This window comes from Streptomyces sp. W16 (genome assembly GCF_033194735.1).
Taxonomy (GTDB): domain Bacteria; phylum Actinomycetota; class Actinomycetes; order Streptomycetales; family Streptomycetaceae; genus Streptomyces.
The window spans coordinates 1-41,443 of record NZ_JAWOAI010000017.1; the positions used below are offsets into that span (position 1 = coordinate 1).

The 41,443-nt window shown below is 69.4% G+C and carries 30 protein-coding genes; 13 read left to right on the forward strand and 17 right to left on the reverse strand.

From position 1 onward, the window contains the following. Together R6V09_RS03950 and R6V09_RS03955 are read right to left on the reverse strand one after the other, a co-directional pair. Positions 1 to 190 (reverse strand): hypothetical protein (locus R6V09_RS03950; RefSeq protein WP_442809966.1); only part of this gene is annotated, 190 nt, incomplete at its 3' end. Then, complete coding sequence (locus tag R6V09_RS03955; RefSeq protein WP_317879922.1) at positions 187 to 999, reverse strand: hypothetical protein; 813 nt, start codon at positions 997 to 999, stop codon at positions 187 to 189. The genes R6V09_RS03955 and R6V09_RS03950, both read right to left, overlap by 4 nt. 425 nt (positions 1,000 to 1,424) lie before the next feature. Between R6V09_RS03955 and R6V09_RS03960 the strand changes: the two genes are divergently transcribed. Beyond that, the gene (locus tag R6V09_RS03960) at positions 1,425 to 2,357 is read left to right on the forward strand and encodes a nitroreductase/quinone reductase family protein (RefSeq protein WP_317879923.1); all 933 of its coding nucleotides are present in this window, start codon (positions 1,425 to 1,427) and stop codon (positions 2,355 to 2,357) included. Positions 2,358 to 2,400: 43 nt separating this feature from the next. Here R6V09_RS03960 and R6V09_RS03965 read toward each other — a convergent pair whose 3' ends face one another. After that, positions 2,401 to 3,456 carry a tartrate dehydrogenase gene (locus R6V09_RS03965; RefSeq protein WP_317879950.1) on the reverse strand — a complete coding sequence of 352 codons (1,056 nt, stop codon included), beginning with the start codon at positions 3,454 to 3,456 and terminating at the stop codon, positions 2,401 to 2,403. Between the two features lie 79 nt (positions 3,457 to 3,535). Next, the gene (locus tag R6V09_RS03970; RefSeq protein WP_317879924.1) at positions 3,536 to 4,456 is read right to left on the reverse strand and encodes a LysR family transcriptional regulator; all 921 of its coding nucleotides are present in this window, start codon (positions 4,454 to 4,456) and stop codon (positions 3,536 to 3,538) included. 116 nt (positions 4,457 to 4,572) lie between these two features. Between R6V09_RS03970 and R6V09_RS03975 the strand changes: the two genes are divergently transcribed. Beyond that, a complete protein-coding gene (locus R6V09_RS03975; RefSeq protein ID WP_317879925.1) occupies positions 4,573 to 5,475 on the forward strand; it encodes an alpha/beta fold hydrolase in 903 nt (300 codons plus the stop codon). Here the strand turns inward: R6V09_RS03975 and R6V09_RS03980 are convergent. From R6V09_RS03980 to R6V09_RS04005, 6 genes are read right to left on the reverse strand one after another with little or no spacing between them, the layout of a single operon-like run. Beyond that, positions 5,460 to 7,313 (reverse strand): S9 family peptidase, encoded by a 1,854-nt coding sequence (locus tag R6V09_RS03980; RefSeq protein WP_317879926.1) that lies wholly within the window; start codon positions 7,311 to 7,313, stop codon positions 5,460 to 5,462. The two genes, R6V09_RS03975 and R6V09_RS03980, sit on opposite strands and share 16 nt — an antisense overlap. Continuing rightward, positions 7,310 to 8,323, reverse strand: a complete 1,014-nt coding sequence (locus tag R6V09_RS03985) for an ABC transporter ATP-binding protein (protein WP_317879927.1) — start codon at positions 8,321 to 8,323, stop codon at positions 7,310 to 7,312. The genes R6V09_RS03980 and R6V09_RS03985 overlap by 4 nt, the downstream gene beginning before the upstream one ends. Continuing rightward, positions 8,320 to 9,330: an ABC transporter ATP-binding protein gene (locus R6V09_RS03990; RefSeq protein WP_317879928.1), complete on the reverse strand. Its 1,011-nt coding sequence runs from the start codon at positions 9,328 to 9,330 to the stop codon at positions 8,320 to 8,322. The genes R6V09_RS03985 and R6V09_RS03990 overlap by 4 nt, the downstream gene beginning before the upstream one ends. Beyond that, positions 9,330 to 10,226 (reverse strand): ABC transporter permease, encoded by an 897-nt coding sequence (locus tag R6V09_RS03995; RefSeq protein WP_317879929.1) that lies wholly within the window; start codon positions 10,224 to 10,226, stop codon positions 9,330 to 9,332. The genes R6V09_RS03990 and R6V09_RS03995 overlap by 1 nt, the downstream gene beginning before the upstream one ends. Beyond that, positions 10,223 to 11,191: an ABC transporter permease gene (locus R6V09_RS04000; protein ID WP_317879930.1), complete on the reverse strand. Its 969-nt coding sequence runs from the start codon at positions 11,189 to 11,191 to the stop codon at positions 10,223 to 10,225. The genes R6V09_RS03995 and R6V09_RS04000 overlap by 4 nt, the downstream gene beginning before the upstream one ends. 31 nt (positions 11,192 to 11,222) lie before the next feature. Continuing rightward, positions 11,223 to 12,935, reverse strand: a complete 1,713-nt coding sequence (locus R6V09_RS04005) for an ABC transporter substrate-binding protein (RefSeq protein ID WP_317879931.1) — start codon at positions 12,933 to 12,935, stop codon at positions 11,223 to 11,225. 173 nt (positions 12,936 to 13,108) lie between these two features. Here R6V09_RS04005 and R6V09_RS04010 point away from each other — a divergent pair, with 173 nt between their 5' ends. Beyond that, positions 13,109 to 13,840, forward strand: coding sequence for a TetR/AcrR family transcriptional regulator (locus R6V09_RS04010; RefSeq protein WP_317879932.1), 732 nt, complete (start codon positions 13,109 to 13,111; stop codon positions 13,838 to 13,840). Between the two features lie 345 nt (positions 13,841 to 14,185). On the opposite strand, the gene R6V09_RS04015 is transcribed toward R6V09_RS04010, so the two are convergent. The 3 genes from R6V09_RS04015 to R6V09_RS04025 form a co-directional block, all read right to left on the reverse strand. Next, positions 14,186 to 15,319: a M20/M25/M40 family metallo-hydrolase gene (locus tag R6V09_RS04015; protein ID WP_317879933.1), complete on the reverse strand. Its 1,134-nt coding sequence runs from the start codon at positions 15,317 to 15,319 to the stop codon at positions 14,186 to 14,188. Between the two features lie 225 nt (positions 15,320 to 15,544). Then, a complete protein-coding gene (locus R6V09_RS04020) occupies positions 15,545 to 15,787 on the reverse strand; it encodes a hypothetical protein (protein WP_317879934.1) in 243 nt (80 codons plus the stop codon). 331 nt (positions 15,788 to 16,118) lie between these two features. Then, entirely contained in the window at positions 16,119 to 19,370 is a 3,252-nt protein-coding gene (locus tag R6V09_RS04025; RefSeq protein WP_317879935.1) for a non-ribosomal peptide synthetase, read from the reverse strand. Positions 19,371 to 19,904: 534 nt separating this feature from the next. On the opposite strand from R6V09_RS04025, the gene R6V09_RS04030 reads away from it, so the two are divergent. Then, positions 19,905 to 20,849: an isopenicillin N synthase family dioxygenase gene (locus tag R6V09_RS04030; RefSeq protein WP_317879936.1), complete on the forward strand. Its 945-nt coding sequence runs from the start codon at positions 19,905 to 19,907 to the stop codon at positions 20,847 to 20,849. A gap of 36 nt (positions 20,850 to 20,885) precedes the next feature. Then, positions 20,886 to 21,041: a hypothetical protein gene (locus tag R6V09_RS04035; RefSeq protein WP_317879937.1), complete on the forward strand. Its 156-nt coding sequence runs from the start codon at positions 20,886 to 20,888 to the stop codon at positions 21,039 to 21,041. Positions 21,042 to 21,482: 441 nt separating this feature from the next. Here the strand turns inward: R6V09_RS04035 and R6V09_RS04040 are convergent, their stop codons facing one another. From R6V09_RS04040 to R6V09_RS04050, 3 genes are all read right to left on the reverse strand, one after another. After that, entirely contained in the window at positions 21,483 to 22,556 is a 1,074-nt protein-coding gene (locus tag R6V09_RS04040) for a MupA/Atu3671 family FMN-dependent luciferase-like monooxygenase (protein WP_317879938.1), read from the reverse strand. A gap of 88 nt (positions 22,557 to 22,644) precedes the next feature. Further along, entirely contained in the window at positions 22,645 to 24,414 is a 1,770-nt protein-coding gene (locus R6V09_RS04045) for a non-ribosomal peptide synthetase (RefSeq protein ID WP_317879939.1), read from the reverse strand. A gap of 2 nt (positions 24,415 to 24,416) precedes the next feature. After that, positions 24,417 to 25,199 carry a thioesterase II family protein gene (locus R6V09_RS04050; protein WP_317879940.1) on the reverse strand — a complete coding sequence of 261 codons (783 nt, stop codon included), beginning with the start codon at positions 25,197 to 25,199 and terminating at the stop codon, positions 24,417 to 24,419. Positions 25,200 to 25,432: 233 nt separating this feature from the next. Between R6V09_RS04050 and R6V09_RS04055 the strand changes: the two genes are divergently transcribed. Beyond that, positions 25,433 to 25,633, forward strand: a complete 201-nt coding sequence (locus R6V09_RS04055; protein WP_317879941.1) for a transposase — start codon at positions 25,433 to 25,435, stop codon at positions 25,631 to 25,633. Positions 25,634 to 25,666: 33 nt separating this feature from the next. Beyond that, positions 25,667 to 26,272, forward strand: coding sequence for a hypothetical protein (locus tag R6V09_RS04060; protein WP_317879942.1), 606 nt, complete (start codon positions 25,667 to 25,669; stop codon positions 26,270 to 26,272). A 124-nt stretch (positions 26,273 to 26,396) separates the two neighbouring features. On the opposite strand, the gene R6V09_RS04065 is transcribed toward R6V09_RS04060, so the two are convergent. Continuing rightward, positions 26,397 to 27,065, reverse strand: coding sequence for an LmbU family transcriptional regulator (locus tag R6V09_RS04065; protein WP_317879943.1), 669 nt, complete (start codon positions 27,063 to 27,065; stop codon positions 26,397 to 26,399). A gap of 549 nt (positions 27,066 to 27,614) precedes the next feature. On the opposite strand from R6V09_RS04065, the gene R6V09_RS04070 reads away from it, so the two are divergent. From R6V09_RS04070 to R6V09_RS04095, 6 genes are all read left to right on the forward strand, one after another. Then, complete coding sequence (locus tag R6V09_RS04070) at positions 27,615 to 30,293, forward strand: AMP-binding protein (RefSeq protein WP_317879944.1); 2,679 nt, start codon at positions 27,615 to 27,617, stop codon at positions 30,291 to 30,293. Next, positions 30,290 to 31,672 carry a class I adenylate-forming enzyme family protein gene (locus R6V09_RS04075; RefSeq protein WP_317879945.1) on the forward strand — a complete coding sequence of 461 codons (1,383 nt, stop codon included), beginning with the start codon at positions 30,290 to 30,292 and terminating at the stop codon, positions 31,670 to 31,672. The genes R6V09_RS04070 and R6V09_RS04075 overlap by 4 nt, the downstream gene beginning before the upstream one ends. Before the next feature lie 23 nt (positions 31,673 to 31,695). Continuing rightward, positions 31,696 to 32,415, forward strand: coding sequence for an SDR family NAD(P)-dependent oxidoreductase (locus R6V09_RS04080; RefSeq protein ID WP_317879946.1), 720 nt, complete (start codon positions 31,696 to 31,698; stop codon positions 32,413 to 32,415). 50 nt (positions 32,416 to 32,465) lie between these two features. Next, positions 32,466 to 32,741 carry an acyl carrier protein gene (locus tag R6V09_RS04085; RefSeq protein WP_317879947.1) on the forward strand — a complete coding sequence of 92 codons (276 nt, stop codon included), beginning with the start codon at positions 32,466 to 32,468 and terminating at the stop codon, positions 32,739 to 32,741. After that, positions 32,738 to 38,188 carry a type I polyketide synthase gene (locus R6V09_RS04090; protein ID WP_317879948.1) on the forward strand — a complete coding sequence of 1,817 codons (5,451 nt, stop codon included), beginning with the start codon at positions 32,738 to 32,740 and terminating at the stop codon, positions 38,186 to 38,188. Before R6V09_RS04085 ends, R6V09_RS04090 begins: the two co-directional genes overlap by 4 nt. Before the next feature lie 5 nt (positions 38,189 to 38,193). Beyond that, positions 38,194 to 41,443: non-ribosomal peptide synthetase (locus R6V09_RS04095; RefSeq protein WP_317879949.1), on the forward strand; the 3,250-nt coding region annotated here is incomplete at its 3' end.

Consider the following 41,443-nt stretch of genomic DNA (forward strand, 5'->3'; position numbering starts at 1 on the left):
CCTCACGGCGGAACCGGGCGCGGAATTCCGGCTCGTCCGCGTACTCGGCCTGGATCACCTTGACCGCGGCCAGCGTTCCGGCCTCCGTACGGCCGAGGTAGACCACACCCATGCCGCCCGCGCCGAGCCGGGCCAGCAGCCGGTGTCCGCCGATCGAGGCGGGGTCGGTGGGGAGCAGCGGCCCGCTCATTGAGTGGTCTCCAGTTCGCTCTCGGCGCGACTGATCATGGCGCCCGCGCCTTGCACAAGAGCGGCGCTGACCTCGGCCGCGGACCGGCCCTTGGAACCCTTGCCGACGGCGGCGACGGTGACCTGGCCCAGTCGGCTCTGCATCCAGGAGTAGAAGTAGGGGCCGCCGAGTTCGTCGCTGTAGTAGTTGCCGCTCTCGGTCAGCATGTCCTCGGCGATCAGGTTGCCCAGGATGCCGAAGTCCGAGCCCTGGGAGGCCAGTCCGGTGATCCGCTCACCCTCGCGGAGCTGCTGGTCGGGGCAGCGCAGGGCTTCTTCGAGGGTCTCGGACATCTCCCAGTCGGCCTCGTTCACGGTGCGGTGCACGGTGACGACGGCGGCGACACGGATCGGGCCCTTGCCGCCCTCGGCGGGCAGTTCGCTGTAGCGGGTGAGGGTGGCGAGCACCGTCGAGGGCAGCGACCGGCGCTCCCATACGCAGTTCGCGTCGAGCTCGGGCCAGGAGCCGGGGGCGGTCTCGTACGGGGTGCGCCTCACGAAGCCGGGACCCCAGTTGACGGGTGCCGCCGCGACGGCGCGGGCGAGGCGTTCGCCCTCCGTGGAGGTCTTCGGCGCGCGCGCGGGATCGGCGGTGAAATCCAGGCCCGTGGCGCTGGGGGTCGGGCTGGAGGACGTGCCACTTCCGGTGCTCGCGCGCTCGGAACCGGCCGCCTCGGGGCTCCCGCCTCCCGCGGCCCCCGAACAGCCGGCCAGTAACAGCCCGGTGGCCAGGGCACCGCAACATAACCGCACCGGTCTCCGGTACACCATCAACTTCCCCCATCCGTACGCCAGTTGCCCCCGCAGTGAGCGTAGCGACTATGCCACCGGCGCACTACGAACGCGCTGGAGTCCGTCACCCCTGAGCCCACTTCGGCATGCCGAAGGGAAGCCGAGCGCCGGCCCAACTCCGCTCCACCGGCTGCCCGTTGCGTCCGGCCGCGTTCGGAAAAGAGGCGTTGCCCGGACCGCGGCGACGGTGTTACGGTTTTTCGGAGCCCCGTATGGGCCTACGCATGGAGGTAGCGGCTACTCAGCCATTACAGAGATCGGCATGTTCCGTCTCTCGCAGCTTGTCAATCCCATTCCTGGGATTACTGCGCCCATCTTCACTGCGTAGGTATGCGGGGCATTTCTGTGTCGATTTCCGGTGGCGTGGCCCTCCTTCGCGGACAACCGACTCGGAAAGGCAGTGCATGAGCGAGGAACAGGCCGAGACCTGGGCGGGATGTGACGTCAATGATTTCCAGCGTCAGGTCATCGCCGAGTTTCGGGCGAACAACGGAAAGATGAGCGGCATGTTCGAGGGCTGGACATTGACCGTGCTGACCACCGTCGGAGCCAGGAGCGGCCTGCGCCGGGAGAGCATCCTGGGGTATCTGGAGTTCGACGGGAAAGGCATCGTCGTCGCCTCCTCGAACGGCGCCGACAAACACCCGGACTGGTACCACAACATCCGCCAGAACCCGATCGTGACGGTCGAGACGGGAACCGACACCTACCGGGCGATCGCCGCCATCCCGCCGGGCCAGGAGCGTGACAAGCTCTTCGACCGCGTGATCGCCGAGGCGCCCGGGTACGCCGACCACCAGGCCAGGACGACCCGGGAGATCCCGGTCGTCGTACTGAACCGGATCGGTCCCGAGCCCGGCGAGGGGCGGGTCAAGGGCATGGGCGACTGGATCGTCGAGGTGCACGACTGGCTGCGCGGAGAGCTCGAAACGCTCCGTGCCCAGGCGGACCGGGTGATCGAGGGCGGTGCCGACTCGATCGAGCGGACACCGCCGGACCTCGCCCAGCAGCTGCGCACCCACTGCCTCAGCTTCTGCGGGGCACTGAGCAGGCATCACGGCGGCGAGGACACGGCCACGTTCCCGATGCTGGCCGGCCGGTTCCCCGCGCTCGCTCCGGCGCTGGCACAGCTCGCCGAGGAACACAAGGTGGTGGCGCGACTGCAGGAGGACATCCAGCGGCTCATCGACGGCTTCGTGCCCGGTGAGAGCGACCCCGTGCGGTTGCGCGCCGACCTGGAACTGCTGGCGAATCAGCTGGAATCCCATTTCAGGTACGAGGAGGAGACGATAGTGACGGCACTCAACGCCACGGCCCCGGCTCCCGACTTCGGCTGACCACCGGGAGTCGCCGGAGTCGCCGACGTGAGGGCCGGCCCGGTCACAGCAGGTCGATGAGCCCCGCCGTGAACTCGGCCGTCGTCGCCGTGCCGCCGAGGTCCGGGGTGCGCAGCCGGGTCGTGGACAGAAGGGTGGCGATCGCGTCGGTGACGGCGCCGGCCGCCTCGGGGTGACCGAGGTGGTCCAGCATCATCGCGGCGGACCAGATCGCACCGAGCGGGTTGGCCGTGCCGCGCCCGGCGATGTCGGGGGCCGAGCCGTGCACCGGCTCGAACATCGACGGGAAGTCCCGCTCGGGATTGAGGTTGGCCGCGGGCGCGATGCCGATGCTGCCGGCGATCGCCGCCGCCAGGTCGCTGAGGATGTCACCGAACAGGTTGGAGGCGACGACGACATCGAAGCGGCCGGGGTCCAGCACGAACTTCGCGGCCAGCGCGTCGATGTGCTCCTGGTCCCACGTCACCCCCGGGTGCAGGGCGGCGCGTTCGGCGACGAGTTCGTCCCAGAAGGGCATCGTGTGCACGATCCCGTTGGACTTCGTCGCCGAGGTCAGCCGCCCGGACCGGCCCGCGGCCAGCTCGAAGGCGTGGTCCACGATCCGGGTCACGCCCTTGCGCGTGAACACCGCCTCCTGCACGGCCGTCTCCTCCGGCAGACCCCGGTACAGCCGCCCGCCGATCTCGCCGTACTCGCCCTCGACGTTCTCCCGTACGACGACGAAGTCCACCTCGCCGGGCCGGGCCTCGCGCAGCGGGCTGGGCACGCCGTCGAAGACGCGGATCGGGCGCAGGTTCACATACTGCTGGAAGCCGCGCCTGATGGGGATCAGCAGGCCCCACAGCGAGACATGGTCCGGGACCCCGGGGTAACCGACCGCGCCGAGCAGAATCGCGTCGTGCCCGCGGATCAGGTCCAGGCCGTCGGACGGCATCATCGAGCCCTCCGCGAGGAAACGCTCGCAGGACCAGTCGAAGGTGTCGTAGGAGAGAGCGATGCCGTGGCGGGCGCTGACGGCATCCAGCACCCGGCGGGCCGCGGGGACGACCTCGGTGCCGATGCCGTCGCCGGGGATCAGGGCGATGCGGTGCTTCTTCAGGGGAGGCATGGGAGCGATTGCAGCAACGGTTCGTCCGGCGCGTCCAAGACCGGCTGCCCATGTGCCTTATAGGCAGCGCTTATGAAGGCACTGACGAAGGCGGTTCTACGGCGGTGCCGGCGTCCTCCGTCAGTGCCGTGCGCAGGAACGCCTCCGCCGCCGGGGTCGTCGCTCCGTGCCGGCCGACCAGCGTCACCCGCAGGCTCGTGCGCGGCTCCAGGTCCAGCACCCGGACGCCCGCCTGCCGGGCCAGGTCCCGCCAGGCGTCGGTGACGACCGCGAGGCCCGCGCCCGCCAGGACCAGCGGCAGGATCGCCACTCGGTGCTCGGTCTCGACCGCGAGGGTCACCCTCACCCCCTCGGCGATCAGGTCGTCGATGTACCGGCGCATCCCGGTGCCCTGCTGCCCGACGATCAGCCGGTGCCCGGTGAGGTCCTTCCGGTCCACCACGGTCGTGTCCGGGGCGAAGGGGCCGTCCGGGGGCGCCAGCAGCACGAACCGCTGCTCCGGGAGCGGGTGGGTGCGGACCTCCGTGTCCGGGGGCGCGTCGGGGGAGGCCAGCAGTCCCAGCTCGGTCCCGCCCGTGCGCACCATCTCGGTCACGTCCCTGGGGGTGAACGCGGCCCGTACGGTCACCGACACATCCGGATGGGCCCGGTGGAAGCGGCTGATCATCCCGGTGAGCGGGGCGACGGCCTGGGACGGCATGGCCGCGATCTCCACCCGGCCGGTGCGCAGCCCGTGCACCGACTCCACGCCGGCCCGCGCCAGTTCGAGGGCGCGGACCGCGGTCCGGGCCGGCTCGATGAGCGCCGTACCGGCCTCGGTGAGGACGACCCGGCGGCCGATCCGGTGGAACAGGTCGCTGCCCAGGTCCCGCTCCAGGGTCCGGATCGCCTGGGAGAGCGAGGGCTGGGAGAGATAGAGCGCGGTCGCCGCCCGGTTGAAGCCGCCGTGGTCGACCACCGCGAGGAAGTACTCCAGCTGCCGGACGTCCATGGTGCAGTGCCGCCTTCCCTCGCAGGCACGTGGAGACACCGTCGATAGGACGCGCCTATATGCATTGTCGGCCACGTGTCTTGGACGGGCCGCCCGGGCCCTGCTGGGATCGGACCATGAAGAGTCCGCTGCCCGCCTCGTTCGCCCGGCACACCGTCGACGCTGACGGCGTCCGTATCAACGTGCGTACGGCAGGGCAGGGGCCGCCGGTCCTGCTGCTGCACGGTTACCCCCAGACCCACGCCATCTGGCACCACATCGCCCCGCGCCTGGCCGAGACCCACACCGTGGTCCTCACCGACCTGCGCGGCTACGGCGACAGCGACAAGCCGCCGTCTGACGCCGGGCACACCCCGTACGCCAAGCGGGCCATGGCGCGCGACCAGCTGCTCGTCATGCGGGAGCTGGGATTCGAGCGGTTCGCGGTGGTCGGGCACGACCGGGGCGGCCGGGTCGCGCACCGCCTGGCGCTCGACCATCCGCGGGCGGTCTCCGCCCTTGCGGTCCTGGACATCGTGCCGACCCGGCACGCCTACCTGCACGCCGACGCCGACTTCGGGCGCGGCTACTACCACTGGTTCTTCCTGACCGCGGGCAACGGCATCCCCGAGCACCTGATCGGCGGCGACCCGGAGTTCTGGATCCGGGCCCGGATGGGCGCCCGGCACCACGGCGGCACCCCCTTCGACCCGGCCGCCCAGGCCGAGTACGTGCGCTGCTTCTCCGACCCGGCGGCGATCCACGCCTCCTGCGAGGACTACCGCGCGGCCGGCTCGATCGACCTCGTCCACGACGAGGAGGACGCGGCGGCCGGACGCCGGCTCACCCAGCCGCTGCTGGCGCTCTGGGGCGAGCACAGCTTCGTCGGCCGCCACTACGACGTACCGGCCGTCTGGTCCCAGTACGCCGACGACGTCACGGGCGCCGCACTGCCCTGCGACCACTACGTCCCCGAGGAGGCCCCGGAGGAGACCCTCGGCCACCTCCGGTCCTTCCTCACGGCTCACAACACGCCCTGACTCCAAGGCTGTTGGCGCAGGGCGGCCCGGACGAGGCCGAGCATCCTGGACTGCTCGGCCAGTGCCTTGACCCGCCCGGTCGTCTCATGACCGCCGCTGTACCAGTCGACGACGATGTCTCCGCCGGCCGCGCGCAGCGCCTCCTCGTAGCGGCGCACCTGCTTGGGCGGGGTACGAGTGTCGTGCGTGGCCTGGTTGATCCAGACCGGCGCGACGACCTCGGACACATACGTGATGGGTGACGCCCGCACGAAGCGGTCCAGGCCGTCCTCCGGCTTCGCGCCGAAGAACGACGACCAGGCCACGCGCAGTGCCGGGTTCATGTCCTCGTACGCCGTCAGCCAGTCCGCCAGCGGTACGTGCGCCAGCCCGCCGGCGAACAGTCCGGGCAGCCGTCCCATGGACAGCAGCGTCAGGAAGCCGCCGTACGAGGCGCCCGTGACGAAGACCTTGTCGGGGTCGGCGACGCCCTCGGCGACCAGCCAGCGGACCGCCGCCTCGATGTCCTCCAGCTCCCGGTCGCCGATCGCCGGCATGAACCCCTCGCGGAAGCGCCGCCCGAAGGTGACCGAACCCCGGTAGTTCAGCGAGGCGTAGGCCACGCCGTTGTCCAGCCAGGCCTGGGCGGTGGGGTCGTAGCTGTCGACCGACACCATGTTGGGGCCGCCGTGCAGGTTCAGGACCAGCGGGACGGGTCCCTTTGCGTGGTGTGGTCGGGCCCACCACAGCTGGACGTACGTGCCGTCCGTCGAGCGGATCGGGTTCGACGCGCACCGCACGCCGTCCAGGTCGGGCTGCGGGAAGAGCACGGGGACGGGCGCGGAGTCCGGGCCGTTGGCGTGCAGCACGCGCAGGGGGGAGTCGAAGCGCTGGTGCAGGAGGCGGACAGTGCTTCCGGGACCGTAGTGCGAGGCCCACAGGTTGAGGTGCGCGTTCGCCACGTCCGGTTCGAAGTACGCCCCCGGCGGATGGTCGAGCGGCCGGAGCGTGCCCGACTCCAGGTCGGCCTCCATGACCCGGTGGATCCCGGCGTCCACGTGCACGGCCAGGATCCTGGTGGCGTCGTCGGACCAGTCCAGCGGGACCAGGTCGCCCTCCAGGTGCGGGGCGTCGATGTCGACGCGGTTGCCACGCGTGGGATGCCACACGCAGGGACGGGCGAACCCGGTGCGCTCGGTGGCGACCAGGATCCGGTCGTCGCCCGGGACGGGGGAGAACCGCACACCGCGCACGGGTGCCTCGGGACCGTCGGTCAGGCGGTCGAGCACCTCGCCCGTGGCGGTGTCGACGACGGTGACCGCGAATCTGCGGACGCCCGGATTGTGGTCGGTGGTGTCGACGGAGGCGCGGGTGCCGTCGGTCGAGACCAGGCCGTTCCACGCCTCGTGCGGGGACCGGAACAGCAGCTGGGGTTCGGCGGAACCGTCCGTGCTCAGCAGCCACAGGCTGAAGCCGTCCTCCGCCGCGCACGTGATCACGGCCCGGTCCGCCCGCCCCGCCACGTCGATGCCGCGCAGGACGTAGGGCGGCAGGTCCGGGGTGAGATCGCGGCTGTCGTCGGCGTCCAGTCCGGTCGCGTGCACATGGCCGACCTCGGAGCCGTTGTCGTCGTGCAGCGCCAGGATCTGCTCGCCGTCGGAGGCGAGAACGGCCTGTACGAGGTCGCCCGAGGTCACCTCGCTCAGCGGCCGGACCGTGCCGCGCCCGGCTTCCCACAGCGACAGCCGGGGACCGTCCTCGCTCTCCACGACGATCAGGGACCGGTCGCCCGGTCCGCGCCCGCGCCGGACTGCGTGGGGCCGGTCGGCGGTGAAGAACCGCTGCCAGTTGCTGGTCATGATGTGGTGACCTCCTCGGGTCGGTCCGGGGTTGCCGGGGGCGGGTCGTCGGGAAAGTGGCAGGCGGTCAGCAGGCCGTCGCCCTGCTCCACGAGGGCGGGCGTCGCCTCGGCGCACACGTCCTGCGCCTTCCAGCAGCGGGTGCGGAACCGGCAGCCGGACGGCGGGGCCAGCGGGCTGGGCAGATCGCCCTCCAGGACGATCCGCCTCCGCGCCCGCTGGAGGCGCGGATCGGGGATGGGCACGGCGGACAGCAGGGCCTGGGTGTAGGGATGGCGCGGCCGGGTGAACAGCGTGTCCACGGGCCCCTGTTCGACGATCCGGCCGAGGTACATGACCGCGACCTGGTCGCTGATCTGCCGGACCACCGACAGGTCGTGGGCGACGAACAGATAGGTGAGGCCCAGCTCCTGCTGGAGGTCCTCCAGCAGGTTGATCACCCCGGCCTGCACGCTGACGTCCAGCGCGCTGACCGGTTCGTCGAGGACCAGCACCTCCGGTTCGACGGCGAGTGCGCGGGCGATGCCGATCCGCTGCCGCTGGCCGCCGGAGAACTGGTGCGGATGCCGGTGGGCGTGCCCCGGGTCCAGGCCGACCAACTCCAGGAGTTCCCGCACCCGTTCGTTCTCCCGGCCCCGGTGCAGCCCGTGGATCCGCAGCGGCTCGGCGAGCGCCGCGTGCACGGTGAGCTTCGGGTTGAGGGAGGCGTACGGGTCCTGGAACACGAACTGGATCCGACGGCGTACGGCGGCCAGCTCCCGTCGCCCGGCCGCCGTCACGTCCGTGTCGAACAGCATGATCCGCCCGGCGGCCGGGTCGGTCAGCCGGACCAGGCAGCGGCCCAGGGTGCTCTTGCCGCAGCCGGTCTCGCCGACCAGGCCCAGGGTGGTGCCGCCCGGGATGACGAGGTCGACCCCGGAGACGGCCCGGACGGTCCGCGCGTGCCGTCCGCGCCGGCCGGTGGTGTACTCGGCCACCAGCCCCTCGACGGTCAGTGCCGGTGCGGTCATGGCGTCACGCTCGCGATCTCGTGCGCCCGCACGCAGGCGGCCGTGTGGCCCTCGCCGACCGGGACCGGCCGGGGGCTCTCGGCGCACCGTTCGTCGGCGTGCGGGCAGCGGTTCTGGAAGGGACAGCCCGGAGGCCGCTCGTTCGGCGAGGGCAACTGGCCGGCGATCTGGGCCAGTCGCCGGGTGCTGCGGTCGATCCTCGGCAGCGCGGCGAGGAGACCGCGCGTGTAGGGGTGGGCCGGTTCGTAGAAGAGGGGCTCGACCGGGGCCTCCTCCATCTTCCGCCCGCAGTACAGGACCAGGACGCGGTCGGCGAGGCCGGCCACCACGCCCAGGTCGTGGGTGATCAGCAGGATCGCGGACTTCGTACGGTCCTGGACGCGCGCCAGGACGTCGAGGACCTGGGCCTGGACGGTCACGTCGAGGGCGGTGGTCGGCTCGTCGGCGATGAGGACGTCCGGTTCGTTGGCGATGCCGGTGGCGATCATCACGCGCTGGCGCATGCCGCCCGACAGTTCGTGCGGGTACTGGCCGGCCCGGGTCCGGGCATCGGGGATGCCGACCAGGTCGAGCAGTTCGACCGCTCGTTCCCGCAGGGCGGCGCGGGAGACGGACGGGTCGTGCACGCTCACCGCCTCGGCGAGCTGGGCGCCCACCGTCATCATCGGGTTCAGCGCCGCCAGCGCGTCCTGGAAGACCATGGCGATGCGCCGGCCGCGTACGGCACGCAGCTCCCGGTCGGACAGGGTCAGCAGCTCCCGGCCGCGGAACCGTACCGAGCCCGAGGCCGTGGCGTTGCGCGGCAGCAGCCCCATCAACGCCAGGGACGCGGCGCTCTTCCCGGAGCCGGACTCGCCGACGATGGACAGCGTCTCCCCGGCGTGCAGATCGAAGGAGAGCCGGTCGAGGGCGGCCACGGGACCCGCGTCGGTGCGGTAGGTGACGCTCAGGTCGCGGACCGACAGCAGCGGGGCCGCCGCGTCGATCGCTTCGGTGGCGGTCTTCATCACTGCCTGCCTTGGGGGTCGAGCGCGTCGCGCAGCCCGTCGCCGAGGAAGTTCACGGCGAGCACGGTGACGAGGATCGCCAGGCCGGGGACGTACAGGAGATAGGCCTGTGAGGTGCCGATCAGCCCGGTGGCCTGGGTGAGCATGTTGCCCCAGCTCGACTGGGGCGGTTGGACGCCGTAGCCGAGGAAGCTGACGGTGGATTCGAGGATGATCGCCATGGCCACCGACAGGGACACGTTGACCACGATCAGGCCCGTCAGATTGGGCAGCAGGTGCCGTACGACGATCCTGGGGCCGGAGGCGCCGATGACCCGGGCCGCCTCCACGAACTCCTGGTGGCGCAGCTGGATCACCCGGGCCCGGACGACCCGGGCGATCAGGGTCCAGCCCAGGCTGCTCAGCACCACGACGATGGTCAGCGGCGAGGGTCCGAGTCCTTGCAGGGACACCGCCAGGACGGCGACCGGGGGCACGATCAGGAACAGGTCGGCCACCCGCATGATCACCTCGTCGGGCCAGCCGCCGAGATACCCGGCCACCGCGCCGGCCGCCGTCCCCACCAGGGTGGCCAGCAGGGCGACACCCAGGCCGATCGCCAGGGAGAGCTGACCGGCGTAGAGCATCTCGCTGAGGTAGTCGCGGCCGAGGGAGTCGGTGCCCAACCAATGGGCGCCGGACGGTGGTTGGGAGGCCGCCAGGAGGTCCTGCGCGTTGTGCGGGTAGGGCGCGATCCAGGCGGCGCCGAAGCAGCAGACCGCCAGCAGGACGAGCACGACCAGCGAGGCGACCGCGAGGCGGTGGCGCAGGAAGCGGGACAGGACGACGCGGGCGGTGTGCGGGTCGCCGGAGACGACGGGCGGCGGGGGCGCCAGGAGCGTGGTGGGCTGGGTCATCGCAGGGCCACCCGGGGATCGAGGAGGGCGTAGGAGAGGTCGGCCAGCAGGTTGAAGAGGATGACGGCGACCGCGACGACGAGCATCCAGGGCAGCAGGACGAAGACGTCCCCGGTCTCCAGCGAGGCGAGGAACAGCTTGCCCATGCCGGGGATCGAGAAGATCTGCTCGGTCACCACGAGCCCGCCGACCAGGGCGGCGGCGTCCATGGCGACGACGGTGACGAAGGGCGCGAGCGCGTTGCGCAGGGCGTGCCGCAGCAGGATGCGGTGGCGGGGGACGCCCTTGGCGCGGGCCGTGCGGACGTAGTCGCTGGACAGCGCCTCCAGGAGGGTGGCGCGGCCGAACCGGGACCAGGACGCGACGAGTCCGACGGTGAGCGTGATCACGGGCAGCACCAGATGGCGCAGGTAGTCGAGGTCGAGTCCGCTGTGGCCGACGGAGTGCAGTCCCACGAAGTACAGCGGCGGGTCCGGCAGGCCGAACTGCTGCTTGGGCCAGACGGCGAGCACCTGGATGAGGACCAGGCCGAACCAGAACGCCGGCATGGCGACACCGAGGTAGGACAGGCCCGTCAGCACATGGTCGCCCACGGTGTACTGGCGGGCCGCCGAGTACAGGCCGATCGCCAGCGCCAGGACGACGGCGAGGGCGACGCCCCACAGGATCAGCTGGAGCGTGGTGCCGAGGGCGTCGCCGACCATCGGCAGCACGGCCCCGCCGGTGCGGGTGCTGATGCCCCAGTCGCCCTGGAGGAAGCCCTTGACCCACAGCAGGTACTGCTCGGGCAGGCTCCGGTCGAGCCCGAGGCGGACCGTCTCCCGGTGCAGGGCCGTGGGGTCGACCGACTGGCGCAGTTTCGCCAGCGGGTCGAAGGTCGCCCGCACCGCCCAGAACAGGATGAACGAGGCGACGCAGACCACGGGCACCGAGGCCAGCAGGCGGCGCAGGGCGTATCGGGTCATGGCAGGCCCCTGCGGGGCGGGCGGACCGGTGTCATTTCGTCAGGCCCCATTCCGCGAGGTTCCACCAGGGGCCCTCCACCGGGTTGATGGAGAGCGGTCCGCCGACGCGTGCGCCGGTGACCAGGATGTTGGGGACGGCGGCCAGCGGCAGGGAGGGGACGTCGTCGGCGATGAGCTTCTCCGCCTTGCGCGACTCCGCGACCCTGGCGCTCTCGTCCAGTTCGGTGTCCACCCGCTCCAGCACCGGATCCAGGCCCGGGACGCGGATGCGCATGAAGTTGATGCCGGACTGGTCGTTGGCCGCGCTCGGGATGGCCGTGCTGCTGAACGTGGCGGCCAGGGCGGGGTTGGGGAAGGAGTCGGTGAGGTTCCACAGGCCCAGCTGGAAGTCGCCGGCGGGGGCGAGCTTGCCGAAGATGTTCGCGGGTGTGGAGTTCTTGATCGTCACCCGGAACCCGGCCTTGGCGAGCTGGGCCTGGAGGATCTGTTCGGTCAGCTCACGGCTCTGGTTACCGGCGAGGGAGGTGACGGCGAACGCGGCCTCCTTGCCGTTCTTCGCCCAGAACCCGCTGCCGTTCTTCGTCCACCCGTCCGCCTTCATCAGCTGCGCCGCCTTGGCCGCGTCCGGCTGGTAGCCGGAGAAGTCGTCGGCGGCGTAGCGGGAGACCAGCGGCGACAGGAAGCTCTGCGCGGGAGCGGTGACGCCGTACGAGCCGAACAGGCGCTTGACGATGGCCGCGCGGTCGACCGAGTAGGCGAAGGCCTTGCGTACGGCGGCCGAGTCGAAGGGGAACTTCGCGTTGTTGAGCCACAGGGCCTGGAGGTTGCCGGTCTGGGACTGCACCTGCATGTGGGCCGCGCTGCCCAGGGTCTTGATCTGGTCGACCGTGGTGAGCTGCGGGGTGGGGTAGAGGGCGTCGAAGGTCCCGCCGGCGAAGGCCTGGATCGCCGCCGAGGTGTCCGAGGCGAACTGGAAGGTGACCTTGTCCAGGTGTGGTTTGGGGCCCCAGTAGCGGTCGTTGGGGACGAGGGTGACGGAGACGCCCCTCTTCCAGGACGCGATCTTCCAGGGGCCGCCGCTGAAGGTGTAGCCGTCCTTCATGACGGCGTCGCGGTCCTTGCCCGCCAGGAGGTGGGAGGGCAGCACTCCGTAGCCGGCGCCGAAGAGCTGCTTCCAGTTGCCGTACGGGGACTTGAGCGTGACGACGGCGGTGGTCGGGTCGGGGGTGGCGACCGAGGCGATGCGGTCGTAGCCGCTCTTGTCGAAGATCGCCTTGCCGTCGCGGACCTGGAGGGCGGTGTACTTCAGGTCGGCAGAGGTGATCGGCTTTCCGTCGGACCAGACGGCCTTCGGGTTGAGCCGGTAGGTGATCTGCTGCTGGTTCCCGACCAGTTTCGTGGTCGGCTCGGACGCCATCAGGTTCGAGGCGACCGGTGTCCAGTTTCCGCCCTTGAGGCGGATGTCGAAGACCTGCGGGACGGTCTGGGTCTGCATCATGTAGGTGCCCCAGATGGAGGCGCCGCAGGTGCCGATCCAGTCGGCGCAGTCCGGCTCCTGCTCGGCTCCGATGACCAGGCTTCCCCCCTGTCTGACCGGCAGGTTCGTGGCGGTGTCCGCCTGTGGGGAGGGGGCCCCGGAGGTGCATGCGGTGGCGGTCAGTGCCAGTGCGGTGAGGAGTGCGCCGGCCGCCGGGAGTCTGGCCGGGAACCGGCCCTGAACGGTCGCTGTGAGCGGTTGAGGCATGGCTGGAAACCTTCCGTGGCGAAGCCGTGGGCTCATCGTAGGGAGCTGCGCAAGACTTAGCAATGGACATAGGCTAGTCACTATGCGTTCGCATTGCCCAGGCATGTGGATAACGTTTTGGTGCAGGCGATAGGGTCGCGACGGCGGCCCGGAAGCCGAGGGAAGGGACGAGCATGAGTGGTGCGCGCACGGGCGACGGCAAGGACGCCGCGGCGGGCGGGACCGGAGGCCGGCGGCGGCTGGCGCGGGACACGCTCAGCCGGCGGGTGATCCTGGACGCGGCGGAGAAGGTCGCCACCAGGGACGGTCTGGAGGCATTCACCTTCCAGGCCCTCGCCAAGGAGCTGCACGCCCACCCGACCTCGCTCTACCGGCACTTCCGCGACAAGGACGAGCTGATCCTGGAGCTCATCGACGACCTCCGGGCGCGCTCCTACGGCGGACAGCTCAAGGCCACCGACTCCTGGCGCGACGACCTGCGCGCGCAGGCCCGGCACATCCACGAGCACTATCTGCGCTATCCCGTGTTCGCCTGGCAGATGGCGGCCCGTACGACGCGCCGGCCGACCGAGTTCGCCAACGTGGAGTTCGCCCTCGACTGCCTGCGGCGGGCCGGCCTCGACGACGAGGAGGCGGTGATGTTCGTCCGGATCTTCGGGAACGTCATCCGCTCGCTGTCCGCCATGGAGGCCGGGCTCCAGGCCCTCGACGCGGACTCCCGCGACCGGGACACCCTGGCCTGGGAACTGGAGTACCGCCGCCTTCCGGCGGAGACCTACCCGAGGATCGCCGGACTGACGGCCCCACTGGCCGCGATCGGCGACCCCAAGATCTTCGACCACGCGCTCGACATGCTGCTGGACTCGGTGGAGGCGCGGGTACGGGACAGGGCGCCGGGGGTGTGACCGGGGCCCGGGTTCCCGGTTCCGGGTTCCGGGCCCCGAGCCCCGGTTTCCGGTCTGGGTTGCCGGGGCTCGGTCTGAGGCCGTCGGGGGTGTGACCCGCGTTGTTCGGTCTCGGGCCGTCGGGAGCGTGACTGTGGCTCGGTCCCAGGCCGCCGGGGGTGAAGCCGGGGCTCGGTCTCGGGCTGCCGGGGATGTAATCGGTGCTGCTCGGTCTCGGGCTGCCGGGGGGCGTAACCGGTGGTCTGTGCCAGGCCGTCGGGGGTGTGACCGGGTTTGGTTTGAGGCGGTCGGGGGTGTGACCGGGATCGGTCCGAGGCCATCGAGGGTGAAACCGGGGTCCTGGTCTCAGTCGGCCGGATCGGCGCGGAGACCGGTGAGGAGGCCGGCGACGAGGGCGGTGCGGTCCCGGACGGAGTCGAGGTCCACCCACTCGTGGCGGGCGTGTGCGCCACCGCCGTCCGGGCCCAGGCCGTCCAGCGTGGGCACCCCCAGACTCGCGGTGATGTTCCCGTCCGAGCCGCCGCCGACGCTGGTCTCGGTGACCGGGGCGAGCCCCAGCCGTTCGGCGACCGCCTGGGCGGAGCGCAACAGGTCGACCGACATCCCGCGTTCCAGCGGGCCGCGGTTGACACTGCCAAGGAAGGCGAGTTCGGCGCCGGGCTCCCGCGCGCGCAGGGCCCGCAACTCCCGTTCCACCCGGTCCAGTTCCCCACGTTCCCAGGCCCGCACGTCGACCTCCACGAACGCCTGCTCCGGAACGGTGTTGGTGGTGGTGCCGGCGCTGCCCACGGTGGGCGTGACGGTGGTCCCGCGGTCGCGGTCGGCCAGCTCGCTGATCGTCAGCACCTGGTGGGCCAGCTCGATCAGCGCGTTGACACCCTTGTGGGGTTCCAGTCCGGCGTGCGCGGCCCGGCCGCTGACACCCAGGCGGTACTGCGCGACGCCCTTGCGCGCGGTCTTGAGCGCGCCGCCCTCGCTGGGTTCCAGCACCAGGACCGCGCCGCAGGCAGCCGCGGCCTCCTCGACGAGCGCGCGCGAGGTGATCGACCCGCGCTCCTCGTCACCGGACACCACCATGCTGACGTGCGAGACGTCACCGGCCGACGCGAGGGCCTCGAAGGCGAGCACGAGCCCGGCCTTCATGTCGAAGACCCCGGGGCCGGTCGCACGCGCCCCTGACACTTCGAACGGGTTCTCCGCCAGCGTGCCCAGCGGCCACACCGTGTCGGCGTGCCCGAGCAGCAGGACCCGGCGGCTCTTCGGCACGGCGGGGTCCGCGCCGGGCCAGTACAGATGCGGCACCCCGTCGGAGACGATCCGTTCGGGGTGGCCCAGCGCGCCGTCCGCCCAGCTTTCGAGCAGGTCGTAGGCGTCGTTCAGCCCTCGCTCCCAACCCGACGGCGTCTCGATGCCCACCAGTTGCCCGAGGCGCCGGGTGAAGCGCTCGGGGGGAGTGGAGCCGGAAGAGCTGAAGGACAAGGCTGCCTCCTTCCGATCGGTGAAGCCCGGGATCCGGGGAGCCCGGGATCGGAGCATCACCATGCTTCTAGTCTAGGAGATAGTCAACATGTATTGCTAGTGCCCGGAAGGCACGCCAGGGGGCTCCGCGACTTTCCCGGTCGGCCGGTGGCCGGTATTTAGTCCAAACAGGGGCCTGAATGGATACCTGAATCCGGACCGTTTCCTGGACCGGTGGGAAGGCGACTACACCCTGCACAGCCGGGCCGGGCTGGTGAACATGGTCTCGCCCGCGGCCGGAACGCTGCGCGACCATCCGAAGATGGCGGAGTTGCGCGCACTCGACAGCTTCCACGACCTCGCTCTGAGCGTCCGGCCCGGTGAGCGGATCCTGCGCACGGTGGGGATCCGTACGGCCGATTCGGTGTCCAGGACCACGAGGATCATCCAGGTCGATTGCTCGCAGTGGTGGTCGCCGACCACCGCCACGGCTGCCCGTACGCCCGCCCACTCCGGTGAGCCCCTCGCACGGTGCTACCGCTTGTTCCGCGCTCGCCCCAGGGCCGACCGAAGGTCACGGCCCGTGGCGCCGCGGGCAGGGTGAAGGTCGTTGAGCGACGGTGGAGTCACGCGTGGGACTGGCCGGCAGGTGAGCATCGGCTCAACGGCAGGGCGGACGACGGAGAGAGCGACCAACTCGCGTGCGTTGTCCTGGAGGGGGTGTCGAATCTGTCGGACGCTCAAACGTTACCGCTCTGCAGCGGAGCGGCGGAGCGAGGCGCCGTGTTCTGCCGAGTGCTCGGCTCTGCGGAGGAGCGCGTCACGAGTTTCCCCTCCTGCCCAGTGCGGGCCGAGGCCTACCGACGTCGGAACTGAGCTGGGCGGCCATGTCTCCGATCGACTGCGCTTCAAAGATTGCCCGGAGTGCCAGCTCGCAACCCAGGACGGTGCGTACGCGACCGATGACGATCATGGCCAGCAGCGAATCTCCACCGAGGTCGAAGAAGTTGTCCTTGAGGCCCGCCCGCGGAACGCCGACTACCTCGGCCACGATCTCGCACAGTTGCCGTTCACGAGAGTCAGCGGACATCGAGGCACTTCGGTCTGCGTCCGGCACGGTGTCCGACGACTTGATGCCCAGCAGCGCCTTGCGGTCCAGCAAGCCGATGGGCGCGCTCGGAAACGCATCGAGAACTATCACCTGGTCGGGCAACAACGTGGACGGGAGTCTGCCGCGCAGGAATTCCTGAACAGCGGCGGGCGTCAGCCCCTCACGGCGGTCGTCGCCGGGCTCGACGTATGCCACCAGTTGAGCCAGGCGCGTGCCCGCGTCGGTCGCGACGACAGTGGCGCTGGCGATGGCGGGGTGCCCCAGCAGCGCGGCCTCCACCTCGCCCGGCTCCACGCGCACGCCGCGGATCTTGACCTGGTCGTCGATGCGGCCCCAGAACTCCAACTGCCCGTCAGGACGAAGCCGGCCCTTGTCGCCTGTGCGGTACATGCGCTGTCCCGGGACACGGCTGAAGGGGTCGGCAACGAATCTCTCGCTGGTGTGTGCGGGCTGCCCCGCGTATCCCTGGGCCACGCCGAGCCCACCGATGTAGATCTCACCGACGAACATGGGCGGCAGCAACTGGAACTGACCGTCGACGACATAGATCTGGGACGTACCTGCCGCGCGCCCGGCCACCGGTTGTGGATGTTCGCGAATCTCCACCTTGGTCGACTCGACTGTGCCCTCAGTGAGACCGTACGTGTTGAACGCGAGCAACTCGGGCTGGTCGTGGAGGATGTGCCACAGCCGATCAGACGTGGTCTCCCCACCGATCACCAGGAGCTTCGGCGGGTACGGGACTGCCAGCAGCCCGTCGTCGACCAGGATCTCCAGCTGGCTGCTGCTGCACTCGAGTACCTCGATCGCTGTATCGGGATCCGATCCGCGGGCAAGGAGCTGTGCCGGATCCATTCGATCTTCTTCGTCGAGCAACAGCAGTCGGTGCCCGAAGGCGATCATGCCCAGACACTGGTTGATGAACGTGTCGGCGGTCAGGGCGCCAAGCCCACCGATATTCACCTGACGGCCTTCCGGCAGGCGTGCGTACATCGGCGCCAGCTGAGTGCCGGCGAGCGCAACAAGGCCCGCCTGATCGACGACCACGCCCTTCGGCTTTCCGGTGGACCCCGAGGTGAAGACCATGTAGGCCGGAGCAGCGGGCGGGCGACGGGCGCATGCGTCACTACCGGCAGGATCACTCTCCGCGACCTTCGACGCGTCCGCCAGGAGCACGGCCGTCGAGACGGTTACCACCTCGGCGAATGCATCGTCCGCGATGACCAGATCGATGCCCGCCTCCTCGACGAGCAGGCGACGGCGGAACTCGGGCTGCTGTGGATCCAGCAGCAGGAAAGCGCCACCCGCGCACCAGGTGGCAAGCATCGCGACGATCAGATCGCAGCGCCTGTCCAGGCAGATCCCTGCGACGCTGCCGGTCCGCACTCCACGCGCCTGCAGGCCCACGGCCATCGTCCGTGCCCGGTCGGCCAGTTCGGCGAACGTGAGCCGGTCCCCGTCCGCGACGACTGCCTCCCGCTCGGGTGTGATCGAGGCCGTCCGTTCGAAGAGGTCCCAGGCAGACGTGGAGTCTACGAGGGCACGGCCGTCCTGTGGATCGTCGCTCGCGCCAAGCATCAGCGTTTCCACCAGTGCGTTTTGGCCGAGCACGGGAATGCTCCCGATCGCGACATCCGGAGCCCGAGTGAGTGAGTTCAGCAGGCTTCCGTAGGCTTCAGCAAACCGTTGCATGGCCGCATCGGAGAACCGCCGGCGGTTGTACTCGACGGTGAGTGCCACCTCACCTGCCTGCGGCTGAATGTCCAGGGCCAGGTCAAACTGGAGCCCTGACAACTCTGATGGTTCTGGCATGGGAGTCACCTGGAGACCCTCAAGCGCCCATACCTCGCTCGGGTCGAGCGTGCTGTAGCTGATGGCAGCCTGAAACAGGGGGTTGCGGTCGACTTCCCGCTGCGGCGCCAGGTCAGCGACCACGGCCTCGAACGGCACGTTCTGGTGGTCAAGTGCGTCGTGAACTGTTTCGCTCACGAGATCGAGGAACTGATCAAAGGTCATTGTGGACATCGCCTGGCAACGCAGCGCCACCGTGTTGGCGAAGAATCCGATCGTTCCAAAAAGGGCCGGGTGGGGTCGGTTGAGCATCTGTGTACCGACCGTGATGTCGCTCGCTCCGGCCCAACGCTGCAACAGGATAAAATACACTGCGAGCATACCTGTGAACGGAGTCACGGAGCGATCCCTGCAGAATTCTTCGAACTCCGCAGCCCAGCTTGCCGGAAGAGATACTGGGAGACGGGATCCGAGCATCCCGTCCGAGTTTTTCACTCCGTCCTCGGGCATCCTTATCGGCTGAATACCCGCCAACTGTCCGCGCCAGTAGTCCAGGCCGTCACTATCTGCCTCGGAGCCGTTCACCACCTGACAGAAATCAGAGTACTGCGCGGCCGGCGTCGCGAAGACAGGCGCGTTCGGATCGTCATATGCGAGACGAAGCTCTTCGGCGAACACCTGCGCAGAAATGTCGTCCCAGACGAGGTGATGAAACACAAAGGTCACCAAGTGAAGCGTGGACGAAATCCGTATCACGCTCGTTCGCCAGAGCGGTCCCGACGTAATATCAAACGGAACATCGAATAGCTTTCGGGCCTCGATCTCCGCCCATGCCTGGCGGTCGTCCAGTGAATCCCCCGCCGCTTCGAGGACATCGATCCAGGGCTGTGCGATAGCTTCGTCCACGCCATGCACCACCTGGAGAACTTCGCCGCCGCGCTCCAGGAACGCACTACGCAGCGCGTCATGCCTGCTGCTCAGCCGCCCGAGTGCGCGCTCAAATTTATCTATCGCAATCTCTCCGGCGACAGCCAGGACAGTTCCCCAGACCTCAGCCGAATCGTCCGGTCGCAATTTCGAAGCAAAGTACATCCTCCGCTGCGCGGGTGAGGCGGGAACTGCACTTGAATGACGCTTGCCTGCTAGATCGGCATTATCCAGATCCGGCATATCCCGCCCCTTCGCGTGACGTATTCGGGGCATCAAAGCCCTCACCGACCGATCAGCCATTCCTGAAGAACAGCCTACGTTCAGGCCCGACCCACGCAATGCCTCGAAGCGCATGCGCGGTGATTCCGCTCACTGCTCCGTGGCCGTCGATTGTGTCGAAGGAACGCGAACTTACGACAGCCCAGGATCGGCGGATGTCTCTTTGGCCCGGGTGGCGAGGTCGAACGTGTCCGACACGCTATAAGCCGCCGGCCGGGTCGCGAACCTGTCTCGCCGGCGAGACAGTTCGGCAAGCGTCGGCGCGTTCATTTTGGTAAGCGCCACTATTCGGAACACCTACGTGGCGCCCCGTACGTTCTCTCGCACTCGGTGCCGATCCCGACCTGTGGAAGGCAGGCAGATGCCGTTGTCTGCATGCTCATACCTTTGTTCCGTCTCCAGGCCCAGGATATCCTGGCAGTCATAGATGCACGCAGAGTCCGGCGACTTTGTGACCGCACCGAACCGCAGTCGAACCATCGATTGGATTCGTACATGACCTCCGATTACGTTCCCGTCATTGATCTAGGTGCTGGAACTGAAGGAAAGTATGACCCTCAAAGTGCCGTGAGTGCAGCAGTCGCCGAGGCCTGTAGGACCAGTGGATTTTTTGTAATCGTTGGCCACGGTGTTCCGGGCGCTACCGTGACTCAGGCCTACGGTGCATTTCAAGAATTCTTCCGAAGCGACCATGAATTCAAAGCTGCCGTGTCCGCCGATTCGATGGATCCTTTGTTTCGGGGTTACATACCAGGAGAGCGGCACGAGCAGTTCTACGCCAACCGTCTCGGTGAGCTGACGGATGTCGAGGAAGCGCGCACGCTCAATAACCGTCTGTGCGGGACGAATCGTTGGCCGACCGTGCCCGGTCTTCGACAGTCAGCCCTGGCGTACTACGAAGCGATGGAGCAGCTTGCCGGTCGGCTGATCGAAATATTTGCCCGGATACTGGATGTGGCCCCAGAAGTCCTTCACGGTTTCTTTGACCAGCATATGAGTCCGCTCGTGTGCAACTATTACTCGCCCCAGCCGGTACCGCCTCCGCGGGGGTCGCTGCGAAATGAAAAACACCGCGACTGGTGCGCCTTCACGATTCTCTTCCAGGACAATTCCCCCGGCGGGCTGCAGGTACAGTATGAGAAGGACGTGTGGATCGATGTGCCGCATGTGCCAGACTCATTCGTGGTCAACCTGGGCCAAATCATGACTTTGTGGAGCGGCGGCCGGTTGGCCAGCACCGTACATCGCGTCGTGAACCCCAGCCGTATGGATGCGCACTCCGATCGCATCTCCATCCCTTTCTTTGCTCACCCGAACCCGAACCTGCCGCTGCGGCCGCTGGAGGCCGACGTGAGTTTGGCCCATGAGACTGCTGGTGAGTTTCACATTCGGATGGCCGATTTGGCCCAGCAGTGGCACGCCGTCAACGGGTACTACTGATCTTGCAGACGGGGTGCGGGGCAAACGGGAGCAGCGATGGGGGGAAACGCTGGGGCCTCGGCCGAGATCCGTTCCGCGATGCCGGCGGAGGGGTTCGCCCGCCACGGAGTGCGCTTCGAGGTCGTGCGCCGCTCCGACGGGCGGCGCGGATTTGTCGTACTGGCCCGCAGGGGGTGGTGGAGTGCACGCTGAGCCGCTCTCCCGCTCACGCCGCCTCAGCCGCGACCATGAACGCCGCCTCGACCATCATGCCCAGATAGTGCGGTGGGCCGCCGTGATCAGGCTGACGCAGTCACCCGCGCGGCGAACACCTCCCGATACAGGCCGCTGAGCGCCTACTCGCCCCTGCCCGGTCCCCACACCGGCGACCACGCGCCCTGCACCGCGCCCAAGCCGCTCGCTTTCACAGCGGTCACCGCCTCACCACCCGAAGGCACGGAAACCGGCGTATCAACCGTGCTCCCCGCGCCTCACGCCGCTCCAACAGGGACTCGCGCGTCACGGCTCGCTGGGCGTCGGCCAGGTCACCGCGGTACGACGCTCACTGTCGGGTCGTCGCCGACCGCGCGGAACCAAGGACCGAGGCAATCACAGCACGACGGTGGAAGGCTCGCGGTTCGACGCCGCCTTGTGTCATCCCGCTGTGCCGTGACCCTTTGCATCGCTGGTGGCCCACGCGTCGCGCAGTGGCTTGAGAAACGTCAGACCTGAGATGACCTCGTCTGCCGGCAGCCCGAAGTCAATGAGACAGGCAATCTCGTCCACACCAAGCTCCGCGAGGCGCGCAACGACCTCGTTGGCCTTGTCAACCGAGCCGAGAAGGCCAACATTGTCGAAATAGTGCTCGAACGATCGCTCGACAAGGAAATCGATCTCGTCAGGCTCGAGTTTTCCTGAGTCCTCCGGCTCGGAGCCGAGGTCCGACGACAGGATGAGGCCGAGTGAGCTGCGCATGTAGGCCGTCAGCGACGGTCTGACGAATTCCCGAACGACCTCATTGTCCGCGCCGAGGAAAGTGTGCAGCATCACCACGACATGACCCGGCCATTCGCCCTGACTCGCCTCGGTCGCGGCCTTCCGGTACTCAAGGATCTTCTCCGCCAACTGATCGAGGCTCTGCCCGAGCAGATGGGTCAGCAGCCCGGCACGGACACGGCCCGCTCTTCGGAAGGTCTCGACATCGCCAACGCTGGTGATCCAGACCGGAAGCTCGGCCTGCACCGGGGGAGGGAACGACCGCACCTTCGCCGGATTCCCTGTCCCATCGGTAACGTCGATCGGCTCTCCGCGCCACAGCGCGCGCACCTGCTCGACCAGCTCGAACATCACGGTCCTGCGATCTGCGTACGCCGATGGGTTCAGCGCGAAGTCCGTAGCGTGCCACCCGGAGGCAAAGGACACCCCGACGCGGCCACCTGAGATGTTGTCCACCACAGACCATTCCTCGGCGATCCGCAACGGGTGATGCAGCGGTGCCACCACGCTTCCCGCCCGGATCTTGACGCGACTGGTGGTCGCGGCTATCGCCGCACTGGTCACCGAGGGATTCGGATAAGTCCCTCCGAACTGGTGAAAGTGACGTTCAGGAGTCCACACGGCATGCAAACCGTGCTCGTCCGCGAAGCGGGCGCCATCGAGCAGCAGCCGGTACCGGTCGTCCTCCGCGGTTCCGCTGTCATTGGCGAAATAGAAGAGACTGAAATCCATTACGTCCGATCCTCCTGCCAATCGGTGTGCGGTCGGGGCAGCAGCAAATCGACTTCGGCAGGAAGGCAGGCGTCCGTACGGCTGTTGATCACGGTTCCGACCTCGCCTGCTCCACCGCACGCGCCAGGCCCGCCGGGCTGGGGTCCAGGTACAGGGAGCGCGGCGAGATCTCGACGCCGTATCCCCGCCGCAGTTCCGTGAGGATCGTCACGGCAAGCAGCGAGTGGCCGCCGATCTCGAAGAAGTCGTCGTCGGCTCCGATGCCCACGATCCCGATCTGGTCCGTCCACAACTGAGTGATGGCGCGCTCCAGCGGCGACTCGGGTGACCGGTACGGCGCGCTGAGTTCGGGTCTGTCCTGCCCCCCGGCATCGACCAGGGCGACGCGGTCCACCTTGCCGTTCTCCGTCAGCGGGAGTGCGTCGAGGATCCGTACGAGAGCCGGGACGCAGTACTGCGGCAGCACCCTCTCCAGCCGTTCCCGCGTCTCCAGAGCGGAGACTTCGGCGCCGGACGCGGCGACCACGTAACCGATGAGACGGTGCTCTCCGGACGGGGCGCGCTGGGCGACGACCGCCGCGTGGGCCACGTCGGGCAGCGAGGCGAGCGTCGACTCCACTTCGCCGGTCTCGACCCGGAAGCCGCGAATCTTCACCTGGTCGTCGTCACGGCCGAGGAACTCCAGCGTCCCGTCCGGCAGCCGCCGTACGAAGTCGCCGGTGCGGTACATACGGGCACCCGGGACATCGGAATACGGATCGGCCACGAAACGCTCGGCCGTCCGCCCGGGACTGCCCAGGTAGCCGTGCGCCAGGCCGAGCCCGGTCGTGTAGAGCTCGCCGGCCTCTCCGTCCGGGACGGGGTGCAGCCGGCCGTCCAGCACCTGCACCGCGGTGCCCGTGATGGGCTTGCCGATCGGGACGGTGCCCGTGGCGGGCACGTCCCGCACCGTGTGGCAGCAGGTGAAGGTGGTGTTCTCGGTGGGTCCGTACCCGTTGACTATCGTCGTCCCTGGCAACGCCTCAAGCGCACGGGCGACATGCGGCGCGGACAGCACGTCGCCCCCGGCCAAGAGGTAGCGCAGGCCGCGCAGGTTTTCCAGCCCGGAGTCCACGACCTGGTGGAAGAGCCCGGCGGTCAGCCACATCACCGTGACCCCCGCACGGCGTGCGTGCAACGTCAGCTCATCCGGGGTCAGTTGTCCGGGCGGGGCGACGGCCAGCCGGGCACCGGCCAGCAGCGCTCCCCATGTCTCCCAGGTCGAGGCGTCGAAGGCAAGGGGCGCGAACTGCAGGAACACGTCGTCATCGCGGAGGTCGGCGATGTCGGTGCCGACCACCAGGCGCAAGACCGCTCTGTGGGGAACGCACACACCTTTGGGGCGACCCGTGGACCCCGAGGTGTAGGCGACGTAGGCGATGTCCTCAGGCCCGGTCATGACGGCGGGCGGTGTGGCCGGCTCCTCGGCGATCGACGGCCAGTGGCCGTCCAGGCTGATCAGGGTCCGACCGTGGGCCGACAGGCCCGCTGCCAGGTGCTGCTGGGTCAGCACCACCTTGGCCGAGGCGTCGTCGAGCATCGCCTGGCGTCGCTCGTACGGGTGCCGGGTGTCCAGCGCCAGATAGGCGGCACCTGCCTTGAGTACGGCCAGCAGCATGACGACGGACGCGGCGGAACGCTCGGCGTGGATCGCGACCACGTCCCCGGGCCGGACCCCATGCCGGCACAGGTGGTGTGCGGTCCGATTGGCGCGGGCGTCGAGCTCTGTGTAGGTGAGGTCGCCGTCGTGGGCGCTGACCGCGATGGCGTCGGGAACCTCGCGGACCTTCTGGGCGAACACCCCGTCGATGGTCTGCATGGTCAGCCGTGACCTCCAGGGTGGCCGGTCCTCCGCAGGGCCGGCCCGGTCTTCGCCCGCTCGGCGAAGATGGACGCGAAGAGCTCCATCAGCTGCTCGGGAGCGGAGAGAAACGCGTAGTGGCCACCGTCCAGGACCGGGAAACCGACGTCTGCGGCGTACTCCTTCCACCCCAGGAGCTGCTCGGGGGCGATCTCGGTGTCGTCCGCCCAGTGCAGTGCGGTGATGCCGGCGGGCAGGAGCGACGGCCGCTCCCGGTTGTAGACGCGGTTGGCGTCGAGGTCCTGGTGAAGCACCTCAAGCGTCAGCTCGATCAGCAGCGGGTGGGGTTCGCCGCCCCCCTCGACGATCACCCGGGCCAGTTCCTCACCAAGCTGCTCGTCGTCCATGTCGAGGAAACGGTTCTGAGGACAGTGGTGCGGCGCCACCTGGGCCGAGACGACCAGTTCGAGGGGCAGCGGCAGACCGCGCTCGGCCAGCAGAGCCGCTGTCTCGAAGGCGGGCAGCGCACCGGCGCAGTGGCCGAACAGGACGAACGGTCGGTCCAGATAGGGCAGCAGCGGCTCGACCAAATTCTCCGCCAGCGCCTCGTAGGTGCCGAAGTGCGGCTCCCGGACCCGGTTCTCCCTGGCCGGGAGCTGCAGCGGACACACCTCGACGCTGCCTATCCAGCGGGGCCAGCGGTTGAACATCGAGGCTCCGACACCGGAGTAGGGGAAGCAAAAGATGCGGGCGGTCGCGTCGTCGGACGGCCTGCGCAGCAGCCATCGGGAAAACCCTGTCATTTATCATCCTCATACTTGGAATGCCATTCGCCCAACAGCGCCTTCATCGTCATGGACGCCGGCTAAACACGTCCAGACAAATGAGGAATCCTGGGTAATTTCCGCGACCGTCCTGTCGCGATGCAGGACACCAGGTTCGTTCTTCAGGAGATTTTGCGGCGAATCCATTCGGGGGCGCCGAAGGAATTTACCTGGTACCAAAGCCGTGACTCGTGTCTGTTTCCGGTCGGTGGGTGACGCGTTGTCTTTTCCATTCTCTGGCGCGGTCGACCTGGTGCGCGGATCAGCTTCGCGATGCCCTGCGGGCGTTCGTGGTCCAGTTCTCGGCCCGCCCGGACGGGGTGCTGGTGCTGGATTCGACCACGTTCCTCAAGAAGGGCCGGATGTCGGCGGGGGCGGCCGACCGCGAGTCGTATCTGCCCGCTTCCTGGTGAGAGGACGCGGAACGCCGCCGCACCGCGTAGGCCATGGCCGTTCCCGTGGACGAGACGGTGCACACGCACGGAACCGGAAACCTGCGGGTGGACGCGTTCTCCGCCGCCATCCCGCTCGTCCACGAGCGCCGCCCGTGCGGGGCCGGGGCCAGGGGCCTGCGTTCCCGCGACTGGGCGCCGGCCGAGGTGACCTGGCCGGGCGGCACCGAAGGCGGTCCCCGTCGCGGCCACCTCCATCTGCTGCCGGTGCGGCGCTCGATCACCTACTCCGCCGTCCACATCAGGGCCGGCGCCCCGATCGGCGAGATCGTCCGGGTGATGGGCCTGCGCTGGTCCATCGAACCTTGTTCCGAGACCGCGAAGTCCGACTGCGGACTGGACCGGCACGAGGTCCGCACCTGGGAGGTCTGGCACCGTCACATCACCCTGTCCATGGCCGCCCCGGCCTTCCTGACCATCACCGACACCCGCAGCCGCGACCTCCAACACCCCGAAGAACCCGAGCTCGTCCGGGTCATCGCGCCCCCGCCACCAACGATCGTGCTCGCCCAGTCGGACCGGCGCCGCACCCAGCAGACCCGCGCGCAACGCTGCCACCACAACACCCGCGACAGACGAGATCGCGAGTCACGGCTGTAGCACCAGGTCTTGTCAACCGCGAGCGACAACATTCCCCGTGGCCCGCTTTCAGGGCAACACCGGCGGCAATCGCACGTCGGGAGTGCACCAAGGAGGTCTCCCGACGTGCGACAGCACCCTCGCCTCAGGACCCGCCGGCAGCGCGCCGCAGTATCTCCATCGCCCAGGTCTCGACCGGCGCGCCTTCCTTCCTGGCGGCGGTCTGGATCTGCGCCAGGATTTCGGCCGGCAGTTCAATGTGCAGCAGCCCCGCTTCGGGCCAGAGGCCGGCATCGCCGCAGTCCGGAGCCGAGCCGGATCCGGTCGCGGCGCGTTCGACCCGCTCCGAAGCCGAACTTGCCCCGGCGGGACCGGCTTTGTCCGGCTCCGCACGGCTCTCGGTCCCGGTCACCTCGCCCTGTCGCACGCGGAGGCTGCTGCGAACCTCCCCGCGAAGCTTGTTCCTGCTCCAGCCCATCGCTTCCGCTTTCTTCAGCCAGTAGTCCTGTTCCGGCTGATCGAGCGCCACCACTTCAAGGTGATGGCTGAAGCTCAGGGTCTGCCGCCTGCGGGCCAGCGGGAACTTGCGCGCGACCCACGTGTAGTTACGAAGTGTCTGGTAGCTGAGCGACGTCCGCTTGATGGCTTCGTGGTAACGGTCCTGGAACTCGGATTCACCATAAACCAACCAGTCGGCGATCCACCATGTAGAAGAGTCGGCGAAAGAAAGCAGTCCGGTCCCGACTTCCTCCCACGTATTGAGGCTCTGCCTTGATGTGAACGACAGGCCGGACTTGTGGAACTGCACGCCCATACTCAGTAGCTGTCCCGCAGTGTTTGCCGTTGCAGCGTTTGGCTTGGTTGTCTCGTTTATCCTCTTTGCGAGAGTGGCAGTACGCAACGATACCCCCGGCGATCTGTGCTTCCGCATGTATCGGTCAACCGTAACAGTTCGATGTCATCCAGGCCTGCTTCCGTGCGAAATTGCGGGCCGCTACGGCGCGGGGTGGGTCGGCTGTCGCCCGCACTCGCATACCGATACTCGCTCAGGATCGACACGAGCACGAGAGTGTGTACGGGGGTAGGCGGCCGTTCCAGATAAAGGGTTTCCTTCAGGTAAAATCACTCCGGCGTTGGCTCTCTCATTTGCGTCACCCTGTATCCCGGCGGTGTCTCGCCGGCGAGACACGTGAGCTGAGCGAACTGCCTCTGCCGGTGCTGGATATGACCCCGGAGCGGAGTCACGTTTAGGTCGGCGCTCTTCTTGCTGTGGCGGGCTTTCAATGCGGAGCGAGTGAGATCGTCTGACATGCGCTCGAACGATTGCGTTGATCGAGCCTGAAAATAAGCTGTTCCCAAAGGGGTGGCCGATCGGCAGGGGAGGGCTTCCGTGCCCCGAATATGTCACGCACATGGGCTGGATATACCGGATCTTGAGGGTGACAGTCGCGCGGGCAAGCGTCATTCGCGTATGGGTCCCGCCTCTTCGCCGCGTGCGCCTCAGATGTTGCGCAGCAGGCACGAGGCATTTCGAAGCACGCTTATCGACACCGTGGGAGCCGAGGGCGACTCGCAGGGCGAGTGCCGGGCGTGGGCAGACGCCGAGGCCAGGAGAGTCGTCGACCTTCCGTTCGATATTTCGTCGGGCCAGCTCCGGCGAACGTCGGTGATACGGATATCGCCGAGCCTCCACCTGGTGGTCTTCGTGTTCCACCACATCAGCACGGACAATATTTCCGGGAAGGCCGCGCAGTACGCCTACTTCTGCCTGCCGGAGAACTCCTCCAAGGTGGAAGCGAGCGCCCGGGATTACTGGCGTGGCCAGCTGGGGGAAATGCCCGAGGATGGTGAGGAGAGTCCGGGAAGAATGATCGGCTCAAGGTTTCCAATCGCTGTCCCGCGGAATGTGGTGACAGAATTCGAAGAGTTCTTCCGGGCTCGGTCGGTGACCCCGTTCGTCGGCATGCTTTCCGTGTACCTCGTTCTGTTGCGGCGTTGGGCGAGAACGAGTGACCTATCGGCCGGAACGCAGGTGCTCGGCCGACCGTGCTCAGAACTTTTCGGAACGATCGGATTCTTCTTCGATCAGCTTCTCGGTCTCGTGAGCGAAACGCTTCACGACGCACTGGACCACCAGGACGTTCCGTTCGAGTTGGCGGGCGCGCCGGCCCCCGGCCGCAACCACCTGTTCCAGACCGCCATCACCTACGGTCCGACCGACCTGAGCGACGTATCGGCACTCGAACGTCTCCAGATGGCGCTCCTACCGGGCCCCGCGGAATTGTCGGAGCTTCCGTTCGACCTGTCGCTGGACGTACAGCGGGTGGCAGGCGAAGTCTCACTTCACGTCGAATTCAACCGCCAGCGGTTCTCCGGGGCGGCCATGGAACGGTGCGCCAAGGCCTACGGCGATCCGCTGTGCTCGCTCGGCCGGCAACCCGACCTCCCGCTCGGCAGCATGCCGCTGCCCGACCAGACCGCACTGACGGAAACGCCGGCGCTCGGCGCGAGCGGTGAGCCGGAGGGCGGCCGTACTCCTGTGGAACCCACGTCCGCGTGGGACCCTTTCGAACCGACCGCGGCCGACGCGCCCGAGCGGGAAGCAGTCGTTGCGGACGGCGCACGGCTCACCTTCGCCGAGGTGGCCGCCCGGGCACGGACGATGGCCGCGGGCCTTGCGGCTCGCGGTGTACGGACCGACACCGTGGTGGGGATCTGCCGGGACAGGCGCAGCGATCTGATCGTCGCGGACGAGACGTTCGCCGAGGTGGAGACGGTCTCGGCGGCCACTCTCCTGGCGGACGTGGAGAGGACCTCCGGAGACGATCGGGCCGACGGCGGTTTCGCGCGGCGCCCGGCCGCCGCTCCGGCCTACGGGGTGTTCACGCCGGGTGCCACAGGACAGCCGAAGGGTGTGGTCATCGGTCAGACGAGCCTGGTCGCGCATGCCACCACCCGACCAGCCCCGACGTACACACGGTTGCCCGAAGGCCGCCGGATGAATGTCGGTGCGCCGAGCTCCCTGACCTCCGGCGTGTTCGAACGCGCAACCGGCCGGCTGGAGGTGCCGGCCGACGACGGCCTCCTGACGCTCCGGCACCCGCCGAAGATCGTGGTGATCGATGGCGAGGGCCCGTCCGACCGACTGTGGCAGCGCCTGCACGACCAGCCCGGGCCGCTCGCGTGCCACGCGTACGGCCTCAACGAGTGCACCGTCGAGTCGGCAAGGGCGGAGACCCGCGAACAACCGAAGCCGGTGGCCGGGTGCGCGGCCGGCACATCCCGGATCTACGTGGTCGACGACCGGTTGCAGTTGCTGCCGCCCGTGTTCGCCGGTGAGATCTGCGTCGCTGGACCCGGCGTGGCCCAGCGGTATGCGGGACAGCCGGCCCACATCAGCGAGCGATTCGTGTCCGGCCGCCTCAGTGACGTCCCCGTCACGACCCGCGGCCCGCGTATGAAGCCTGCTGAAGTGGAGGGCGCGCTGCTCGTGCACCCTGCCGTCGCCCACGCCGCGGTCGTGGCGCCCCGGGCCCGCACCCGCCTGGCCGAACCGGTGGCGTACGTCGTGCCCGGCGACGAAGGCCAGGAAGCGCTGACTCCCGCCGCCGTCCGGGAGTTCCCGCGCGGCAGGCTCCCCTCCGCACAGTTGCCCGACCGGGGGCGGATGCTCGCCGCCCTTCTCACCGCACCCGACGGGAAGACGGGCCGCAAGACATGTCGGGTGGCGAGTGGTCGAGCACCGTATCGGACACCGTCCGAAGCGTCTCGGCGTCCGCCGACCTCCGTGAACGGCAGCTGTGCCGGGTCGTGGCCGAAGCGATCGGCATTCGGGTGCGCAACGTCATGGGCTGTGAGCTGCGACTGCGGGCGTTCATCGACATGCGGTCGCTCGGGGAGCTCGCCGCTCGGCTCAGTGCCGAGGCCGGTGCGCCCCGGCCCGTGCCGGGCGGGAGAGCGAACTCGTGACGGTGGCGGAGCGATCGTACTCGGGCCTCCACCGGGCGGCCCGGGTGACCTGGGTGAGGAAGTGGGCGCATGACAAACGGGGTTGAAGAAGGCGCGATGGACTGGCTGGCGGCACAGTTCCAGCGGCGGGCCGACGCCGAGGCGATGGTGGGGCACGGCGGCAGGGTCACCCGCGGCGAGCTCGGCGAGCGGATCAGTGACTGGTCGGCCGAACTGGACCGGCAGGGAGTGGCCCCGGGCGAGACCGTGGCGCTGGCCGGAAACGCCTCGCCGGCCGTGGTCGCGCTCTTCACGGCGCTTGCCGTCCGAGGTTGCGTCGTGGTTCCCTTCGCTCCCGCCGATCCGCCGAAGGAACAGCGGGCGCGCAGGATCGCACTGGCACACGCGAGCCATCTCTTCGAGTTCGACGGTCCCGACGAGTGGACCGTCCAGAGGATCACGGCACCGGATGAGCCACGGCCCGCCCTCCTGACGAAGCTCGCCGAATCCGGCGAAGCCGGCCTGCTGCTGTTCTCCTCGGGCTCGACGGGCGAGAGCAAAGCGGCACTGCTCTCGCTGCCGCGGCTGCTCGGCGGGTTCCGGGAGTCGTCCCGCCCCCGCAGGACGCTGCAGTTCATGGCGCTCGACCACATCGGCGGGGTCAACACACTGTTCCGCACACTCGTCGGCGGCGGCACGGTGGTCACCGAGCCGCACCGCACCCCGCGGCACGCGTGCGAGGCCATCGAGCGGCACCGCGTCCAGGTGCTGCCGACCACACCGACTTTCCTCAACATGCTGCTGCTCTCCGGCGCCCATCGGGACCACGACCTGTCCTCGCTGGAACTGGTCACCTACGGCACCGAGCCGATGCGCGAGATCACCCTCGCGCACGCGGCCGAGGTGTTCCCCCATGTGCGGTTCAAGCAGACCTACGGCCTCACCGAGACCGGCATCCTTCCCACCCGGTCCGTCTCGTCGGACTCGCTCCGGATGGACGTCGGTGGGCAGGGATTCAGCACGAAGGTGCGCGACGGCGTGCTCTGGATCAAGTCACCCAGCAGCATGCTCGGGTATCTCAACGTGCCCAGCCCGTTCGACGAGGACGGGTGGCTCAACACCGGGGACGCGGTCGAGGTGGCCGAGGACGGTTCGCTGCGCGTCCTCGGGCGGCTCTCGGCACTGATCAACGTGGGCGGCGAGAAGGTGTCTCCCGCCGAGGTCGAGAACGTACTGCTCCGGGCGGACAACATCAGGGATGTCGTCGTGACCGGCCGCTCGAACGCCGTCACCGGACAGATCGTCGTGGCCACCGTCGAATTGATCGAGGCGGAGGAACGCCCGGCACTGAGCAGGCGACTGCGCGAAATCTGCGCGGAACACCTCCCGCCCCACAAAGTCCCCGCCGTCGTCATCGTCTCGGACGGACCGATGCACGGCCAGCGATTCAAGCGAATGGGAAGTGCAGTGTGAACGGGCCGGTCGATCAGCGTCCGGTGGCAGTCGTCAGCGGCGGCAGCCGCGGTCTGGGACTGGCGCTCGTGACGGACTTCCTGACGCGCGGATACCGCGTGGAGACCTTCAGCCGGAAGGAGTCCTCCGAACTGACCGCGCTGCGTGAGTCGGCCGGACCCGACTCGTTGTCCTGGTCCGCTCTCGACGGGACGGATGCCTCGGGGGTGGAGGAGTTCGTCCGCGCGGTCGCGCGCCACCACCGCCGGATCGACGTGCTGGTGAACAACGCCGCGGTCGGATTCGAGGGCCTGTTGACGCTGAGCTCGGCGACGGCGATCGAAGCCGCGCTGCGGACCAACCTGACACTTCCGATCCTGCTCACCCGGGCCTGCCTCAAGCCGATGCTCGCCCGCCGGGACGGTGTGGTGATCAATCTGTCGTCGATCAACGCGCTGCGCGGGCAGACCGGTGTCGCGGTGTACGGCGCGGCGAAGGCGGCGCTCGACGGGCTGACCCGGGGTCTGGCCCGAGAGGTCGGCCCTGCCGGGGTCCGCGTGGTCAGCGTTGCCCCCGGCTATTTCGACAGCGAGATGACCGCCGGCATCGGCGATGACCAGCGCCGCCGCATCGTGCGCCGGACACCGCTCGGCCGGCTCGGCTCGGTGAAGGACGTGCTCGGCGTCATCCGATTCCTCTCCTCGCCTGCGGCGAGCTTCATCACCGGCCAGACCATCACCGTCGACGGCGGCTACACCTGCTGAGTCCCGATCGCGGGCACCGGGACACATGTGAAGGGGAGTGTGATTTCGAAATGAACAAGCGGGAGACGGTCAAGGCCGTACTGCGCGAGATCCTGAGCGAGACGGCCGGACCGGTCGACCGCTTGGACGAGGACCAACTGCTCGTCGATCAGCTCGGTCTGACGTCGCTGCAACTCGCCCGGCTCGTCGCCGTACTGGAGATCGAGCTGGACAGTGACCCGTTCTCCGACGAGGTGCCCATCACCGCTGTGCGCACGGTCGGCGACCTGCTGGAAGCGTACGACCCGGCCGACCAGGCCTGGCTCGGCGCCGGAGAGCTTTCATGACACCGCGGGAGGCGGGCGGCAGCCCGATCGCCGTCATCGGCCTCGCGGCGCGATTCCCCGGAGCGGCGAACGTGGACGAGTTCTGGGACGCCGTCCTGGCCGGCCGCGAGTCGATCCGCGACCTCGACGACGAGGAGCTGCTGCGCGGCGGTGCCGACCCGGAGTGGCTCAAGGCCCCCGACTACGTCAAGGCGACCGCCTCGATCGACGACGTCGACCTCTTCGACGCGGCCTTCTTCGACATCTCCGGCCGCGAGGCCGCGGTCATGGACCCGCAGCACCGCATCTTCCTCGAAACGTGCTGGCACGCCCTGGAGAACGCCGGTCTGCGCTCGTCGGCCGACGCGGGTGCCCCGGTCGGTGTCTTCGCCGGCAGTGGCGGAGTCCTCACCAGCTACCTTCCCGAGGTGCTGGGCAGTTCCGGGCCACCGGCCGACCCGACGGCCTCGCTCGAACAGCTCGGGTCCGACAAGGACTTCCTCGCCACCCGGGTCTCGTACAAGCTCAATCTGACCGGGCCCAGCCTGACGGTACAGACGGCCTGCTCCACCTCACTGGTCGCGGTGCACCTCGCCTGCCAGAGTCTGCTGCGCGGCGAGTGCGAGGCGGCGCTGGCCGGCGGCGTGAACATTCGCCTTCCCGCGGCCGGGTACTGGCACCGTCGTGGCGGGATCCTGTCCCCCGACGGCCGCTGCCGGCCGTTCGACGCCAGCTCGCAGGGAACGATCTTCGGCAGCGGAGTGGGCGCCGTCGTCCTCAAACCGCTCGCCGACGCGCTGCGCGACGGCGACACCGTCTACGCCACCGTCCTCGGCACCGCGATCAACAACGACGGTGGTGGCAAGGCCAGTTACGGCGCCGCCAGCCTGCCCGGCCAGCTGGCCGCGATGCGCCAGGCGTTCGACGTCTCCGGCGTCGATCCCGCGACCATCGGCTACATCGAGGCACACGGCACCGGTGTGCCGCTCGGCGACCCCACCGAGATCGGCGCGCTCAAGAAGCTCTTCGGCCATGACACCCCCGTCGCCATCGGCTCGGTGAAGGCCCTGATCGGGCACATGGAGGCGGCATCGGGCATCGCCGGCCTGATCAAGGCCGTGCTGGCCCTGCACCGGGGCCTGATCCCGCCGAGCCCGTACTTCGCGGCGCCGAGCCCCCGGCTCCGCCTGGACGGATCGGGACTGTTCGTCAACACGCAGCCGCTGCCGTTGCCCGGATCCCCGCGCCGTGCGGCGGTCAACTCTCTGGGTATCGGCGGCACCAACGCGTTCGCCGTGCTCGAACAGGCGCCGGAACCCGCCCCGAAGCCCGAGCGTCCGGGACATGACCTGGTCACGATCAGCGCGAAGAGCGCGGAGGCACTGCGGGACATGGCCGGGCAGTGGGCGAGCCGCCTGCGGGAACCCGGCGCGGACCTGACGGACCTGGCCTACACCAGCCATGCCGGACGACGCCCGATGCGGCACCGGTTCAGTGTGCTCGCCGACACCGGGCAGACGGCCGCCGAGCGCATCGAGTCGTGGCTGCGTGACGGGACCGGGCAGGCGGACGCCGGCGAATCCGCGCGCGCCAGGCCGAGAACCGCGTTCCTCTTCCCCGGCCAGAGCTCCGAGTACGGCGGCATGGGCGTCGAACTCCACCGCGAGCACCCGGCGTTCCGCGCGGCGGTGGACCGGCACGCGGAACTCTTCCGCCGTCTGACCGGAGTCGATCCGCTCGACGTGTTCGCCGACCCGGCGCTGCAGGCGCGCGCCGAACTGCTCCAGCCCGCGGTCTTCCTCCTCCAGATCGCGCTGGCGGAGTTCTGGGCCTCGTGCGGGGTGCGGCCGGACGCGGTGCTCGGGCACAGCCTGGGTGAGTTCGCGGCCGCCTGCGTGGCCGGGGTGTTCACTCCTGAGGAAGGCCTTGAGCTGGTCTGCGAACGTGGCCGCGCCTTCGCGGCTGTTCCCGGCGGCGGCCGGATGCTCGCCGTGGGCTGCACGGACGTGGCCGAGTTGGAGCGGCTGGTCGAGGCGCAGGGCGGCTCGGCGGCGATAGCCGCGTACAACGCGCCGGAGCGGGTCACCGTCTCGGGCTCGGACCGCGAAACGAGCGAGCTGGAAGCCGAGTTCCGACAGCGGCGCTGGGGGACGATCCCCCTGGAGACGACCCACGCATTCCACTCGTCCCTGGTCGCCGACGCCGTACCGGCCCTGATCGCCGCGGCCGAGCGGGTCACGCACCGGCCCCCGGCCATTCCGATGATGCTGAACCTCACCGGCACCTGGGCGTCCGGTGAAGAACTCGGCGCGCGGTACTGGGGACGCCAGCTCACCTCGCCGGTCAGGTTCGCGTCCGGCATCGGCGGGCTGCTCGCCGCGGGATGCACGGCGCTCCTCGAAGTGGGCCCCGGCCGGACCCTCACCACCTCGGGCCGCGCCCAGTCCGACGGCGACAGGGTCTGGCTCCCGGGTCTGTCCGCCAAGAACCCGGACCTGGCCACGGTTCTCGCGCACTTGGCCCGTCTGGAACGAGCCCAGGCACCGGTCGACTGGGACGCGTACTACGCGCCGTTCCGCGCCGGCAAGGTGCCCGCCCCCCTGTACCCCTTCGCCCGGACCCGGCACTGGATCGCACCAGCGCCGACCCGCGCCGACGCCGTACCGTCCACCTCGGCGGCCCGTCACCTGCCCGCGCTGAGCAGGCTCGCCCTGCCTCAGTCCGCGCAGCGGCGTTACGAGACGACCGTGGCCGCGACGGCCCCCCGTGCGCTCGCCGATCACGAGATCTCCGGCCGCCTGGTCGTGCCGGGGGCCTACCACACGGCGTGCTTCGTAGAGGCGGTGGCCGCCGAGTCCGCAGCGGTCGTCGAGGACCTGGTCTTCCCGCGTGCCCTGGAGGTCGCGGAGACCGAACGCCGGGTCCAGCTCGTGCTCACCCCGGCCGGGGAGGGCAGGTTCGTCGCACAGTCGCTCGGTCTGACGCGTGGCGATACCCCGCTCGCCGACGATGCGTGGCAGGTGCACGCAGAGGGGCGGATACAGCAGGTCGCCACCATCGCGTCGGCCCGGGCGCGGACGGAACCCTCCGACTACCGCGTCGGCCTGCCGCTCTCCGCGGCCGAGCTCTACCCGCAGTTCGAGGCGAACGGTTTCCGGTTCGGTCCGGCGTTCCGATGGATCGAGGAGCTGCGCCTGGCCGGCGAGGACAGCACGGGCGACCTCCGCTTCGCCGCTTCCTCGCCGCGGGAACGGACGATGGCGCTGCTCGACTCCTGCGTCCAGCTGGCGATCGCGGCACGGATCGTACGAAAGGCGCCCGAGGACGGAGTGCTGCTGCCGTTCCGGATAGAACGGGCCGTGTTCCACGCGTCCCGCAACGCGACGGAATCCGGTGTCGCGTTCATCCGCCACCGCACGGCCGATGCCTCGCGGGCGGTGGCCGACGTCTCGCTCACCGACCACGAGGGCAACCCGCTGCTCGAACTCCTCGGCCTCGAACTGAGGGCGGTGTCCTTCCGCCCGGCCGCACGCGACGAGTCGGCCCGGCCGGAGGCCGAGGCGCAGATCTACCGGGAGAAGTGGGAGCCGAGCACGGCGGTCGACGGCGCGTCCCCCGCGACCGGACCGTGGATAGTGCTCGCCGACCGCCAGGGGCAGTGGCGGCACGCGGTCACAGCGCTGGAGGCGAGCGGGAGCCGCTGCGTGATCGCCGAGGTGGGCGAGACCTTCGCCCGGTACGACGATCGCCGATACGCCCTGGACCTCGCCGATCCCGAGGGCCTCGCGCGGCTCTTCCGCGAGACCGGGCCCGCGAGCATCCTGCACTGCCTCGGTCTGGACGAGCTCGGCTCGGCCGGACAGGAGACGCGGGCCGCCTGCGCAAGCGTGCCCGCACTCGTCCAGGCCGCCGAACACGCGGGCTGGACACCCGGTTCCCTGGTGCTGCTCACCCGCGGGGCGGTGGCCGTGCACGAGCCTGCCGAAGTCTGCGATCCGTACGGTTCGATGCTGTGGGGCCTGGGCAGGACCGCGGCACTGGAAGCGCCTCAGCTGAACGTGCGGCTGGTCGACGCGGACCCGCGGGACCTCTCCGGCGCGCTGCGCATGCTCCCCGAGGTCCTCGCCCCGGCCGACGCGCCGACGGAGACCGCGATCCGGGACGGCAAGGTCCATCAGCCTGTGCTGCGCCGCGAGTCGAGCCCGACGGCACGGCGGAGCCGGCTCAGCGCGGACGGGTGCTATCTGATCACCGGCGGGACCGGCGCGCTCGGTCTGCGCACCGCCGCGTGGCTGTCCCGGAGCGGGGTGCGCCACGTAGTGCTCGCCTCGCGCCGGGTCCCCGACAGGCCGGTCGCGGAGCAGATCCGCGAGCTGGAGCGGTCCGGGCTGCGGGTCACTCCGGTCGCCCTGGACGTGACGGACGAGACCGCGGTCAAGCAGTTGGTCGAGCGTGCGGGGCGGGAGTGGGGCGGACTCAAGGGGGTCGTCCACGCGGCCGGCGTGCTCGATGACGCCGTACTACCCCGGCTGACCTGGGACCGCTTCCAGGCGGTGCTCGACCCGAAGGTGGCGGGTGGCTGGCACCTGCACCGCGCCACCCTGGGCATCGATCTTGAGCACTTCATCCTCTTCTCCTCTACGACCGCGCTGCTCGGCGCGCCCGGGCAGGCCCACTACGCGGCCGCCAACGCCTTCCTCGACGGACTGGCGCACTACCGGCGGGGACTGGACCTGCCCGCCCTCAGCATCAACTGGGGACCGTGGGAGACAGGCATGGTCGCGCGGCTGAGCCGGCGTCTGCAGGACCGGCTCCTGGACAGCGGGTTCACACCTCTGGAGTCCGAGCAGGCCTTCGCCGCACTCGACCGGCTCCTGGCCGGCCCCGGCGGCCAGTACGGCGTCTTCCGCGTGGACTGGTCCCGCTATCTGGCCCGGTTCCCCGGCGGACGAGCCGTTGTTGCGGACGAGGAGCCGAAGCACTCGGCCCTAGGCGGCGCGGACGCGGGCAGACGGCTGCGCCGGGACTGGCCCGACGCCACGCCCGAACGTCGCCGCGAGCTGGTACTGGAATACCTGCGCGTCATGCTGGCCGTCCGCCTCGGCATGTCCGAGGCCGCGGTCGACGAGGACCTCTCGCTCCAGGAGGCCGGCCTCGACTCGCTGCTGGCCGTGGAGATCCGTGGCCAGATCTTCCGCGACCTCGACATCGACCTGCCGCTCACGGGTCTCCTCGAAGGCAAAGCCCTGCGGCTGCTCGTCGACGAGCTGGCCGACCGTCTGTCGCGCGACACGCCGTCCGAGGCGGTCCCGGTCGACGCGGAACCGGTCGCGGTCGACGCCCAGCCCTTCTCGCCGCGGGAGGCGGAACAGCTCCTGGCCTCTCTCGACACGCTCACCGAGGACCAGATCCAGCTGCTCCTGCCCTGGCTGGCCGCTCAGGAATCCGTCCGCCCGACCGAGGACTGATTGCCGTGACCGACTACGAAATCCGCAAGAGGCTGGAGAGCGTGCTCCGATCGCGGGCCGGCCAGGCACGCACCGACCACCCGCTCTCGTACGCCCAGCGGTCGCTGCTGATGCTGCACCAGATCAAGCCCGACAGCGCCTCCTACAACGTCGCCTTCACCGCGCGGTTCACCGGTGGGTTCGACTCCGCGGCGTTCTCCGTCGCCGTCCAGTCGCTCGTCGGGCGGCACGCGGCCCTGCGCACCACCTTCGACCGCGTGGGCACGGGCCAGGACGACAGCACGGGCCGCCAGACGGTGCACGGGTGGCTGGAGCCCGACATCGCCGAGCTGGACGCCCGTCAGTGGGGCGACCAGCAGCTCCACGAGGCGGTACACGGCGCCTACCGAGAGCCGTTCGACCTCGTGACCGGGCCGCCGATCCGGGTACGCGTGTACCTGGTGGCCGAGGGCGAGGCCGTCGTCCTGCTGGCCGTCCACCACGTGGTGTGCGACTTCTGGTCGCTGGGCGTCGTGCTGGAGGAGCTTGAGCAGCTCTACCTCGCGGAGGCCGAACGGCGTCCGGCACAGCTGCCCGGCCGCAATGTCCCCTACCCCGAATTCGTCGCGTACCAGCGTGGGCTGATCGACGGCGAGAGGGGCGCCAGGGCGCGCGCCTACTGGCACGCTCAGCTCTCCGGTCAGCTCGAACCGGCCGAATGGCCTCGGTTCGATCTCGACCCGGAGGACGTCGGCGGGGGCGAATCGATCGTGTTCCCCTTCCCCGCCGAGCTCGCCCACGCCGTGTTCGCGCTGGCCAAGGACGAGGGGGTCACTCCCTACGCCGTCCTGCTGACGGCCTTCCAGCTGCTGGTCGGCCGCTACACGGGACAGCGGGACGTGCTGGTGGGGACTCCGGTCGCCGGCCGGACGGACCCGGCGATGGCCGAGTGCGTCGGGAACTTCGTCAATCCCGTCGTGCTGCGTGCCGATCTGAGCGACCCGGTGTCGTTCCGGGAGCAGCTCGGCCGGACCCGCCGCACGGTGGCAGAGGCGCTGGAGCACCAGGACTATCCGTTCGAGCTGCTCGTCAGCGAGCTGGCACCGCGCCGGGTCGACGACCGCAACCCGATCTTCCAGGCGATGTTCAGCTACCAGAAGCCCAGCCGGTATCCCGCGCACGCCGGCCTGTACGTGGCCGACGAGGACGCCACCCCGGTCGCCTGGGCCGGGCTGAGCGCGGTGCCGTTCCGGCTGGCCCAGCAGAATGACCAGCTGGAGCTCGTACTCGAAGTCGTGCACGACGGCGACCGGCTCGTCGGGGTGCTCAAGTACCGCAAATCCGTCTTCTCCGCAGCGGCGGCCCGCTGCGCGACCGAGCACTATCTGACCCTGCTGGACGCCGCGGTCGCGGGCCCCGACCGCGACGTGGCGGACCTGACGGCACTGGACATTGCCGGCCACGGCATCAACCGGCATTCCACCGAAGTGACCTTCGCGGCGGACGACAGCCTGGCGGCCCGGTTCCTGCAGGCCGCTGAGAAGCACGGCGGCCGGACAGCGGTGCGCTACGACGGAACCCAGCTCACCTACGCCGAACTCGACGAGCTGGCGGGGCGTTGGACCGCCAAGCTGCGCGCCGAAGGGGTCGGGCCCGGCAGCCGCGTGGCCCTGTTGCTCGAACCCTCGCTCGACACGGTGGTCGCCATCGTCGCGGTCCAGCGGGCGCAAGCGGCCTACGTGGTCCTCGACCCCTCGTACCCCGCGGCCCGGTGCCAGGCCGTCCTCGACGACAGCGAAGCGCGCGTGGTGCTCACCCAGCCGAAGCTGGCCGACATGCTGGACGGCTCGGCTGCGCGAACCCTGGTCATGTCGGAGACCGAACTGCCCCCGGCCGGCGGCCAGGGCGAACTGCCGGGCGTCGGCGACGTGGCGTACACCGTCTACACCTCCGGATCGACGGGGACGCCCAAGGGGATCGATGTCGAGCACGGCAATGTGCTGAGCCTGCTCGAAGCCATGCGGGAGCACGTCGTCGTGGACGAGACCGCAGTCGGGGCACTCTTCCACTCGACCGGCTTCGACCTGTCGGTCTGGGAGCTGTGGGGCACTCTGCTGGCCGGCGCCTGCCTGGTCGTCGTGCCGTCGACCACGGCCCGCTCGCCCGACCTCTTCCATGCGCTGCTCGCCGAGGAACGGGTCACCCACCTGGTCCAGACTCCCTCCGCCCTGCACGGCCTGTCGGCCGTGGTGCGCAGGAGCGGGGCGCGGGACCTGGCGCTGCAGCACGTCTTCTCGTGCGGTGAGCTCCTGCCCGCGCCGCTCGCCCGGACCGCCCGGGAGTGGTGCGGCACGTTGTGGAACATGTACGGCCCGGCGGAGACCACGGTCTGGGTCACCGCGCAGCGCGTCGGGGCTGAGGACTGCGCCTCCGCCGGAGTGCCGGTCGGGCTGCCGCTGGCGAACACACAGGTCTATGTACTCGACGAGCACGGGCACCCGGTGCCACCGGAGTTCACCGGCGAGCTGTACGTCGGCGGACAGTGCGTCGCCCGCGGCTACCTCAACCAGCCGGAACTGACCGGGGAACGCTTCCTGGACAGCCCCTTCGAGGCCCAGGGCAGGCTGTACCGCACCGGCGATCTGGCGCGGGTCAACTCCCGGGGGCTGCTGGAGATCCTCGGACGCGTCGACAACCAGGTCAAGATCAGCGGGTACCGCGTCGAGCTTGAGGACGTGGAGGCCCGGCTGGACATGGTGCCCGGTGTCAGAAGGTCGACGGCACTGGTCCTCGGTGCCGGGGTGGGCGACAGCCGCCTCGTCGCCTGTGTGATTCCGGAGCCGGGGGCGCAGCTGACGGAAGGCGGTCTGAAAGCCGAGCTGCGCTCCTCGCTGCCGCCCTACATGCTGCCCACCCAGGTGGGGTTCTTCGACTCGTTCCCGCTCAACGCCAGCCAGAAGGTCGACCGCGCCCAGCTGTCCCGACAGTTCACGAGCGCGGTGCCACGGACCGAGCCCCGCGGCTCCGTGGCGCTGAGCGCTCATGAACGGCGGGTGGCGGCCGTCTGGCAGCAGGTGCTCCATCGCGAGGGCATCGGACGCGACGACAACTTCTTCGATCTCGGGGGTACGTCCGTGCTGCTGATGCAGGTTCACCAGCTGCTCACCGAAGAGCCGGGCAACGAGTCGCTGAAGGTGTCGGAGCTGTTCCGCCATCCGACCGTGACCAGCCTGGCCGCGCGCCTTGGCCAGGTCCCCGCCGCACCCGGCGCGACCG

Coding starts and splice junctions, on each gene's coding strand:
- R6V09_RS03955 (WP_317879922.1), bottom strand. CDS start 999: ATGGTGTACCGGAGACCGGTGCGGTTATGTTGCGGTGCCCTGGCCACC.
- R6V09_RS03960 (WP_317879923.1), top strand. CDS start 1,425: ATGAGCGAGGAACAGGCCGAGACCTGGGCGGGATGTGACGTCAATGAT.
- R6V09_RS03970 (WP_317879924.1), bottom strand. CDS start 4,456: ATGGACGTCCGGCAGCTGGAGTACTTCCTCGCGGTGGTCGACCACGGC.
- R6V09_RS03975 (WP_317879925.1), top strand. CDS start 4,573: ATGAAGAGTCCGCTGCCCGCCTCGTTCGCCCGGCACACCGTCGACGCT.
- R6V09_RS03980 (WP_317879926.1), bottom strand. CDS start 7,313: ATGACCAGCAACTGGCAGCGGTTCTTCACCGCCGACCGGCCCCACGCA.
- R6V09_RS03985 (WP_317879927.1), bottom strand. CDS start 8,323: ATGACCGCACCGGCACTGACCGTCGAGGGGCTGGTGGCCGAGTACACC.
- R6V09_RS03990 (WP_317879928.1), bottom strand. CDS start 9,330: ATGAAGACCGCCACCGAAGCGATCGACGCGGCGGCCCCGCTGCTGTCG.
- R6V09_RS03995 (WP_317879929.1), bottom strand. CDS start 10,226: ATGACCCAGCCCACCACGCTCCTGGCGCCCCCGCCGCCCGTCGTCTCC.
- R6V09_RS04000 (WP_317879930.1), bottom strand. CDS start 11,191: ATGACCCGATACGCCCTGCGCCGCCTGCTGGCCTCGGTGCCCGTGGTC.
- R6V09_RS04005 (WP_317879931.1), bottom strand. CDS start 12,935: ATGCCTCAACCGCTCACAGCGACCGTTCAGGGCCGGTTCCCGGCCAGA.
- R6V09_RS04010 (WP_317879932.1), top strand. CDS start 13,109: ATGAGTGGTGCGCGCACGGGCGACGGCAAGGACGCCGCGGCGGGCGGG.
- R6V09_RS04025 (WP_317879935.1), bottom strand. CDS start 19,370: ATGCCGGATCTGGATAATGCCGATCTAGCAGGCAAGCGTCATTCAAGT.
- R6V09_RS04030 (WP_317879936.1), top strand. CDS start 19,905: ATGACCTCCGATTACGTTCCCGTCATTGATCTAGGTGCTGGAACTGAA.
- R6V09_RS04035 (WP_317879937.1), top strand. CDS start 20,886: ATGGGGGGAAACGCTGGGGCCTCGGCCGAGATCCGTTCCGCGATGCCG.
- R6V09_RS04040 (WP_317879938.1), bottom strand. CDS start 22,556: ATGGATTTCAGTCTCTTCTATTTCGCCAATGACAGCGGAACCGCGGAG.
- R6V09_RS04045 (WP_317879939.1), bottom strand. CDS start 24,414: ATGCAGACCATCGACGGGGTGTTCGCCCAGAAGGTCCGCGAGGTTCCC.
- R6V09_RS04050 (WP_317879940.1), bottom strand. CDS start 25,199: ATGACAGGGTTTTCCCGATGGCTGCTGCGCAGGCCGTCCGACGACGCG.
- R6V09_RS04060 (WP_317879942.1), top strand. CDS start 25,667: ATGGCCGTTCCCGTGGACGAGACGGTGCACACGCACGGAACCGGAAAC.
- R6V09_RS04065 (WP_317879943.1), bottom strand. CDS start 27,065: ATGGGCGTGCAGTTCCACAAGTCCGGCCTGTCGTTCACATCAAGGCAG.
- R6V09_RS04075 (WP_317879945.1), top strand. CDS start 30,290: ATGACAAACGGGGTTGAAGAAGGCGCGATGGACTGGCTGGCGGCACAG.
- R6V09_RS04085 (WP_317879947.1), top strand. CDS start 32,466: ATGAACAAGCGGGAGACGGTCAAGGCCGTACTGCGCGAGATCCTGAGC.
- R6V09_RS04090 (WP_317879948.1), top strand. CDS start 32,738: ATGACACCGCGGGAGGCGGGCGGCAGCCCGATCGCCGTCATCGGCCTC.